The organism is Pseudarthrobacter ribosi (assembly GCF_055412865.1).
In genome coordinates, this window is the sequence record NZ_JBVAYZ010000004.1 from 227553 (window position 1) to 283877 (window position 56325).

Below are 56325 nucleotides of genomic sequence, written 5' to 3' on the forward strand. Positions count from 1 at the left end.
CGCTCTGGAGCCTGCGGGCATAGAGCAGCGCCGGCTCGAACACCTTGATGCTGCTGTGCGGCTGGGCTTTGGCGGCGTACATCGCCGTGTCCGCTTCCATGACCAGATCGTCGACTGACTGCCCAGGCTCCGCGACCCGCAGACCGATGCTGGTGCCGCAGGTAATGCGCAGGTCCCCGATTTCCAGGCCCTCGCCGAGGGCCTTGAGGATCCTGTTGGCGACCCGGCGGGCCCTCACCAGGTTGGACTTCGGCAGCATGACGGCAAACTCGTCGCCGCCGAGACGCGCGACCGTGTCCGTGTCGCGGACGGCCTGCTGCAGCCGCCGCGAGATCACCCGGAGGACGTCGTCGCCGGCGCTGTGGCCCAGGGTGTCGTTGATGCCTTTGAAGGAGTCGAGATCGAGGACCAGCAGTGCCGGCGGCAGTTCGCCCCGGCTCGTCTCCGCAAGGGCGTGGCTCAGGACCGAGTTGAGCGCGGTCCGGTTGGCAAGCTGGGTCAGCGGGTCGGTCAGCGCCATCCGTTCGAGCTCGACCTGGGCTTCGCGCAGCATCGCCGTCCGGCTTTCGACGCGTTCCTCGAGTTCCTGGTAAATCGTCTGCAGGTCATCTGCCATCAGGTTGATCCCGGCGATGACCGCGGCGACGTCGTCCCTGGCACCGGAGTGCGGAATCCGGGTCGTCAGATCGCCGCCTGCGATCCGGACGATGCCTTCGACGAGGGCGTGCAGCCTGGGGTCCGGCGGATCAGTGTTCACTCGTGTAGTGCCCTAACCAGTCGATAGCCTCAGCCTCGGACAGAAAAAACTGCGCCGGGATGGTTTCGGTCTTCGACCGCAGCAGGTAGTGCGCGATCACGCGGTCGACGGGGCTTTCACCCACGAGGGCAAAGGCGGAGGCCGCGATCGAGGTGCTGTAGACGTGCCGGGCCTCGACACTGACACCCACCACGCCCGTGATGACCAGCAGCACGGGCACACGCCGGCCGTTGGCCAGGGCCCGGACCGCTGCCCCGGCGACGCGGGCCTCGGGACCCTCGATTTCCTCGTTGGCGGGAAGCGCGACTTCGATGATGCCGCCCTCGCGCAGGCGAACGCCGATCGGAACACGCCCGAGGGTCGTCAGTCCGGCGTCGTGACCGGCTACGTGCGCAACGGCAGGCTCTGCAGTGATGAGTTCGCCGGGTCCGGCTGTGGCCTCGATTGTCACCGGAACTCCGCCCAGCGGCAGGCCGGCACAACCAGAATGCCGGCGCGGCCGGGGCGGTCGTGGCGGGCATCGACATCGTCAAGGCCCGCGAAGGCTGTCGCTGCATTACAACGCCGCAAGACTCGCTGATCAGACATTCGTCCCCATTTGACTCCACAATCGGCCATTCGCCATGCGCTGGAGTCAGGACGCGCATGCTGCACCGGAATATTCCGGTGAATGCCCTCATGATAATCCAAGGTGCGCCTCCCCTGAGACATAAGACACCCCCGCACCGCTGTGCCCCTCAGATCAGGACCCTTGTGGCAGTCAGCGCACGGCTCCGCCGGCCCCGCCGGTTTGCCCGGATTGCCCGGCCTGCCCCGCCTGCCCGGCCTGCTCGGTCCGCGCGGCCTTCCGCACGCTGCGTTCCCTCCCCACCCGCTGGGCGACCACCAGCCCGACGGCGGCCGCGCCGATCGTGATGGGGTAGCCCATCAGCCGTTCCAGGCTCCCGGGCTCCGGCACGTCCATCCCGGTCACGCCGCCCGCAATCAGCGCCCCGATGGACACCGCGCCGCAGGCCAGGATGGGCCAGCTCAGCGGTGTCTGCCGCAGCCAGAGCCAGCCCAGCAGCACCAGCGCCAGGCCACCGGCGGCGAAGTACAGGATGGCTCCCACCGCGTGCCACACGGAGCGGGCGTCCTCGGGGATCAGCCCCACCAGGACGGTCCCGGCACCGGCGGCGGCCGTGAGGGCGCGCGCGGCGATGGCGGCCGCCCACGTGACCCGGCTGGACGGTGCCAGCGCGACCCGGGCGCCGGGCCGCGCCGCCGTGCACAGTAGCGCCGTACCGAGCAGCAGCGCGCCGACCATCATGCCGATGCCCTGGACCACAAATGAGGCGTTCATCAGCACGTGCGCCGGCGAGCAGACGTCCCGGCCGTCGAAAACACCGCAGCCCACGGCGCCCAGGTCGCTGATGAACCCGGTCCGCCGGCTGTACGGCTGCTGCCCCGCCCACGCCCCGATCACGGCGGCCTCCGCCACAAAATACTGCAGCACGCTGAGCAGCGCCAGCGCGCCGGCATAGAACCCGGTGGAGGGCAGGGCAGGGATGTAGATGATGTCCTTGGACGGCGAGTCGGCTGCGGCGGTCATGCCAAGAGCGTAGTACGGCCCCTCACCTTGTATGCTTAGATCCGTGTCCGAACGGGCCGGCCCGCGGCCGTCCAGCACGGACACCCGCCCTCGTAGCTCAGTGGATAGAGCACGGCTCTCCTAAAGCCGGTGTCGTTGGTTCGATTCCAATCGAGGGCACTTGAACCCCCAGTCCCCGGACGCCGCTCCGGACTTCGACCTCCGCGCCTACCTGCTGGGCAGCTGGGTGGTGGAACGAACCCTGCTGGACAGGTCCACCGGCACCCTGGGAACCTTCACCGGCGTCGTCCGCTTTACCGCAACGGACGACGACGGCGGCCTCCGCTTCCGCGAAGAGGGCACCGTTTCCTGGGCGTCCGTCCCCGGCGGACCGGCCGGCACCCCGTTCACCGGGCCGGCCAGCCGGGAGTACCTGCTCCGGCCCACAGGGGCCGCGGACACGCTGGACATGCTCTTCCCCGACGGCCGGCCGTTCCACCGAATGGGCTTCGGCCCGCGGAGCAGCCAGGACCAGCACTGGTGCGACCCCGATATTTACCGCGTGAGCTACACCAGAGCAGGCCCGGACGAATTCCGTTACCAGTGGGATGTCACCGGCCCGGCCAAGGACCAGCAGCTCACCTCGGTCCTGCGCCGCACTCCGGCGGCCGCGGCATGAACCCGCTCATTGTGGTCTCCGCGGTCTGTGTCTTCGACGAGGCGGGACGCCTGCTGACCGTCCGCAAACGCGGCACGGACAAGTTCATGCATCCCGGCGGCAAACCCGAGTCGGGCGAGAGCGCCGCGCAGACGGCCGCACGGGAGTTGGCGGAAGAAGTCGGGATCGTGCTCGCGGCCGAAGAGCTCGTGCTCCTCGGCACCTGGTTCGCTGACGCCGCCAATGAGGCCGCGACGCAGATCCGGGCCACGGTCTTCACGGCCCCGGGGGTCTGGAATGCCCGTCCCTCGGCGGAGATCGCCGAGATCCGCTGGCTGGACCTGGCCGCGGAGCTGCCGGACGATCTCGCCCCGCTGCTCACCGACCACGTCCTGCCCGCCCTCGGGGCCCAGCCGGGCTAGTGCCCCGGAACGGCCTCTTCCGCCACGGCGCTGGCCTCGGCGAACTGGGTCCGGTAGAGCTCCGCGTAGCGGCCCTCGGCGGCCAGCAGCTCGGTATGCGTTCCGCGCTCCACGATCCTGCCGTCCTCCACCACCAGGATGGCGTCGGCGGCCCGGATGGTCGACAGCCGGTGGGCGATCACGACGGCGGTGCGCCCCTCGAGCGCGGCGCCAAGGGCCCCCTGGACGGCGGCTTCGTTGGTGGAGTCCAGGGCCGCGGTGGCCTCGTCCAGGATCACGACGCGCGGCTGGGCAATGAGCAGGCGGGCGATGGTGAGGCGCTGGCGTTCGCCGCCCGAGAGGCGGTAGCCGCGCTCCCCCACGACAGTGTCCAGGCCGTCCGGGAGCGAGCGGATCATGCCTTCCAGCCGGGCCTGGCGCAACACATCCCACATCAGCTCGTCACTGGCGTCCGGGCGGGCCAGGCGCAGGTTGGAGGCGATGCTCTCGTGGAACAGGTGTCCGTCCTGCGTCACCATGCCGAGGGTGTGCCGCATGGAATCGAAGGTCAGGTCACGGACATCCACCCCGGTCCCGGGCACGGCGCCGCCGAAGCGGACCGCGCCGGAATCGACGTCGTACAGGCGCGACAGCAGCTGCGCGATCGTGGACTTGCCGGCGCCCGAGGAGCCCACGAGGGCGACCGTCTGGCCGGGTTCGACCCGGAAGCTGATGCCGTGCAGCACCTCTTCGCCGCCGCGGGTGTCGAGGGTGGACACGTCCTCCAGCGAGGCCAGCGAGACCTTGTCCGCCGAGGGGTAGGAGAAGCGGACGTCGTCGAACTCCACGGACAGCGGGCCGGCCGGCGAGGAGACGGCGTCGGGTTTCTGCTGGATGAGCGGCTTGAGGTCCAGGATCTCGAACACCCGCTCGAAGCTGACCAGGGCGCTCATGATCTCGACCCGGGCGTTGGAGAGCGCGGTGAGCGGCGCATAGAGGCGGGTGAGCAGCAGGGCCAGCACGACGACGTCGCCCGCGGCCAGCTGCCCCTGCAGCGCCAGGAAGCCGCCGAGTCCGTAGACCAGGGCCAGGGCCAGCGCCGAGACGAGCGTCAGGGCGGTCACGAAGGTGAACTGCAGCATGGCAGTGCGGATGCCGATGTCCCGCACGCGCCCGGCGCGGACCGCGAATTCCCGGGATTCCTCGTCGGGGCGGCCGAAGAGCTTCACCAGGGTGGCGCCCGGGGCGGAGAAGCGTTCCGTCATCTGGGTGCCCATGGACGCGTTGTGTTCGGCGGCTTCCCGGCGCAGGTCGGCCAGCTTGGAGCCCATCCGGCGGGCCGGGATCAGGAAGATCGGCAGCAGGATCATGGCGAGCACGGTGATGAGCCAGGACTTCCCCAGCATCACCACGAGGGTCAGGGCGAGGGCCACGACGTTGCTGACGACCCCGGACAGCGTCCCGGCGAAGGCCGACTGGGCGCCGATCACGTCGTTGTTCAGCCTGCTCACCAGCGCCCCGGTGCGGGTCCGCGTGAAGAACGCGATCGGCATCTTCTGCACGTGGTCGAAGACCTTGGTGCGCAGGTCCACGATCACGCCTTCGCCGATGGTGGAGGACAGCCAGCGCGTGACGAGTCCCAGCCCGGCTTCGGCGACCGCCACAATGGCGATCAGCACGGCCAGCCAGACCACGACGTCGGTGGCCGCGCCGGCGATGATCGCGTCCACCACCTGGCCGGCCAGCACCGGGGTGGCGACGGCCAGCACGGCCATCACGATCGAGAGCAGCACGAAGGCGATCAGCTTGCCCTTGTGCGGACGGGCGAAGCTGAACACACGCTTGAGCGTTTCCTTGGAGAACGGCTTGGAGCCGCTCGAGGCGCGGGTGATGTTGTAAAGGGAGCTCCAGGCCACCCGGTCCATGCTCATGTGTTGGTGCCTTTCGGGGCCGTGTGGCCCAGGAGCTCGGTGACGACGCCGGTGTCCACGTTCCAGCGCGCGTCAAGGCGCACGTTTTCCAGCAGCCTGCGGTCGTGGGTGACCAGCAGCAGGGCGCCGTCATAGCCTTCGAGGGCTTCCTCAAGCTGTTCGATGGCCGGAAGATCCAGGTGGTTGGTGGGCTCGTCGAGCACCAGCAGGTTCACGCCGCGGGCCTGCAGCAGGGCCAGCGCGGCCCGGGTCCGCTCCCCCGGCGACAGCGAGTCCACTGGGCGGGAGGTGTGGTCTGCCTTGAGGCCGAATTTGGCCAACAGGGTCCGGACTTCAGCCGGCGTCTGGTCCGTGAGCACGGCCTCGACGGCGTCGGCCAGTTTCAGCGGCCCGGCCAGCAGTCCGCGGGCCTGGTCGATCTCGCCCACGGCCACGGAGGCGCCCATGGAGGCGTCGCCGGAATCGGGCCGCTGGATGCCCAGCAGCAGGCGGAGCAGGGTGGACTTGCCGGCCCCGTTGGGGCCGGTAATGCCGATCCGCTCGCCGGCGTTGAGCTGCAGGTTCACCGGCCCCAGGGTGAAGTCCCCCTGGCGGACGACGGCGTCGCGGAGCGTCGCCACGACGGCGCTCGAACGCGGTGCTTGGCCGATGCTGAACTGCAGCTGCCATTCCTTGCGGGGTTCGTCGACCTCGTCCAGCCGGGCGATGCGGGATTCCATTTGGCGGACCTTCTGGCCCTGCTTTTCGGAGGACTCCGTGCTGGCCGCGCGCCGGATCTTGTCGTTGTCCGGGTTCTTTTTCATGGCGTTGCGAACACCCTGGGAGCTCCACTCGCGCTGGGTGCGGGCGCGGGAGACAAGATCGGCCTTGGTGTTGGCGAACTCTTCGTACCGTTCCCGGGCATGCCGGCGCGCCACGGCCCGCTCCTCAAGGTAGGCCTCGTAGCCGCCGTCGTAGACGGCCACGGAGTTTTGCGCGAGGTCGAGCTCCACGATGGTGGTCACGCAGCGGGCGAGGAACTCGCGGTCGTGGGAAACCAGCACGACGCCGCCCCGGAGTCCCTGCACGAAGGCCTCGAGTTTGGCCAGTCCGTTGAGGTCCAGGTCGTTCGTGGGTTCGTCCAGGAGCACGATGTCGAAGCGGCTGAGCAGCAGCGCCGCGAGCGCCACGCGGGCAGCCTGTCCGCCGGAGAGTCCGGTCATTTCGGCGTCCTGGCCCACCTCGAGGCCGAGGTCTGCCAGGACGGCCGGGATGCGGTCGTCCAGGTCCGCGGCGCCGGAGGCCATCCAGCGGTCGAAGGCGAGGGAGTAGTCGTCGTCGGACCCGGGGGCGCCGCTGCCCAGGGCGTCCGCTGCGGACTCCATGTCCAGGGTGGCCTGCGCGCAGCCGGTGCGCCGCGCGATGTATCCGGCCACCGTCTCGCCGGCGATCCGTTCGTGTTCCTGGGGCAGCCAGCCGACGAAGGCATCTGCCGGGGCAAGGCTGATGGTGCCTTCCTGCGGCTGGTCGACGCCGGCCAGGAGCCGGAGCAGGGTGGATTTGCCGGCTCCGTTGGCGCCCACGACGCCGACGACGTCGCCGGGCGCGACGGTCAGGGAGAGTTTGGAAAAGAGTGTGCGGTGGTCGTGACCACCGGAGAGGTCCTTGGCAACAAGGGTTGCAGTCATTGGTCCATTCTCTCACCGCGGCCCACAGCAGCAGGCCACAGGCGTTCCGGGCGGCCACTGGCCGCCGGGCGTAAGAGAACCCGCCGGTCCGGACTTGGGGGGTGTACGGACCAGCGGGTTCGAGCATTTAGCATAGTTGAATCAGCAGCTGGCGTAAAATCAACACAGTCACCGCTCCACCGAACTTGAGAAGCCGCACGTCCATTCGACTCTGCAGGAAGCCGTAGATGCCCTTACCCGCCAAGGCGTTTCAACACTGGCTCCATGTCGTTGCTCCCAACGCGAGCACAGCAGACATCTGCAGGATCTCGGGGATTAAGCGCACCACGCTCGCCCAGCAGCTGGTGCGCGGAAAGGTCGCGGAATCCACGCTCGTCAGCATCAGCCGGGCCCTGAAACGCAGCCCGTTGGCAGACCTTGCCTCGTTCGACAGCTATGCGGATCTTGCCGGGCGGCCGCAGCCGCCGACTCCCGCCGAACTCGTCAGCCAGATTGCCACCATGGATCTGCTGCGGGCCGTCATTTCCCGTTCGGCCCCGGCGTACGGCGGCTACGGTGACGACGGCAGTGCGTTGACGCCGGCGCTCGGCCCCGCGCCGCACGCCACCTCGGTCCGGAACTGGGTGGACGCGGTCGACGACGGCGAATTGCGGCACCGGGTGTCGGACGCCACCGGGGTCGCGCCGCAGAACTATTCGGCCCAGTTGACTGCCAACCGGCTCTCGCCGGAGTTGGCGGTCGCGACAGCCCGCGCCGCTGGCGTAGGCCTCACGGGCGGACTCGTCGCCACGGGCTTGGTAACAGAAGCCGAGGCCGACTGGCCGGCCGAGGCCAAGCAGGGCGCCCTGGATGCCCTGTCCGATGGCGAACTCACGGCCCTGGCCGGCGAGCGGTTGCAGGCCCTCGGTAAAACGCTGCGCCGCCAGGAGCATGAAAACGAACAGACAAAGAAGATATGGGAGAACCTCGGATGATCGCGGGCCTGCAGTGGACCACTTTGGCGGTCTGCGCTCTCGTCGCGATCGCCCGGATTCCGAGTGCCGTCCGGGGTGAGAACAGGTCCATTTGCGGCGTTTTCGCGCTGTCAAGCCTGGCCATCCTGCTCAGCATCGACGTGTGCTACCTGACCATCGATGCGTGGCTCGGAGCCGAGAACTACACGAACCTGTTTCTCCGCTTCGTCGTCTACGGGACGGTGCTCCTGGCGGGCTACCGGATCGCCAAAGCCTTCGATGCACGCAATAGCATTCGCCTCATCGTTGGCCCCGTGGGGAAGGCGGTTCTCACCGTCGTCGGCATCGCGACCGTGGCCCTCTTCTTCTGGGCCGACACCACCGGATCGGTGACGGGACTGGCGACCCTGCCCGCCAGAAGCCCGGAGAATGCGATGCTCATCGAATCGTATGCGGCGGCCGGCCGGCTGTATCCGTCGTTCGTCGCAGTGTGCATTCTGCCCGCAACCTACCTGGCCGTCAGCCAGAGGCTCCCCCGGGCCATCCGCGTCGGAGCGCTGCTGCTGACCGTCGCTTTCGCTGCCATGGCCTTGGGCTCCTTGTACCCCTTGATCCCGCCCGAAGTCGGGTATCTGGAAGCCATCATCAACTACACGTCGGTGTTGTGCCTTGCACTGGGGCTCACCTTCGTCTGGATTTCCAGCCTGATGGCAAAGCGCGCCCTGCGCCCTTAAACCAACCTTGACCTCCAGAACCAACTTTTGACCTCCCGCCGCTGCCTTCCAGCGCCGCGGACCGCCGCCGCTCCGCGGATGTTACGGAAGATACGGATATCCCCCAAATGATCACAATCCTGCAGTGGACCACCTTGGCGGTCTGCGCTCTCGCCGCCGTCGTTCGGGTCCCGAGTGCGCTGCGGGGCGAGAACCGGTCGCTGCTCTTCATCTACGCATTCATGACGGTGGCCATCCTTTTGAGTATCGAGGCACCGTACCTGGCCATGGACAGCGTCCTAGGTGGCACGAACGTGGCCAACCTGTTGCTGCGCTTCATCATCTTCGGCACCGTCTTTGCCCTCGGCCTCAGAATTGCCCGGGGTTTCGGAGCGGACGACGCCCTCCGGCTGATTACGGGCCCGCCCGGAATCGTGTTTGTGGGAGCTGCATCGGTGGCGGTGGTGGTGGTCTTCCTGATGATGGATACGGCAGGATCGTCCGCTGGCTTGATCGCGGTGTACGACAGGGATGCCCGCAATGCGGCGCTCGTGGAGTACTACGGAGCCGCCGGACGGCTCTACCCCGCGTACATCACGCTCGCCCTCTTTCCTGCCATGATGAGGGCGGTGCGTAGCGGGATGCCTGGCCTTGTGCGGCTCGGTGCTGCCTTGCTGGCGGGTGGTTCCGTGGCAATTACGCTGAGCCTGCTGTCGCCGGTGATTCCTGCGTCGCTGGCCTACCTACGCTTCGTCTTCAGCTATACCGCCATTTTGTGCCTCGTACTGGGGCTTTTCGTGTTCTGGCTGTCGAGGATTCTGGCCAGAAAGACGCGGAAAGCGCACACTGGCTTGACCGGTTTGTAACTGTGAGCCGCGCTGTGGAGCGACTTGGAGAACCCTCATGAGGGAAACGCTGGAATGGGCGACGCTGCTTGTCTGCTGCGCGGCGCTTCTCCTGCGTGTGCCGGACGCCGTGCGGGGCCGGAACAGGACCGTGTTCGGAATCCTCTTTCTGGGCAGCTTGTGCAGTGTGCTCGCCGTCTCCGTGCTCTACGAGGCGATTGACGGCGCCCTGGGCGGTTGGGACCTCACGAGCCTGATCCTGCGCTATCTCGTCTTCGCAACTGTCCTGCTCGTCGGCCTCCGGGTCACCAGGGGACTCGGCGCTGTCTGGGCACACCAGCTCATTGCCGGAGGAATCGGGCGCTGGGCGCTGGGGCTCGGCTGCCTGGCCGTGACGGTGTCGTTCTTCCTGATGGGCAGCTACGGTTCACCGGCCGGGCTGAACGCGAGGGCCGCGGGCGGCGCAGGGGACGCGGACCTGGCCCCCTTGTTCACGGCGGCCGGCCGCACGTATCCTGCCTTCGTTTCGCTCGTCCTGGTGGCTCCGCTGCTGGCGGCCGTCAGGAGCCGGCTGCCGCGCCTGGTCAGGGCCGGTGCCCTGCTGGTCCTCGTCGGAGCCGCCTTCGCGGCCCTGAGTCTTCCGGCCGCCCTGACGCCGTCCAGTTGGGCCGGTGCGCAGCATTTCGTCAACTACGCGGCGGCCCTGGGCTATGTCGTGGGCCTCGTCGTGTTCTGGTTTTCCGGGCTGATCGCGAGTCCCTCAGGTAACGCTGGGGCAACATTACGTCAGAACCGCGACTAGGCATTCACAAAATCATTAGACCATGAGAGAATCATGAATGTGTGAAAGCGGCATTCGCTTCGTGTACGGGGACAAACCGTGTGGAGCCGAGGCAGCCGCCCAAGCGCCATTGGGGGGATGAGTGGTAGCGGTCCAATTGGACCGCTCCCACTCAGCCTGTTTAACGGCCCGTTCAGCGCACAAACCTCAGCGTCACCAGCTGGAAAGGCCGAAGCGCAAGCTTCGCCGTATCCCCCGCAGGAGTCACGCCCGGTGCCGCCGCGGGCCGCTCCAGCAGGTCCACCGTATGGGCGGCGGTGACGGCAAAGCCGGCCGTCACGGTTCCCGTGGACCTCTCCCCCAGCGATTCGTAGACCCGGACGATCACGTCGCCCGAGCCGTCCTCGGCGAGTTTCACGGCCTCCACCACCAGTGCCGGATTGGAAACCGCAATGAGAGGTTCCACGCCGTGCGCGCCCTTGACCACCCGCGGCGCCAGATTCGTGCGGTATCCCTCTTCGACGGCGTCGGCGATGCTGGCGCCGGGCCGGATGGTGACGTTTAATTCGTGCCGGCCGCGGTCCGCAGCGGGGTCCGGGAACTTGGGCGCACGCAGCAGCGAGAGCCGCACCGTGGTGGTCGTTCCGCCGTCGTCCTCCCGGATATTCCGGGTGACGTCGTGGCCGTACGTGGATGAGTTGGAAACCGCCACCCCGTAGCCGGGCTCGGCGATGTGGATCCACCGGTGCGCGCAGATCTCAAACTTCGCGGTTTCCCAGGAGGTGTTGAGGTGCGTCGGACGGAACACATGCCCGAACTGGGTCTCCGACGCCGAACGGTCCGCCCGGACGTCCAGCGCGAATCCGAGCTTGAGCAGCTTTTCGCGTTCCTGCCAGTCAACCGCCGTCGCGATCGCCAGGGAACCGGCGCCGGCGTCCAGCGATATCCGCTGGGTGACTGCCGAGGATCCCGCCAGCCGCTCCACCACGACGACGGCGTTCCTGCCGCCGGTCTCCACCGTCAGGGAGCGCGCGGCGGTCAGCCGGACGACGTTGCGGCGGTAAAAGGCGTCGATGTCCCAGGCGTCCCATTCGTTGGGCGTGTCCCGGTGTAGCTCCAGCAGGTTCCCGAACTGCCCGGGGGCGATTGCGTCGCGTCCGCTCGCATGGTCGATCAGGGATTCCAGCAGGCCGTCGGCGCTGATGACGGCGCGGATGATCCCGTTGTCCAGGATGTAGCCGCCGCCGGCTTCGGCGACCAGCACTGGCTGCCCGTCGAGGGCCGGCTCGGCCGCGGCCAGCGCGGGGACACCGTGGCGCTCGTGCGGAGCGGCGTTGAGCAGGAAGTCAGTGTCGCCCGCGCCCAGTACCGCCCCGGCGGCGTCGGCGATGATCCCTTCAAGCTGCCGCCCGACGGCGGCGTAGTTCCGCTCGGCGTCCTGGTGCACCCAGGCGATGGAGCTGCCCGGGAGGATGTCGTGAAACTGCTGCAGGAGCACCAATCGCCACAGTCGCTTGAGCTCTGCCGCCGGGTAAGCGAATCCGGCGCGCACGGCGGCAGTGGCGCACCAGAGTTCGGCTTCGCGGAGCAGGTGCTCGCTGCGCCGGTTGCCAAGTTTGGTCTTGGCCTGGCTCGTGTACGTGCCGCGGTGCAGTTCGAGGTACATCTCACCGACCCAGACCGGGAGCGCCTCGTATTCGGCCTCGGCGCGGGTGAAGAAACTGGCGGCAGGGCCGAGTTCCACTTTCGGGGATCCCTCCAGGTCCGCGGTGCGGCGCGCCGCCGCCAGCATCTCCCGGGTGGGCCCGCCGCCGCCGTCGCCGTAGCCGAACGGGACCAGCGAGACAGTGCCCCGGCCGTGGTCCCGGTAGTTCCGTTCGGCGTGGGCGAGTTCCCGGCCGCTGAGTTCGGAGTTGTAGCTATCCACCGGCGGGAAATGCGTGAAGAGCCGGGTGCCGTCGATGCCCTCCCAGTTGAAGGAGTGATGCGGCATCCGGTTGACCTGGTTCCAGGAGATCTTCTGCGTCAGGAACCACTTGCTGCCGGCCGCCTTGACGATCTGCGGCATGGCCGCCGAATAGCCGAAGGTGTCCGGCAGCCAGGCCTCCTGGCATTCCACGCCGAACTCGGCCAGGAAAAAGCTCTTTCCCTCCAGGAACTGGCGGGCCATGGCCTCGCCGCCGGGCATGTTGGTGTCCGATTCGACCCACATGCCGCCCACGGGGACGAACTGGCCGGTCTTGACCTTTTCCCGGATCCGACCGAATAGCTCCGGATACAACTCCTTGATCCAGGCGAGCTGCTGGGCTGAGGAGCAGGAAAACACGAACCCGGGATCCTCGTCCATCAGTGCCACCACATTGGAGAAGGTGCGGGCGCATTTGCGGATGGTTTCGCGGACGGGCCACAGCCAGGCGGAGTCGATGTGCGCGTGTCCGGTGGCGAGCAGGTGGTGGGCGGAGGCGTACGCCGGCCGGGCCAGGACGCCGGTCAGGGCCTCGCGCCCCGCTGCCGCAGTCCCGGGGACGTCGTCGGGATCCATCACGTCGAGCATCCGTTCCAGCGCGCGCAGGATTTCGTGGCGGCGGGGCAGTTCCATCGGCAGTTCGTGCATCAGGCCGCTGAGGGTCCAGATGTCCTGCTGCAGCTCCCAGACGGTCTGGTTGAGTTCTGCGATGACCATCCGGCCCAGCCGGTACTTCGGCTCGTTGCCGGAGGTTGCCTTGTCTCCGTAGGGGGTCGCCGCGAACGTCCACCCCTGCGACAGGTCGGGGTTGGCGGCCGCCTCGACGTAGAAGTCGACGGCCATCCCGCTGCCCAGCAGCTTCAGGGGGATGTACTGGTTCCGCGGGGAGATGGCCTTGACGATCGTCCCGTCCGGCCGCCAGGCGATTCCTTCGCATTGAAACCCGGGGAGGTCACTGCTGAAGCCCAGATCCACAATGACTTCCACCGACGTGTCCGCTGCAGTGCCCCAGGCGTCCGGGACCTGCCCCTGCAGCCGCAGCCACTTGGTGCTCCACGGCCGGCCCCAGGCCGCTCCGTGCTCCTGCGGCGTGAACTGCTTCCGGAGGGCCTCCAGGACCGGGACCGGTTCGTCCGGGACATCCCAGCTGCTCAGGCTGAGCGGCACGCTGCGCGGATAGACCGCTGGGACGATGCGTTCGCGAACAAAGCGGTCCAGCCGGACTTCCGTGAGACGGCGGTCGTCGTGCAATGTGATCCTCTTAGCGCTGCGTGGATGACGCTGAAATGCATCCAATCGATGGATAAAACTTACTTCGCCGCTGGCCCCCAGCCAAGAGGCTGTCAGCGGACGCTGTCCGCCAAGCCTACGGGCACGCTCACGCGGCGGACTCCCGCGTAAACGTTCAGGGATGTGCCGCGGCTGAAGCCGGCCAGCGTCATGCCGCTGGCCTCGGCCAGTTCGACCGCCAGGCTCGACGGCGCGCTGACTGCGGCGAGGACGGGAATGCCGGCCAGGGCGGCCTTCTGCACCAGTTCGAAGGATGCCCGGCCGGAGACCTGGAGCACGGTTCCGCGCAGCGGGAGCATGCCCTCGCGGAGGGCCCAGCCGATGACCTTGTCCACAGCGTTGTGGCGCCCCACGTCCTCACGCAGGCACAGCAGTTCAGCGGAGCCGTCCTCGGAGGTCCGGAACAGGCCGGCGGCGTGCACGCCGCCGGTGATGTCGAAGACCGCCTGGGCTTCCCGCAGCCGGTCCGGCAGGGCCGCGAGCGTGGCCACAGGCACCGTCAGGGGATCATCGGCGGGGCTGAAATGCGAGGACTTGTGCACGGCCTCGATCGAATCCGTGCCGCAGATGCCGCACGAGCTGGAGGTGAACACGTTCCGGCCGGTGTCCGGGCGGACGACGTCGGGCCTCAGCTGGGCTTCCACCACGTTGAACGTCTGGACGCCGTCCTCGTCTTCCCCGGCGCAGAACCGGAGCGAGACGAGCTGGTCGGGGCTCCAGATGACGCCTTCGGAGACAAGGAAGCCCGCCACGAGGTCAAAGTCGTTCCCCGGAGTCCGCATGGTGACGGAGAAGGACAGGCTGCCGATCCGGATCTCGAGCGGCTCCTCCACGGCGAGGACGTCCTCCCGGTGCCGGACCGGGAATTCAAGGGCCTGGGGGGATCCGTCCAGGACATATTTGTGCACCTTGCGGCGCTGAGTAACGCGGCCCATCAGGTACTCCTAACCAACATAACTCCATCATGACAAGCGCTGGGCCGGGTGGCCAGCGCGGGTTTCAGACCGGGCGCTACCCCAGCAGTTCGCTCCAGTCCACGGGCCCGCCGGTACCGGCGGGCTTCCGGGCGGGCCGTTTGGGGGCGGGCTTGTCTTTGGGTCCCGCCAGCTCCGGGAGGGGCGTGCCCCAGGGCAGGGTGAAGGCCGGGACTGTTTCCCCCAGCTGGACTCCATGCGGAGGGACCACCAGGACGCCGTCGGCCGCGGCCAGGCCGCGCATCATTCCCGGCCCGGTGTGCTGCGCCGGAGACGCCATGCCGTAGAGGAGCCGGAAGGGCATCAGCCGGGTCCGGCCGGGGTCAGGGTCGATCATGGAGCCGCAGGGCACCTCGGTGACGGGCGGCGGGGGCCGGTGCCCCAGCGCCGCCAGGAGCGGGGCGCCGATGGTTGACAGTGCCATCATGGCCGCGAGCGGGTTGCCCGGCAGCCCGATGATGAACCTGCCGTCCGGCAGTTCGGCCAGCACGGCGGGATGGCCAGGACGCATCGCGATGCCGTCGATCAGCAACCGTCCGCCGAGTTCGGCGACCGAGCGGCGCAGGTGGTCCGTCCCGGACCGGCCGGTGCCGCCCGTGGTGATGACGACGTCGGCGGGCAACCGTTCAGCGCCGGACCGGACGGGCATCCGCGGTTCGTCGGCTCCCCCGGGTTCGGCCTCCGGGTCGGTGTCCTCGAGCGCGGTCAGCCATTCAGCGTAGCTGTCGCCGATTTTCGTTTCGCCGGCACAGATCCCGCCGAGCATTTCCACGACGCCGGCAAGCTGGGGGCCGAAGGTGTCGCGCACCTCCCCCGGCCGGGGGATCCCGGCCGTGATCACTTCCGAGCCGGTGAACACCAGCCGGACGACGGCCTTGCCCAGGACCGGCAGGGTGTCGTGACCGGCGAGGGCCGCGAGGGCCAGGTGGGCGGGGTTGAGCAGGGTGCCGCCCTTGATCAGCACTTCTCCGGCGGCGGCTTCTTCCGCGGCTTTCCGGGTATGCTCGCCGTTTCGCGGCTCGCCGGGCTTCGCTCCGCCGCCGAGCTGCAGGACCGGCAGCCCGTCCTCGTCGGCGGCGATCGTGCCGCTTTCGCTGCGCAGCACAGCCTTCGCTCCGGGAGGAATCAGCCCGCCCGTGACGATCGGGCTGGCCTGGTGGGGCGCCAGCCGCTGGCCGGGTTCCGCGAGGATCCACGGTCCGCTGCCGTTGACGGCCCAGCCGTCCATGGCGGAGGAGGCGTAGTGCGGCATGTCCACGAGCGCCGCCACATCGGCGGCGAGTTTCCGCCCCAGCGCGTCGCGAAGGGCCACGGGTGCGGCGGGAATGGGGGTCGCGCAATCGAAGGCAAGCTGCCGGGCTTCCTGCCAGGTGTGCGCGAGGTGCCGATGAGGCGCAGGCTCATCCGCCGCGGCAGCTGTACTGCCGTGAGGGGGTGCAGGCGTCATGCTCCGGAGGCTTCGCTGGCTGCGTAGTCCTTGGCCAATTTCCGGGCAACGCCCATCGCGGCCTGCATCGAGACGGCATCCGTTGCCTGGCCGGAGCCAGAGGCCAGCCCTGCCGCAAATCCGGCAATGAAGGTTGTCAACGGCGCGGCGGGGCGCACCACGGAGTGCGCCGCCACCCCGGCGAGGGCCAGGACCTCGTTGACGTCAACCTCGACGTCTTCCAGTTCGAGGGCCTGAAGCAAGGCACGGCACCAGTCTTCGAGTGTTTCATCCTGGCTTTTCACCGTTTGCCTCCAAAGTCGAGTTCAGCGGGGGGAACCCGGGCCGGAGGCCTGGGTTATGGCTGTCGCGGTGATGGCTGTGGAAGCCATGGCCGTCAGCCGGACCGGTCACCCCCAGTGCGGAGGCATCGTCCCAAGTATCCACATCATCCGTAGACCCCCGGGGGACGCTGACCTCCCGCACCTCCAGCCTAGCAAGAAGGGCGAATATCGAGGCGTTTTCGAGCGTGCCGCGCTGCCTGGCGTCGGCCACACACCGTTGTAGCGCATCCGTGCTATAAAGGCCGACCAGGGGCTGCCGGCGCCCGTCAGCAGACACGGCCATCAGTCCGTCGCCCGGAGGGGCCTCCGCGGCGGCTGCCAGCAGCGCTGCGATGGCGGCGCCCGCCCCGGGCATGTCAACGGCGAGGACCAGGGTCATCGGTGCCGCGGCAGGGAGGCGGGGGTCCCGGCTGCGGTGCTTTTCCAGGGCGGAGACCCCGGCGGCGACGGCTGCGGCGGGGCCGGCGAAGGCCGGCTCCTCCCGGCAGCTCAGCACTCCCGCGGGCAGGGTTCCCGGGTCGGGCCCGACGACGGCCACGGCGGCCGCGCCGCTCGCGGCCTGCAGGGCGCGCTCCAGGAGGGTGGCGCCGTCGTGCATCAGACCGGATTTGGGCACGCCGCCCAGCCGGGACGACCGGCCCCCAGCAAGAATGACAGCGTCGAAGTCCACCGGCCCAGCCTAGCTGGCTATAGGTCGCGTCCTGGCGCAGCGGCCGGGGCACACCGTATCAGGCAGCGGATTCCGGCAACAGGAACGGGTCCCAGGCCGGCGTCGGCTTCTCCAGCTCCTTGATCTGCCAGGTCGTGCCCTTGGGCGGCGCGGGGCTGAAGTTGAGTTTCCACCCCATTTCCCCGGGGGTGTGGTCGCCTTTGGCGTTGTTGCACCGCAGGCAGGCCGCGACGAGGTTTTCCCAGGAATCCGCACCACCCCTGGATTTGGGCTGGACATGATCGATGGTGTGGGCGGCTTTGCCGCAATACCCGCAGCGGTGTCCGTCCCGGCGGAGCACCCCGCGGCGGCTCACCGCCGTCACGGTGTTGTACCGGGGCCTGATGTAGCGATGCAAGAGAATCACCGAGGGCCGACCCAGGACGTCCTGCGGCCCGACGACGGGATCGTCGCCTTCCGCCACAACGCTGGCCTTTCCAGTCAGCACAAGGACGAGCGCCCGGCGGAAGGTCACAACCGCCAGCGGTTCATATCCAGCATTCAGAACGAGTGTGCGCATCCGCATACCTCTTCACGGCCGCACCCGCCAGGGGCACGAGGGCCGGCTGCCCTCTGCATGGTCGGGCTATGGATCGACAAAACAAGAGTAAACATGGACATGCCAATTCACCGAATCTTTTTTTGCCCGCCCGGCCCGTGTCCGCTGAAGTTCACGTCCTGGCAACGCAAAGGACCCCTGCCGAATGGCAGGGGTCCTTTGCGTTGCGAACAGTTCTTACTTAGCCGCCGACGCGGATGAAGACGGGGCCGGAGCCGACGTTGACGCTCTGCAGGGAAGTGGTTCCACCGTTCCAGCCGCCGTGGACGGCTCGGCCGTTGCCGACGTAAACAGCGATGTGGGCCATGCCCGATCCGCCGTTCTGGTAGTAGGCGAGGTCGCCCGGCAGTGCCGCGGCGGCGCTCACGGTGCGGCCGAGGGACAGGTAACCTGCCGGCCAGCCGTGGTAGTTGATGCCCGCAGCAGCCAGCGAGTTCGTAGCAAGGCGGGTGCAGTCCTGGCCGACGCCGAGCTGGGCGTAGGCGGCAGCGGCGATCGTGGCGCCCATGCCGCTGGCGACGGCCGGAGCCGCGGTGCTGGCAGCCGGAGCCGCGGTGCTGGCAGCCGGGGCTGCGGCGGCGGCGACCTTGGTGCTGGCGGTCTTAGCCGTGTTGGCAGCTGCGGGGGTCTCCTGGACCTTCACAACGGGCTTCGGGGCCTCCACGACGGGAGCCGGCGTGGTGGTGACGGCCGGCTTCTCGAAGGAGATGGCGATGGTCGAAGCAGCCGAGATGGTCGCCGGGGCGGCCGACTGGACTTCGAGGGTGGAAGCGGAGGTGGACTCGCGCTGAACGTTGGCCTCAGCAGCGTTGGCTGCGATACCGCTGGTCAGGACGAGGCCGGAGGCTGCAGCGATAACTGCGGCCTGGCGACCCACGCCACCGGCGTTGTCGCCGACGGCCTTGGCAATGACGGCCAGCGAGTTGGTCTTGGTGACCTCGGCGCGGTGCCGTGCGTTTGCACGAGTAGTCATTAAGTTCTCTCTTTCGTGATCCTGGGTCCGCGCTTTTTGGGCGCAGGCTGAGGACGCTCCGGCATCTTGGGGGTACGCCGGATCGCCCCGAAATGGGTTACTTAGCGAAGGGTGTACTGCGAAGACGCGCCAAAAGCGGGAACTGCTTGCAGGTGCATGGCCTGCGGGCCGGACTCAGCAGAGATTGAGACGGCGGCGTGAGATCCATTCCGGGCGCCAGAAAGGGCACTGCGGAGGTTGGATTTCAGCGGGCTCGTAAGAGCCGCGCAAGCGCGGTGACGCGCAGCATTGTGGCGTGAAGACACGAAAGTAGCCTCTCCCAATGCCTACGAGGTGAGCTGTCGGATTCGGATGGGAGTCACCCGGCCGCGCTGCTTCCTGGGAAGCTTTGCGACTTAACCCCAAGGCCTTCTTTCGAAGGCCAAAATTGGTTCCCCCGCCCCTGCCAGACGATGTCATGCGAACGGACCTTGAGCGGTGGCAGAGCTAGGCAATCCACTCAAGAGCGCCAACTTCGGAAAAGTTGGCGTAGGTCATACGGTACAGCAGTTGGGGCACAATGTCACATTCAGATCACGGCGTGTCATAAGAATGCGAGAGTGTCCCATCAGCTCTGTTAGAGCCAGCCGGTCGGGTCGACGACTTCGCCGTTGACCATGACCTCGAAGTGAAGGTGGCAGCCCGTGGAGGCGCCAGTGGTGCCGCTCATCGCCACGGCAGCGCCGCGGGAGACCTGCTGGCCCACCTTGACGCTGGCGGAGGACAAGTGGTTGTAGGTGGTCTCCAGGCCGTTGCCGTGGTCGATCACCACACGGTTTCCGCCGCCGTAGGGATGCCATCCCGTGAAGGTCACCGTGCCGCTGGCGGCCGCAAGGACGGCAGTGCCGCACTGGGCAGAATAGTCCTGGCCGCGGTGGAACTCCCCGGAGCCGCCGGTGATCGGGCTGACGCGGTATCCGAAGGGCGACGCCGTCTTCAGTTCGCCCAGGGGCGCCCCGAGGCTGCCCGACGAGGCTGCGCGGGTGATGGAGTCGACCGACTGGGCGCTCAACAGCTGCTTGAGCTTGCCGTCCGGGTCACTCTGGGTGGTGACGGCGGTGCGGTTGAAATCAATTTTGGCCTCGGCAGCGGTGACGTCCGGCTGGACTGCGGCAGAGATGGATCCGGCGGCTGACCCGGCGTCCGTGGCCATCACGGGGCCCGTGGCCGGGACGGTGACGGTGAGGACCAGTCCCGTGGCGGCCAGTGCGATGCCGGCCTTTTGCCCCACGCCACTGGCGGCGGCGAAGTCCGTTACCTGGCGGAACGGGCTGCGGCGGCCTCTGCGTTCGTCGCGGTGCGCGTCACGGGGGCGGTCTGCCGGGACGGCGACGGCCGGACGCGGCTCCGGTGCGGGACCGGTCGCGCGACGGCGGCCCCTGACGATCTGGGTGGTCAAAAACGGTTCCTCTCTGGAGAGCCTGCGGAGTTAGCTGTCGGATTCGGGTCAGAGAGATCAATGACCCGGTCCGCCGTGGCAAGCATCCAGCACAGAGGCATCAAAGGAGGTCCTCGGTCGAGTGTGCTTGCCGCTGACGGACTTCACCCCAAGGCTGTTGAACAGCCGGAAGTGGTTCCCCCGCCCCTGCCAGAAGGTGATCCTGCGACTGATCCGCTGGCAGAGCTCGGCTTCGGATCAGATAACGCTTTGGTATCGGTACTAGTGCTCAACTATAGGCGATTAAGCCGTCCAGTGATAAATCCGTTATCGACCTGTGCACATCTCATGGGAGGTCCCACGAGTGGCCCGGTTAGCGGCTGTTAACTGACGGTAACAAAGACGTGCGCCGCCACCTCGGGCGGGAGCTCCAAAGCGCCCTCGATGTCGGGCACCCGTACCGAGATGTATTCCCCGACCCGCTCCAGCGACACCAGTGCGCCGGGGCGGATGCCGCCCTCATCAAGCTGGACGAGCAGTTCCGGTTCGACCTGGATGGGCTCGGCGAGCCGGCTGACCCGGATCCGGGAATCCGGACCGTAGCCGGCCATGGCCTCCAGCAGGTTCACGACGCCGTCGGCATAGGGCTGGGAAGGCAGTCCGCCCAGCTCCGCGAGGCCGGGAATCGGGTTGCCATAGGGAGAAACGGTGGGATGGTTCAGCAGTTCGAAGATCCGCCGCTCCACCCGCTCACTCATGACGTGTTCCCAGCGGCAGGCTTCCTCATGGACGTAGGCCCAGTCGAGCCCGATCACGTCGGCCAGCAGCCGCTCGGCCAGGCGGTGCTTGCGCATGACTTCGATGGCACGTTTCCGGCCTGTTTCCGTCAGCTCCAGGTGGCGGTCGCCGGAAACAACCACCAGCCCGTCACGTTCCATCCGGCCGATGGTCTGGGAAACGGTGGGGCCGGAGTGGCGCAGCCGCTCGGCGATGCGGGCGCGGAGGGCGACGATGTTTTCTTCTTCAAGTTCCAGAATGGTCCGAAGATACATCTCGGTTGTATCGATCAGATCCGTCATTCAGCTCAGCTCCTCGAGCGCCGTCCTTGCGTATTCCCACCGTACCGCGTGCCGCAGGCGCCCTGGCGGGGTCCGCCGTACGTTCGCAGGCCAGCTTAGCCTATTTTGAATTACTCCGGATAATCTCAGTGACCGGACTATGACGGGCTCTTTTGCCTCCCGCGCCGGGCAGTCAGGCAGAATGAAACGCAAGGCTCCGCTGCAGCCACGCTGCCGGGCCACCTCCCGAGCCACACTTTTTGTACCAGCCGAAAATTGGAGCCACTGTGAGCGACACCAGCATTACGATTCCCGCAAACCTCCTGCCCAAGGACGGCCGGTTCGGCGCCGGACCGTCCAAGGTCCGCCCGGAACAGATGGAAGCCCTCGCCGCGGCGTCGCAGCTGCTGGGAACCTCCCACCGCCAGGCGCCGGTCAAGAACCTCGTGGGATCGGTCCGGAACGGGCTCAGCGAGTTCTTCCGCGCCCCCGAAGGTTACGAAGTCGTCCTGGGCGTCGGCGGATCGACGGCGTTCTGGGACATCGCCAGCTTCGGCCTGGTGGAGAACAAGGCCCAGCACTTGTCCTTTGGCGAGTTCGGCTCGAAGTTCGCCTCCGCCACCAACAAGGCACCGTTCCTAGCGGACTCCACCATCATCAAGTCCGAACCCGGCACCCGCCCGGCGGCCAGGGCCGAGGCCGGCGTCGATGTTTACGCCTGGCCGCAGAATGAGACGTCCACCGGCGTTGCCGCTCCGGTCCAGCGTGTGGCTGGCGCCGACGCAGGCTCCCTGGTCCTGGTTGACGCCACCTCGGCGGCCGGCGGACTGGATGTCGATGTCGCCGAAGCGGACGTCTACTACTTCGCCCCCCAGAAGAACTTTGCCTCCGACGGCGGCCTGTGGCTTGGCCTGTTCTCCCCGGCGGCGCTGGAACGTGCGGCGCGGATCAAGGCCGGCGGCCGCTGGATCCCGGACTTCCTGGACCTCCAGACGGCAATCGACAACTCGCGGCTGAACCAGACCTACAACACCCCGGCCCTGGCCACGCTCGTCACCCTCGACGCCCAGGTGCAGTGGCTCAACGCCAACGGCGGACTGGACTTCGCCGCGGCCCGGACCGCGGATTCGGCCGGCCGCATCTACCGCTGGGCCGAGGCCTCGGAGTACGCCACCCCGTTCGTGGCGAAGCCTGAGGAACGCTCCAACGTGATCGCGACCATCGACTTCGACGACTCCATCGACGCCGCGGCGATCGCGAAAGTGCTCCGCGCCAACGGCATCGTCGACACCGAGCCCTACCGCAAGCTGGGCCGCAACCAGCTCCGCATCGCGACCTTCGTGGCGATCGAGCCGGACGATGTGTCGGCGCTGCTGGAGTGCATCGACTTCGTGGTGGGCGAGCTGAAGAAGTAGCTCTCCACACCAGCGTGGCGCTAAGACGTCAGCGGTTGACGGCGAGCGACGGCGTCGTCCGGGTTAATCCCGGGCGGCGCCGTCTGCGTCGGGGCCGCTTGAGGTCCCCGGGCCGGCGGACACGACGCGGAAGTGACGCAGCCCCCGGGCGCGCCGGTCGAACCGGATCCGCAGCTGCCTGGCCCGGACAATCCACACCAGCCCGATCAGGGCCGCGATCAGGCCGGAAGCCGCCGCGACGCTCAGGGACCAGCGGGGACCGGCGACATTGGCGACCCACCCGACGAACGGGGCCCCGATAGGCGTGCCGCCCATAAAGATCGCCATGTAAAGCGCCATCACCCGGCCGCGCATCACGGGGTCCGTCGTGGTCTGCACGTAGCCGTTGGCGCTCGTCATCATAGTGATGGCGAAAAGCCCCACCGGTACCAGCGCCGCGCCGAACCAGAAGTAGCTGGGGGCCAGCGCAGCGATGCCGGAGGTCACGCCGAAAGCTCCGGCCGCTCCGAAAATGATCCGCAGCCGGGGCTTCTTGCGGCCCGCGGACAGCAGGGCACCGGCGACGGAGCCGATGGCCATGATGGAATTCATCAGGCCGAAGGCGCCGGCATCAAGACCGAATTCCGTGCCGACCATGGCCGCGATGAACAGCACAAAGTTCAGCCCCAGGGTCCCGACGATAAAGACCGCGACCAGCACCACCACAATGTCCGGCCGGAACCGCACATAGCGCAGCCCCTCGCGGATGCGGCCCTTGCCGGCCGCGGCCCGCGGCAGCTGGCGCAGCGAGGCGGTGGGAATCTTCCACAGGCTCAGCAGCAGCGCTACGAAGGTCAGGGTGTTAATCAGGAAGACCCAGCCGGGGCCGACGGCGACCGTGAGGATGCCGGCCACCGCGGGCCCGATCATGCGGGCCACGTTGAAGGAGGCGCTGTTGAGGGCCACCGCGTTGGGCAGGTAATCGTCGCGGACCAGTTCAGAGACGAAGGTCTGCCGCACCGGGGCGTCGAAGGCGGACACAACGCCAAGCAGCAGCGCGAAACCGTAGACGTGCCAGAGCTGCGCGGCCCCGGACACCACCAGGATGCCCAGCCCGGCACTCAGCACCGCCATCGCGGACTGGGTCAGGATGAGCAGCTGTTTACGGTTGAAGCGGTCGGCCAGCAGCCCGGCCACGGGGGCGAGGAAGAGCTGGGGTCCGAGCTGAAGGGCCATGGTGATGCCCATGGCGCTGGCGTCGTGGTCGGTCAGGTGGTCAAAGACCAGCCAGTCCTGGGCCGTCCGCTGCATCCACGTCCCGATGTTGGAGATCACCGCGCCGATGAACCAGATCCGGTAGTTCAGGATGTGCAGGGACTTGAAGGTGGACATCATGTCCAGCCCTCCCTGTGCGGCATCCCGGATGGTTCCAACCGTTAGTCAGCCTGCGCTGCGGGCAACTCGTCGTCCGGTGCGTCTTCGGTTGCCACGCCTGGAACATCGTCGGCGGCGTCGTCGTCGTCGTCGCTGGCGTCGTCGTCAACGTCGTCGGCGTCGTACTCATCGCCGGCACCGTCCGCGTTGCCGTCTGCATCGTCAGAGTCATCTTCGGGCGCGTCGTCGTCGGCGTCGTCCTCGGAAGCTTCGTCGGAATCTTCCTCCTCGGATGTAGCGGCGTCGAGCGCGTCCAGCGGCGCGTCGGTTTCGGCGGCGTCCTCCGGCGGTGCCACGCCTGCGGCTGCCGCGAGTTCTTCCTCGCCCTGTTCGTCGCCGGGGCGGACACGTTCGGCCCACGGGATCCAATCGGGCGCCAGGATCGAGTCTTCAGAGGGCAAAAGCCCCAGTTCGTCGACCGTCACAACTTTGGACCGGGAGTTCCGGGTGAGCACGGCGTACCACTGCCAGCCACCGTAGCCGGCCAGCTTTGACTCGAACAGGTGTGTGACCAGGCGGTCGCCCTCACTCTTGGCCGCGAGGTGCCGGCCGATCTGTTCAGCGGGGGCGATGCCCTCAACGGCGGCACGGGCGACGTCGACGGCGGCGGCCAGGAAGGCATCGGGCTTCCCGGTGCGCCAGACGGGAACCCCGGCGCGCGGCTGGCTGCCTTCTTTGGTTCCGGCTTTCTTGTCCCCGGCGTTCCCGGCAGCGGCGGCAGTTTTGTCCCCGGCGGGGGATGCGGTCTGATCAGTTTCCGGAGTCATCGCAGAGCCCTACGCGTCCAGCTCGTCGGCAACCTTACGCAGAGCGACGGCGATCGCCTTGCCCTTGTTGCCTTCCGGGTACTTGCCCGCGGACAGGGTTCCGGACAGGTTGTCCAGCACGGAGACGAGATCCTGGACCAGCGGTGCGAGATCCTTCGCGCTGGGCCGCTTGGCCTTGGCGATGGACGGTGTCTTGTCCAGCACGCGCAGGCCCAGGGCCTGGGCGCCCTTGCGGCCGTCGGCCACGCCAAATTCAACCCGGGTGCCGGCCTTCAGCTCGGTTACGCCCTCGGGCAGCGCGGACTTCGGCAGGAAAACTTCCTGGCCGTCCTCGCCCGCGAGGAATCCGAAGCCCTTTTCCTTGTCATACCACTTGACCTTGCCGGTAGGCACGTAATCAACCTTCTTCGTTCTGCTGGTGACACAGCCGGCGGTCACCGCATCCGCACTGATATGCAGGTTCAGGGTGTGACTGCCAGGACCGTGTTGGTCTGTTCCTTCAAGGTTATCCTGCCCGGCCCACTTTGGTCGTTTGGGGCGCGGGACAGGCCGGACTGTTAGCGTTAGCTCCATGACTCCACTGCGTTTCCGGCGGCCACTATTGTTTGTTGCGGCTGCAGCCGCCGTGCTGTCGCTCGCGGCCGTCGGCGTCGTGATGGCGATGGCCTTTAACAGTGCCGTGTCGCCCCCCTGGGTCACCTCCACCGCCCTCTATGGGCTTCCCGTGGCTTTCCTGCTTATGCTCTTGCTCGTGATCGACGGCGTCGCAGCCAGGCGACGTACGCGAGAGCCGGACGAAAGGTAGCCTTGCACTGATGTCACTTATCCGCGCGATGAGCAAGGAACTGCAGGCACGCAGCGATGACTCCCTGCGGGCCTTGTTCTCCGCGCGGCCGGACCTCATCACCCCGGGTGTGCCGGACTTCGCCGCCCTCGCCGCCCGCGCAAGCGGCCGCGTCAGCGTGCAGCGGGCCCTGGAGCGGCTGAACCGCCCGGAAATGCAGGTCCTGGAAACCCTGCACCTGTGCACGAACACGGACACCGGGCACAGCGCCTCGGCCCCGATGCTGAAGAAGTTGATCAACGGCGCGACCCTGACCTCCATCGAAAAGATGCTGCATTCGCTCCAGGAGCTGGCCCTTGTCCACCGGGCGGAACCTCCGCCCGGCGCAGCGCCGCCCGTGGGATCGAGGCAGCGTTATTACTTGCCGGTCGGCAGCCTCAAGGACGTCATCGGGATCTACCCGGCCGGACTCGGGCGCAGTTACACCGAGCTGGTGCGGCTCCAGCCGGCCTTCGCGCAGCGGGTGGTCCAGCTCGTCGGGGAACTGCACCGCAGCGGCGCGGCCATCTCCCCCGCGGCCACGCCGATGGAGGCCGCACTGTCGCTCCAGCATTGGACGGCCACGCCGGAGTCCCTGCGGCAGATCCTGGCCACCGCCCCGGAACGCACTCCGGCGCTGCTCGCTCGCTTCGGGAACTGGGCCATGGGCGCCGTTCCCCAAGCTCAACGACGCGCCTCCGTGCTGCACGAGGCCGCCGACGTCGGGCCGGTGGACTGGCTCCTGGCCCGCGGGCTGCTGGTGCCGCTGGACGCCGCCCATGTGGAGCTTCCGCACAGCGTCGGGGTGTCACTCCGCGGCGGCTTTGTCATCGAGAAGTTCGCGCCGACTCCCCCGGTGCCGCGGCTGGGATCCACCTCGGCCGCGCTGCGCCGCAACGCCGCCCTGGGCGCAATCGCCGAGACCCTGCGGCTGGTCGGTGAACTGCTTTACAGCGTCCGCGAACAGCCTCTCGTCACGCTGCGCAGCGGCGGCGTGGGCGTCCGGGAACTCAAACGCCTTGCGGACGGGCTGCGGATCGAGATGCACGACGCCGGGGTGCTGGCCGAGTTGTGCGCCCTGTCCGGCCTCATCCGCCTGGACGTGGACTGTTCCGCCTGGATCCAGCCGGCGCAGCTGGAGTGGCTGACGCTTCCGCGCCAGGAACAATGGCTCTGGCTGGTCAACGCCTGGCTCGCCAGCGAACGCGCGCCGTCCCTGGTGGGACAGCCCGTCAACGGCCAGGCCGCGGTCCCTGCCCTGCACCGCGGCGCGGCCGGCAGCACCATCAACGCGCTCTCGGCCGAAGCCCAGCGCCCGGACGCCCCGGTGGTCCGGAAACGGATCCTGGAAATCCTGGCCGAACTGACTAAGGAGGCCGCGGCCCACGACGGGCAGGCCCCGGTCCTGAACGCCGCGGCCGTGCTGGAACGCGCCGACTGGACGCAGCCCCGGATGGCGCGGCGTTTCAGCTCGCTGATCCGCGGGATCCTGGCCGAGGCCGAACTGCTCGGCCTCATCGGCTCGGGCGCGCTCAGCCAGATCGGCGCGGCGATCGCCGCCGAACAGCCCGATGAGGCGATGGGCATCCTGGGCGAACACCTGCCGGCGGCGTTGAACCACGTGCTGCTCCAGGCCGACCTGACGGCGGTGGCGCCCGGCTACCTCGCGCCGGACCTGACCGAGAAACTGCTCACCATGGCCGACGCCGAAGGCCAGGGCCCCGCCACGATCTACCGCTTCTCGGTCGCCTCGGTCCGGCGCGCCCTCGACGCCGGCCAGGACGCCCAGGCGATGCTGGACTTCCTGGGCCTGCACTCGGCCACGGCGATCCCGCAACCGCTGAAGTACCTGATCGAGGACACCGCCGCCCGCCACGCCAGGCTGCGGGTGGGATCCGCCACGAGCTTCATCCAGAGCGACGACGAAATGGCCCTCCTGGAACTGCTCAACTCGCCCGGTGCTTCCGGCCTCGGCCTGGTCCGGATCGCCCCCACCGTGCTGGTTTCCCACGCCGCGCCGCGGGAAACAGCCCACCTGCTCCGGAGCCTGGGGCTGTCCCCGGCGGTGGACGAATCCGAGGCCGGCGGCATCCGGCTGGGCCGCACCACTGCAGTGCCCGGCAGTGTCCGGCCGGTCTACAGCGCCCCGCGCACGGCCCCTCCGGAAGCCGACGTCGACGCCCAGCTGGCAGTGCTGCGCAGCGAACGGACCGCCGCCGGCGGCGCGGCGCTGCATCCTGCCGCGGCCCCCGGCAGTGAAGAGGCGACGCAGCTGGGGCTGGAAACCCTACTGAAGGCGATCCGGCTCAAACAGCGTGTGGTGATGAACGTCGTCGACGGCATGGGGAATGCGGTGCGGGAAACGGTTGTTCCGGTAGCTGTGAACGGCGGACGGGTCCGGGTCTTCGACCCGGCCAAGGAAACCGAGCGCGTCCTGTCCATCCACCGGATTATTGACGTAGAAGCCGCAGAGGAATTGCTCCAGTGAACGATGGACCGCTGATCGTCCAGAGTGACAAAACCATCCTGCTCGAAGTGGACCACGAACTAGCCACCGAGGCACGCCATGCCATCGCCGCGTTCGCCGAGCTGGAACGCGCCCCCGAACACATCCACAGCTACCGGCTGACGCCGCTGGGGCTCTGGAATGCCCGGGCTGCCGGCCTGGACGCCGAAAAGGTGCTGGACACGCTGCTGAAGTACTCCCGCTTCCCGGTCCCGCATTCCCTGCTGATCGATGTCGAAGAGACGATGTCCCGGTACGGCCGGCTGCGGCTCGAAAAAGATCCCCAGCACGGCCTCGTCATGCGCACCTCGGACTATCCGGTGCTGGAGGAAGTCAGCCGCGCCAAGAAGATCGCGCCCTTGCTGGGTCCAAGGATCGACGGCGAGACCGTGGTGGTGCACTCCTCCCAGCGCGGGCAGCTCAAGCAGTTGCTGCTCAAGATCGGCTGGCCGGCCGAGGACCTGGCCGGCTACGTCGACGGCACCCCGCACCCCATCCTGCTCGACGAGTCCGGCTGGAAGCTCCGCCCGTACCAGCAGCTGGCGATGGAGAACTTCTGGGCCGGCGGCAGCGGCGTCGTCGTGCTCCCCTGCGGGGCCGGCAAAACGCTGGTGGGTGCCGCCGCGATGGCCACCAGCTCCACCACAACGCTGATCCTGGTCACCAACACCGTGTCCGCCCGGCAGTGGAAGGACGAGCTGCTTAAGCGGACCTCCCTCACCGAGGAGGAGATCGGCGAATACTCCGGCTCCGTCAAGGAAGTACGGCCCGTGACGATCGCCACGTACCAGGTCCTGACCACCAAGCGGGGCGGGCTCTACCCCCATCTGGAGCTGGTGGACGGCAACGACTGGGGGCTCATCATCTACGACGAGGTGCACCTCCTGCCCGCCCCGATTTTCCGGATGACGGCGGACCTGCAAGCCCGCCGCAGGCTCGGCCTCACCGCCACGCTGGTCCGCGAGGACGGCCGCGAGGGCGAAGTCTTCAGCCTGATCGGCCCGAAACGCTACGACGCACCGTGGAAGGACATCGAGGCGCAGGGCTATATCGCGCCGGCCGACTGTGTCGAGGTCCGGATCGACCTGCCCCGCGACGAACGTGTGGCCTACGCGATGGCCGAGGACGCGGACAAGTACCGGCTGTGCGCCACGTCCGAGTCCAAGACCCTCGTGGTCGAACAGCTCGTGGCCGTGCACGCCGGCGAGCAGCTGCTGGTGATCGGCCAGTACATCGACCAGCTGGATGAGATCGGCGAGCGCCTGAACGCTCCGGTGATCAAGGGCGACACCCCGGTCAAGGAACGCCAGCGGCTTTTTGACGCCTTCCGCGCCGGCGAGGTGCAGACCCTCGTGGTGTCCAAGGTCGCCAATTTCTCCATCGACCTGCCCGAGGCCTCGGTCGCGATCCAGGTGTCCGGGTCCTTCGGCTCCCGGCAGGAAGAGGCCCAGCGCCTTGGCCGTCTGCTGCGTCCCAAGAAGGACGGCCGTTCCGCCCGCTTCTACTCCCTCGTGGCCAGGGACACGCTGGACCAGGACTTCGCGGCCAAGCGCCAGCGCTTCCTGGCCGAGCAGGGCTACGCCTACCGGATCATGGATGCCCGGGACGTCGGCACCAGCTCCCCCACCGACTGAAGAATCTGCCCTCCCGCATCGCTTCCTGACCATCGCACCGTCCGCGGACGAGCTGAACGTGTCACAGACCCAGATCCGCGGCTTATGCACTTTTCCTTCCCGCTTGCTGTCGTCGGGGATATTCTGGGGAAATCAGCAGCACGAGCGGGCCGTGATCATGGCTCGCGTAAGAGGGCTGCATAGCTTCACCGGCAGCCGCCCTGCAGTGGCAGGGCTGGAGGCCTTCCTGTTAGGAGCTGCCTTGAATTCTTCAATGACAAGTCCATCCAACCGGTCTGACGGCAGGCTTCAAAGGACGTTCGGCGTGGAGGAGGAATTCCTGCTCGTCGACGGCACGACGGGGCAGCCCGCACCCGCCGCGGAAACGTGCTTGGCCAAGGCCCCGCAGCGCCCTGAAACCAGCGGCAGCCCATTTTTGGCTCTGGAGGTGCAGCAAGAGCAACTCGAGGCCGTTGGCCCTGTCTGTTCCACGCTGCAGGAACTGATTGCGGGCATCCGCGAGGGCCGGCGGCTTGCTGACGAGGCGGCCCGCTCCGTGGGCGCACGAGCGGTCGCCGTGGCCACCAGTCCCGTTCCGGCCACTCCCACCCTCGTACCGCAGCCCCGTTTCCTGAACATGGCAACGAAGTTCGGGTTGACGCTCCGGGAGCAACTCACCTGCGGCTTCCATATCCATGTCGGTGTCACCGACGGTGAGGAAGGGGTGGCGGTCCTGGACCGGATCCGGGTCTGGTTGCCCGTACTGCTGGCGCTGAGCGCGAACTCCCCTTTCTGGCAGGGTGCCGACACCGGATACTCAAGCTTCCGCTACCAGGCGTGGAACCGCTGGCCGACCGCCGGGCCCAGCGAAAGGTTCGGATCAGCACGGGAATACCACCGGTACGTGCAATCCCTGCTGACAACAGGCGTACTCCTCGACGAAGGCATGGTGTACTTCGACGCACGGCTCTCCCGGAACCACCCGACGGTGGAGGTGCGCATTGCCGACGTCTGCATGGAGGCCTCCCACGCGGCCGCGATTGCCGCGATAGTGCGGGCACTCGTGGTACGGGCCGCCCAGGAATGGCGCGCCGGGATTTCTGCACCCCGCCTGTCCGCCGGGCAACTGCGCCTGGCGGCGTGGCAGGCGAGTCAATCAGGAGTCGAGGGCACGCTCCTGCACCCCCTGCTGAGCACTCCGTGCCCGGCCGGAGAAGCGATCCAGATCCTCCTCTCCCATATCCGGCCAGCCCTGGCCGGCAGCGGGGACGAGGAGCAAGTGACCGCGGAATTGGCGCGGATCCTGACCTCCGGGACAGGATCACGCCGGCAGCGCGAGATCATGATGAGCACCCAGAGCCTGACGGCCGTGGTGCTCGGGGCCATTGGACACACTCACGGGACCGCCACAGCCCCGCATCGCCGGTCCCGGCGCCTGCAAACTAGCTGAGTAATCCGACGGAACACGCATGGACGGCCGCGCCAGCGAACGCCCGAACTAGTGCGAGCCCTGCAGGTATGCCCCCGCCCTGGGCTCTTCCAGGGATGGTGGCGGTCTCATCCTTTACGGGCCCGGGAACGCCGTTCGCGGGATCCAAGGTTCTTAAGGCCGGCTGGGCAACGGGCGGGATCTGATCCGACCGGTCCGGGTCGCAGTTAGTGCGTCGGCAAGCCGCCGGGCGTCGGTTGCCCGTAGTTCGTCTGTGGGTGGGGCGGTGCGGGACTCGCTGATGCAGGTCATCAGTGCTGCCGTGACCTCCGCTATCAGATCCGGGAACGGGCTGAACCGGTATCCGCCGCCGACGGTGCCGTCCGACGGATTCAGCGCCTTGGTGATGAACACGGCGGCCTCTGTCCTGCGCGCCATACCGAGTTTCCTCAGCACTGTCGAGGTCAGGTTCTTCACGGTCCTTTCCGCCAGCACCATCTCCTGGCTGATCTGCCGGTTGGTCAGCCCTTTCCCCAGGCCCATGGCGACATTCATTTCCTGTCTCGTGAGGGTCAGGAGTCTCTCATCCAGGCGTTGGGGTCCGGGCCGGACGAGCGGGGTCACGAGCGCGTCCTGGAACCGGTCACTGTACGCGGTGTGCCCGGCCAGAGCGCGGCCGATAAGCCTGAGCTGTTCGCTGCTGCCGTCCTGTTTGGACAGGCACCCCCACGCACCGGCCAGAATGGAGTCGATCAGCACAGCTTCGTCGGCGTCTTCGGTCATCAGCAGGCACCGGATGGCCGGGTCCGCCGCCGCGATGGCCCGGCACACGTCGGCACCGGAACCGTCGGGAAGGTCATCGTCAAGGATGACCAACGCGGGGCGGAGGGCAGAGATCCGACGGACCGCTTCGCGCGCAACCCCTGACTCTCCGGCGATGCTCAGACCATCGGACTCCAGCAGGTGGCGCAGGCCACGCCTTACGACCTCGTGGTCATCCAGGAGATACACGCCCCGACCGGCTAAGAGTTGCCGCGAGGGGATTTTCGGGTCAGCTGTCATCACCATTACGTTCCTTCGCCTTGGAGACCCCAAGGCGTGCTAGATGATCCCGTCCGGTCCCCACCCAACGTGCATTCATACGCGCACTGGCCCGGCACGCCCCACGCTAACCTCAGAGCGTCCGCCGAGCAAGTGACCGAAGCAAAAAACCATACCCGCGTCCCGGGGCAGGAGAATGCCTTCGAAGCAAGTGCCTCCGTTCACGCCGGGGGCGGCTCCGGGGCCGGGCCTGCCTCAGAGCTCCGCAGGACACACATCTGCCATTCAGAAAACTCCCAGATTCTGGGAGCATCATGGGAACATGAAAAAGAACGGACCCGAAGCCAAGCTGCTCGTCGTCGATGATGAACCGAACATCCGCGAGCTGCTGTCAACGTCCCTGCGCTTTGCCGGCTTTGAGGTCGTCTCGGCGTCCAACGGGCGCGAGGCCCTGGCGGCGGCCGAACTGCATTCCCCCGATTTGGCCGTCCTGGACGTCATGCTGCCGGATATGGACGGCTTCACGGTCACCCGCCGGCTGCGCGCCGCGGGCAAGCACTTCCCCGTCCTCTTCCTCACCGCCAAGGATGACACCGAGGACAAGGTCATGGGCCTGACCGTGGGCGGCGACGACTACGTCACCAAGCCCTTCAGCCTTGACGAGGTGGTGGCCCGCATCCGCGCCGTGCTGCGCCGCACGCAGCCGCTGCAGGATGACGATGCGGTCATCCGCGTCGATGATCTGGAGCTTGACGACGACGCCCACGAGGTCCGCCGCGGCGGCACGGTGATCGAGCTGTCCCCCACCGAGTTCAAGCTCCTGCGCTACCTCATGCTGAACCCCAACCGGGTGCTGTCCAAGGCCCAGATCCTGGACCACGTCTGGGAATACGACTTCAACGGGGATGCCTCGATCGTCGAGTCCTACATTTCCTACCTGCGCCGCAAAGTGGATATTGATCCGGACGCCCCTGCCCTGATCCAGACCAAGCGGGGCGTCGGCTACGTCCTGCGGACGGCCGAGAAGCGCTGACCTTGCTGCTGAACCGTTGGAAGTCGGCGTCGCTGCGGTCGCAGCTAGTCGCCATCATGACCGCGCTGATGCTGGTGGCCCTCACCGCCACCGGCGCAGGGACCCTGACCCTGCTGCATAGCTATCTGCAGGGGCAGGTCGATGACAAGCTCCGGGCGGCGGTCTCCTCGGTTCGCCAGCAGCAGTCCTTCAGCCAGCTCCAGGACCAGAACCAGAGCATCCCCACCGACTATTCGCTGATGGTCTTCACCCCGGGACAGCCCCCGTTGCCGTTCGGCGGCAACAAGGAACTCCACCCGGACATCACCACCATCAACGCCGCCGACGTCGCGGACCTCGCCCAGACCCCTTTCCAAGTCCGCGGCACGGACGGACGCAACTGGCGGGTGGTCGCGCTCAACGTCGTCGACAGCAACCAGCGCAGCTCCGTGGTGGTCATCGGGCTCCCGCTGTGGCCGGTCGATTCCGTGATGGAACACGCCGTCCTGGTGGTCGTCGGAGTCGGGCTGCTGACCCTGGTCCTGGCGTTTTTCATCGCCACCTGGAGCATCTCGCGGTCCTTCCGGCCGCTGGCCCGGGTCGAAAAGACCGCCGCAGCGATTGCTGCCGGCGACCTCTCCCGGCGCGTCGAAATCGAAAACCCCAACACCGAGGTGGGCCGGCTGGGTAGCTCCCTCAATGCCATGCTCGCCCATATCGAGACGGCCTTTGCCGCCCGGATGGCCTCCGAGGCGCGGATGCGCCGCTTCGCCGCTGATGCCTCCCACGAACTGCGCACCCCGCTTGTGACCATCCGCGGCTTCTCCGAGCTGTACCGGCACGGGGCCTTGTCCACCCCGGAGGACGTGGCGACCGCGATGGGGCGGATCGAAAGCGAAGCCAAACGGATGGGAACCATGGTGGAGGACCTGCTGCTGCTGGCCAGGATCGATGAGCAGCGGCCGCTCCAGCAAAAGCCCGCCGACCTGCTGCTGGTTGCCAACGACGCCGTGGTGGACACCCAGGCCAGCGACCGCGGCCGCGTCATTACGCTGACCGGGCTCGACGGCGGTCCCCCCGGTCCGGCGCCGGTGCTCGGCGACGAGGCCAAGCTGCGCCAGGTTGTCGGGAACCTCGTGGGCAACGCCCTGCGCTACACCCCCGAGGGCACCCCCGTCGAACTGGCCGTCGGCGTCCGGGCCGCCGCGGACGGTGCCCGGCAGTCTGTCATCGAGGTCCGCGACCACGGCCCCGGCGTCCCGGACGAGGAAGCCGCGCGGATCTTTGAGCGGTTCTACCGCGCGGACACCTCCCGCACCCGGGAAACCGGCGGCAGCGGGCTGGGGCTGGCGATCGTCGCGGCCATCGTCGGCTCGCATGCCGGCACCGTCCGGGTCGCGAAGACCGACGGCGGCGGAGCCACCCTGGTGGTCAGCCTGCCGTTCCTCGACGAGGCGGAGGCTGACGGTCCGAAGGCGGGCACCGGCTCCGGTGACGGTGACCGGGAGTAACCCTGCCGGGATCCCCGCAGCTTGTCCACATAGCCGGACCGCACGGTCCCCGGGCCCCTGCGGCCTGCCTAGGCTCGAAGGGTCCGGAGATTCCGGATCAGGCACCGCAGAAAGGGCATCCCATGAGCATCATCTCCGTCGACACGGAACTCCTCCAGCTCAAGTCGGCAAACGTCAAGGCCACCGTCGACCGGATCAGCGCTGACGTCCAGGCCATGAAACACGGCCTCGATGAATTGCAGGCCACGTGGCGCGGCTCGGCGGCCACCAACTTCCAGGCCCTCGTGGCCGAGTGGACCCTGACCCAGGGAAAGGTCGAGGCATCCCTGGCGTCGATCAACCTGGCGCTGAACTCCGCAGCGGCGAGTTACGCCCAGGCTGAACTGCACAACACCCAGCGTTTCAGCTGAGCGGCCGCCACAACGCCGGAGAAGGACTCAGGCTTCGGGCGTGCCCTGGTGGAAGCGGAGCCGCCATTGAGCGCCGTCGTGGACCCACAGGGAGCTGCGCAGGGCCGTCCCCGACCGGGCGTGGCTGCGGTAGGTCAGGAGGACCGTCTGCTCGCTTAGCCGGTCTGCGCCCAGCAGCTCCAGCTCGACGGGGGCACCCGGGTGATCTTCGAGGGACATCATCACGGCGTCGCGGGTCCAGATCCGGCCCGAGCTGCCGATCTCGGTGAAATCCGGGTGCAGCAGCACACCGGTGCGTCCGAGGTCGGCGCGGGTTCCGGGCAGAAGGAGTTCGCGCTCGAGTGCCTCGACGATGGCTTCCGGGCTTGCATCGGTGCCCGGGGCAGGCATGATGTCCTCGTCGAGCTCGCTGAAGAGGTCGGGTTCATCGAAAAGCGACGGTTCGCCGAACAGCTGCTGCTGACCGGACAGGGCCGGTACGGCCTGCGCTGACTGCGGGGCCTGAACGGCTGCGGGAGCGGTCCCGGCTGAGGGAGCCGGCGCCTCGGCCGCGGCGCCGAAGCCGGGGCCCTGCCGGACGGCTACGCCCTGCTGGTATGCCGTGGCAGCGGCCCTCGCGCGGTCATCCGCGGCCTCGTTCAGGTCGTGCCCGGCGTGGCCGCGCACCCATTCGAAGGTGTATTTGCGGCCGACCAGCGCCTGATCGATCTCCTTGAGCAGCTCGACGTTCATGACGGGCTTGCCGTCGGACTTGCGCCAGCCCTTGCGTTTCCAGCCGGGCATCCACTTGGTGACGGAGTTGATGACGTACTGGCTGTCGCAGAGGATGTGCAGGTCCTCGCCCGGCAGGTGCGCGGTGGAGCGGAACAGGTCCAGGACGGCCATGAGCTCGCCCATGTTGTTGGTGCCGTGCGGCCATCCCCCGGCCCGCCAGCAGTCGTCGCTCACGTACCAGGCCCATCCGGCCGGGCCGGGATTTCCTAAAGCCGAACCGTCGGCTGCTGCTGTAATCGTCACTGCACTATCCTGCCAGACCGGGCGGGCCTTCAACGCCGACGGCGGCCCCACCCGAAGGTGGGACCGCCGTCGTTGAACTGGACGTTCAGCGCTGGAGTAGCCAGCGCCGGAAGCCGGGTGGTTAGAAACCGCCCATGCCCCCCATGCCGCCCATGTCGTCGCCGCCACCCATGGCCGGGGAGTTCTTCTCCGGCTTGTCGGCCACAACGGCCTCGGTGGTGAGGAACAGGCCGGCAATGGACGCCGCGTTCTGCAGGGCAGAGCGGGTGACCTTGACCGGGTCGTTGATGCCGGCAGCCAGCAGGTCGACGTACTCGCCGGTTGCTGCGTTCAGGCCGTGGCCAGCAGGCAGGCCGCGGACCTTGTCGACGACAACGCCGGGCTCGAGGCCGGCGTTGAAGGCGATCTGCTTCAGCGGGGCGTCGATGGCAACGCGGACGATGTTCGCACCGGTTGCCTCGTCGCCTTCGAGCTGCAGGTTGGCGAATGCCTTGGCACCGGCCTGGATCAGGGCAACGCCACCGCCGGCGACGATGCCCTCTTCAACAGCAGCCTTGGCGTTGCGGACAGCGTCCTCAATGCGGTGCTTGCGTTCCTTGAGCTCGACCTCCGTTGCGGCACCGGCCTTGATGACTGCAACGCCGCCGGCCAGCTTGGCCAGGCGTTCCTGCAGCTTCTCGCGGTCGTAATCCGAATCGGAGTTCTCGATTTCGGCACGGATCTGGGAAACGCGGCCGGAAATCTGGTCAGCGTCGCCGGCACCCTCGACGATGGTGGTCTCGTCCTTGGTCACAACGACCTTGCGGGCGCGGCCCAGGAGTTCGAGTCCGGCGGTCTCAAGCTTGAGGCCGACTTCCTCGGAGATGACCTGGCCACCGGTGAGGATGGCGATGTCGGCGAGCTGCGCCTTGCGGCGGTCACCGAAGCCCGGAGCCTTGACGGCGACGGACTTGAAGGTGCCACGGATCTTGTTGACGATCAGGGTGGCCAGGGCCTCGCCCTCAATGTCTTCGGCAATGATCAGCAGCGGCTTGGAGGACTGCATGACCTTCTCGAGGACAGCAACCAGTTCCTTGACGTTGGAGATCTTCGAGTTGACGATCAGGATGTAAGGATCCTCGAGGACCGTTTCCTGGCGCTCAGCGTCGGTGACGAAGTAAGCGGAAATGTAGCCCTTGTCGAAGCGCATGCCTTCGGTGAGCTCCAGCTCGAGGCCGAACGTGTTCGACTCCTCGACGGTGATGACGCCTTCCTTGCCGACCTTATCCAGGGCCTCGGCAATCAGGGCGCCAATCTCGTTGTCACCGGCGGAGATCGACGCGGTGGCGGCAATCTCTTCCTTGGTTTCGATTTCCTTGGCGGAGGCCAGGAGCTCGCGGGTGACAGCTTCGACAGCCTTCTCGATGCCGCGCTTGAGGGACAGGGGATCAGCGCCGGCCGCGACGTTGCGCAGGCCTTCCTTGACCAGGGCCTGAGCCAGCACGGTGGCGGTGGTGGTTCCGTCGCCGGCGACGTCATCCGTCTTCTTGGCAACTTCCTTGACCAGCTCGGCGCCGATCTTCTCGTAAGGATCGTCCAGCTCGATCTCCTTGGCGATGGAAACACCATCGTTGGTGATCGTGGGGGCGCCCCACTTCTTTTCGAGGACGACGTTGCGTCCACGCGGGCCGAGGGTGACCTTGACGGCGTCGGCGAGGATGTTCAGGCCCCGCTCAAGACCGCGGCGTGCCTCTTCATCAAATGCAATGATCTTGGCCATAACGGCAGTAGTCCTTTCGGGACAGTCGTTAAGAATGAACCTTTGCTGCGGTGCCCGCGACGGACGATCCTTGCCCCGCGGCCTCTGTATGCCGCCGGGCCAGGGATCTCACCCCAGCCAGGTGTTTCTTTCGCTCCCGGAGGCGGCTGCTGCAACTTCGCGGCCGGGCGAACCGGGCGTCGTTTTAGCAGTCAATACGCGGGAGTGCTAACTCAATAATTAGCACTCCCCCGGGGAGAGTGCAAGCAGTGGGCGTGCCGGGACGCGCTGCACCGGCCCGCTGGCGGGCCTCCGGCACGACGCAATACGCTACGGGCGATTAACTCCCGTTGCTGCCGGCCGTCTCGCTGCCGCTCATGGTTGCCGTGTTGTCCGCGCCATATGTGTAGACGACGTAGTTGGCGGAACTGACACCGCCGTTGGCGTCGAAGCCGATTCGCCCGGATTCGCCGTCGTAGTCGGGCTGCTTGCCGGTCCGGAGGACGTCCAGGCACTCCTGGTAGCTCTTGCAGAGAGTGGCTTCGCCGGCGGTCCCGGCGCCGCCGGACGTCTGGGGTTTGCCGCCCGAGACGGCGATCAGGCGGGCCGCAATGGACGCTCCGGCGTCGTCCTCCGCGGCAGCGGCCGCAATGGCGGCGACGTTGACGGCGTCGTACGTTTCTGCGGCAAAGGTCATGTCCGCCAGCTCGGGATCCACGGAGACCAGTTCGCCCTGGAAGTGCGCGGAGGCAAAGGTCCCGGGCAGGATCCCCCGGGCACCGCCGAGGGCGCTGGATCCGAGGCCGGAGCCGTACTGGCTGACCGCGCCGTCGCTGAGGATGAGCTTCTTTCCGGCAACGCCGGCGTTGTTCAGCTCGGCGATGGCGCCCTGCGCCCCGGCCCGCGAGACGAGCACGACGGCGTCGGGAGCCGCCGCCTTGACGGCAGCGGCCGCCTGCTGGGCCAGGCCGGGAGCGAACCCGGCGACAGTCACGGGCCCGAGGCCGGACTGCCGGGCGGCCGCGGCGACGGCGGTGGACACGTCCTTGCCGTAGCTGCCTTCCTCGTACACCACGGCGAGGGTGGCGGCACCGCTGTCCCTGGCGAGCTTGACCAGCACGGGGGCCTGCGCAATGTCGGCTGCCGACGTCCGGAAATAGAAGCCGCCGCTCTCGTAACTGCTGAGCCCGCTGGCGGCGTTCGCGGGGGAAATCATGACGACGTCGGCTTTGGCCAGCACATCGATGGCGGCGGGCGCCCGGCTCGAGTCCGTCGGGCCAATGACGACGTCGGCTTTGGCCGCCACCAGCGCCTTGGCCTGCGCTGCGGTGTCCGCACTGATGGTCTCCGAGAGCAACTCCACCGGTTTGCCTTTGTGGCCTCCGGCGGCGTTGATTTCCTTCACGGCAAGCTTTGCGGCGGCCAACTGGGGGGCGTTGAGGAAGTTCTGCGGGCCGGTGTTGTCGAGGATCAGCCCGATCCGCAGCGTGCCGTCACCGCTCGCGTCCGCCTGCTCCACGCGGGCGCCGCCCGTGGGACCCAGGCACGCGGTTGTGGTCAGCGCGGCAGCCGCGGCCACGGCCACGGCGCGGCCGCCGCGCAGGGCCGCAGCCCGGCGCCGGAGAGTGCTGCCGGGGGCCCTTCGGGCCACGGCCTGGTCGGCCGGGTCCTGCGGCGCGGGCGCTGCGGCGGCGAAAGTCACTGGACGGGCCGGACGCTTTCGGCCTGCGGGCCTTTTTCGCCCTCGCCGACCTCGAGTTCCACGCGCTGCCCCTCGTCCAGGGCACGGTAGCCCTCCCCCGCGATGGCAGACCAGTGCACGAAGACATCGGCCCCGGAGCTGTCCACGGTGATGAACCCGTAGCCCTTCTCGGCGTTGAACCATTTGACGGTTCCCAATGTCATGGTGTCCACACTTTCGGTTGGCTGGCGGGCGGCCCACCACGATGTGGGCCGCGGAATGCGAAACGCAGCATGCAAGACCAGAATGCAAGGCCTGCATGCAAAACGCGTCATGCAAAACGCAGAATGCAATTACTGTACCCACAGCCTCGGGCCGGGGCGCAGGGCGGGGTCGGGTCAGGCGGTCAATAGTTATTCAGGCGTAACCGGAACGGACTACTGGAAACCTGGCGCCAGGACAACAACGAGCGGGAGCTGGAATTCGGCCGAGTCCACGACGGTCGGGATGCCCAGGAGCTTGCCAAGGGCCTCGGCGTTGCCCTTTTGCGCGGCGCCGCTGTAGAAAATGACAGAACGCTGCTGGGGCGCGCCACCCCAGTTTCCGAGTGTGCCGATCGTCCAGCCGTCGGTGGAGACGGTTCCGCCCACGCGGTTGGCAAGTCCAGCGGTGGTGGTGCCGTTGAAGACCGCCACCGGCTGGGTCTTGTCGACGACGGCAGCCGCGGAGGGGGTGGCGGACGCGGAGGGCGCCGCGCTGGCCTCGGGGCTAACCGGCGCCGGGCTGCTCGGCTCGGGACTGGACGGCTGGGGGCTGGTCGGCTCCGGGGCGGGTGACGCGGCGGCGCTGCTGCCAACCTGCTCGGCCGAGACGGCCATCGTCTCACCCCCGGAGGAGAATCCCAGCTTCGGCAGAATCAGGAAGGCCACGAGGCCAACGGCCAATGCCGCGACGCCGACGGCCAAGATCGCCCCGAGGCGGCGTCGGCGGCGCGTTTCGGCGACTGCCCGGTGGACACCCTGGCGTGTGGAGGTCTCCGGGACCCGATCAAATTCATCCCGAGCGTATTTGGTCATGGTAAAAACGACGTCCTTGCTGATTTCTGACGATTTGCCCACGCCGGCGTCCGCGCGGGAATCCGCGCTTCCGGCTGTGCTTTACGCGCCTGAGCCCAAGCGGCGAGCAGTGCGCGCACGTTGGCGTGACGTACGTAGTCTACGCAATCTCTTCACCAGCATGGGATCGTGGGCCAGCGCATCCTCGGTGTCGATGAGGGCGTTCAGGAGTTGGTAGTAGTGCGTGGCGGAGAGGTCGAAGAGCTCCCGGATGGCTTGTTCCTTGGCGCCGGCGTATTTCCACCACTGCCGTTCCAGCGCCAGCATCTGCTGGTCCCGGCTGCTCAGCGGCGACTCCGCGCTGGTCCCGGCGGCAACGGATTCCGCCGTCGAAAGGTGCTCCTGCGCTTGTTCGGCCACGACACACTCCCTGCTTGTTCCGGTACGGCTGGATCCGGTGAAAAGTCTTCACCCATGTTACGGGCGAATAACAGCCTTGTCATTCGCCACCCTGCGAGAATAGGCCCTGTGCCTACCTCCGACTCCCTTGACTCCGGTGCCCTGTTCGAGCTGGAGCCCGCAGAGACCCAGTCCGTGGGCTTCGCCGAGCTGGCCCGCCTGCCGTTGCATGAGCTCGTGGCTGACGGCTGGGCCGGGGCGCTGGCCCCGGTCGAGGGGAAGTTACGCGACGTCCTGTCGTTCCTGGGCCGGGAAGTCGCCGAGGGCCACGAGGTGCTGCCGTCGCCGTCGAACGTGCTGCGCGCGTTCCGGCAGCCGCTGGCGGAGGTCCGGGTTCTGATCGTGGGCCAGGACCCGTATCCGACGCCCGGCCACGCCGTCGGGCTGTCCTTCGCCGTCGACGGCGCCACCCGGCCCATCCCGCGCAGCCTCGCCAATATCTACAAGGAACTCGAAGCCGATCTGGGGCTGCCGCCGCGGATCCACGGCGACCTCAGCGGCTGGGCGGACCAGGGGGTGCTGCTGCTGAACAGGGTCCTCAGCGTCCGGGCCGGGGAGGCCGGCTCGCACCGGAACAAGGGGTGGGAAGCCATCACGGCGGCGGCGATCGGCGCCGTGGCGGACCGCTCCACCGCCGACGGCTCCCCCGCGCCGCTCGTGGCGATCCTGTGGGGCCGCGACGCCGGGGCCGTCCGGCCGCTGCTGGGCTCCACACCGGTGATCTCCAGCGCCCATCCGAGTCCGCTCTCGGCCTCGCGGGGATTCTTCGGCTCCCGGCCGTTCAGCCACGCCAACGCGCTGCTGAAGGAGCAAGGCGACGGCACGGTGGATTGGGAACTGCCGCCGCTCCCCTAGCGGGCTTCACGGGCAGGGTTCCGCCCAGGGTTGTTGGCGGTTGTTGGCTAGGCTTGGCTTCATGACTTCAGCCCCCGCAGCCACCTCGGCCACCCGGAAATCCCGCCCGCAGACCAATCTCACGGTCCTGCGCCGCGAGCAGCTCTCCCCGCACATGGTCCGGATCATTGCCGGCGGGCCGGGCTTCGCCGGCTACGTGAACAACTCCTTCGTGGACCGTTACGTCAAGATCGTGTTCCCGCAGCCCGGAATCGACTATCCGGAACCGCTGGACCTCTGGGAAGTCCGGGAGTCCATGCCGCGGGATCAGTGGCCGCACACCCGGACCTACACCGTCCGCTGGGTCGACGAGGCGGCCGGCGAACTCGCCATCGACTTCGTGATCCACGGCGATGAGGGCCTTGCGGGACCGTGGGCCGCGTCCGCCCGGCCCGGCGACGCGCTGACCTTCACCGGCCCGGGCGGCGGGTACAACCCGGATCCGGCCGCGGACTGGTATCTCTTCGCGGGCGACGAGTCCGCCCTGCCGGCCATCGGCGCCTCGATCGAATCGCTGCCGGAGGATGCCCGCGGCCTCGCCTTCCTCGAGGTGGACGGCGCCGCCGACATCCAGGCGATCGCCGCACCGGCCGGTGTGGAACTGCGCTGGCTCCTGCGCGGCGGCGTGCCGGCCGGGGCCACTGGGCTGCTGGTCAGCGCGGTGCGCGACGCCACTTGGCCGGAGGGCCGGGTGCAGGTCTTTGCGCACGGCGAACGCGGCTACATGAAGAGCCTGCGGGACGTGCTCTACGCGCAGCGCGGGCTGGAGCGCTCCCAGGTTTCGCTCTCCGGCTACTGGGCGATGGGCCGGGTGGAGGACGACTTCCAGGCCGAGAAAAAACTGCCCGTCGGAAAGATCTAGCGGGCGGTAGATCTCCCCGGGGCAAGATGCAGCGGCGCTTCCAGGTCCGGCGGGCTAGCGGCGCCGGGCCCGCCGACGTTCGTTGCTGGCCAGGCCGCGCGTCAAGGGTCGGGCGAGTGTGTCACCGAGGACGACGCCGGCCGCGACCCCCATCACGATGGCCCCGGCGTTGAGCATCCCCCCGGCGCCGATGAGGATCTCGGATTCCTCAATGGTCAATACATACATGGACCGGAATATGGTGAGTCCGGGCAGCAGGATCAGCACGGCCGGAACGGCGACCACCAGTTGCGGGGCGCCCATGCGCAGGGCAACCACGCGGGCCAGCAGGCCGATCACCACGGCGGCGAGGGCCGGTGCGAACCGCGGCCCGATACCCAGGGCGTCACCGCCGATGAGGACCAGGTAGCCGATGACGCCCACGGCCGCGGTGGGAAGCAGCAGCGCCCAACTGGTCTGTTCGGTGATTCCGATCGCGGCGACCGCGATGGCAATCATGATGCCCACGGCCCACCATGGATACGCCGGAGGGAATGTTTCCGTGACGTCGATTGACTCCATCCCGGTCATGTCCCCGACCACGAAGCCGACGGCGATGCCGGCCACAAGGGCGCCGAAGGTCAGCATGGTGGAGACGAACCGGCCGGCCGCCGTGACCGGGAAGCCGTTGATCGCATCCTGCACCGAGGAGACGAGCCGTCCGGTCGGCAGCAGCAGCAGGATTCCTCCGACCACCACGATGGCGGGAGGTAACTGGACGCCGACCAGGCCGCCGAAACGCCATAACAGCAGGGCGATGAAGGTGACCAGGAAGGAACACGCGGCGGTGATGAAGAAGTCCGGGGTGCGCCAGCGCGACAGCTTTCGGGCCAGCAGGCTGACCAGGAGGTTGGAAAGGAAGGCGACGGCTGAGGCTGCGGGGTCGCCTCCGAGCACACCGACGAAGACGGCGGAGAACACCCCGAACGCCACCGTGACCATCCAGCGTGGGAAAGGCTTGGAACTGTGCGTGATTTCCTCGAGCCGGCGCACGGCCTCCTCGCGTCCCACCCCGCCGGCGACGATGTCCGTGACCAACTGGTGGACCTTAGCCAGGCCCGCGTAGTTGTTGGTCCAGGACCGCACGACACGCAGCAAGGTGATGGGGGTCTGGTCCTTGGGGGCGTAGTTGATGGCCACCGACTGGTTGGTGATGTCCACTTCGATGTTCTTGAGCCCCAGCGCGGCCGTGATGGCGATGATGCTGGTTTCCACTTCGAGGGCGCCCGCACCGTAGCGGAACATGGACTCGGCCAGGTGCAGCGCGAAGTCGATGGTTTTCCGGGCAGAGGTGTCCACCCCGCCCACCTGGATCATCGGGTTGGCGTAGGGGCTGCCGGCCAGACGGTCCACGATGCTCATCGGGGCGGTCGGCGGGTTCTCGCCCTGGACCAGACGGCGCAGCATTCTTTTGGCTGCGGCGTTCTGGCGCACCTGCGTGGCCGACATCGGCTCGGTCCTGGGCAGTGCGTCGGTGTGCGGCCTGAGGCGGCCGTCGGGTTCATTGGTCATTCCGGCGTCCTTAATTTCCGTGGCTGCCGGTTTAGTAAAACTGCTGGCCCGTGCGGCGGGTGTAGAGCTGGCGGGCAACGCGTTCCCCCGCGGCCATCCAGACCTTGTACTTCAGCGGACTCAGCACCTGGTCGTAGCAGCCGACAAAGTCGGTCACAATCTTGCTGAAGCTGGTCTTGAACAGGCCCAGTCCGTGGAACGGGTTGGACGTGTCCTTGAGCTGGTCGCTGGGGGGCGTGCCGCAGAAGTCGTATTCGGTGCAGCCGAGGTCTTTGAGCTGGTTGATGGCCGTCCACTGCACCAGGTGGGAGTCGCCGTACTGGCCGCGTTTCTGCAGCGAGCCGCCGTCCTTGTACGTGCCTTTGCGGCCGTAGTTGATGACGAAGGCTCCCACGGAGGGCTCGCCGTCCTCGTAGACGAAGAGCAGCCTGCCCTGGCCGCGGCTGATGAAATTGGTCCAGAACTGGCGGTAGTACTCGTATTCGCGGACCCGGACCTGGGATTTGGCTTCCACAGTGGTGGTCATCAGCGCGTACATCGCGCGGAAGTTTTCTTCGGTGGGTTCCACGTTGTGGACCACCACGTCCTCGCGGATGGCGCGCCGGACGGCGTTGCGGCCGCGCGAGTGAAGGTTGCGCAGCAGCTGGTTCTGGTCCGGGGAGATGTCGAGCAGGGCCGTGGAGTCGTTGGGCTGCAGGTTGTGGGTCTTGATCAGCCCGGCACCTTCGATCACTCGCTTGGCCTCCGCGGAGAGCACGATATCCGGCTCGATTTTGATCGCGAAGACGCCCAGCCGGGCACGCTTGACGAACTCGGCGTTGGCCGCGGCGATGCCGGGGATGTCTTCGACCGAAGCCACATCCGGGCCCTTGATCAGGTACCAGAGCTTGCCCAGGAGCGGGAAGGACTTCTGCAGAATGAGGTTGTAGCTCGTGTAGTCCGCCGTCTCGTACACGAGGTGCAGAGGCCTCCAGCCAAAGTGCTGCTTGACCTCGGCGAAGGCTTCCGATTGCAGGAGATTGCCGCCATTGGGGTTCGCGGTGACGCGGGCGTCCCAGTTGGCGATCTCTTCGGCAGAGGCGAAGCGGGCGGTGAATTCACGCAAGGGTGCGGCATCCAATCATTGCGGTACGAGCGTCGGCGGCATGCGGACATGCAGGTTCAAGTCTATCCGCCCGAGCCTATGTTCCCGCCCCGGAACGGACCGCTACGCTGGAAGCATGCCGCCCGATCAGCAATCGTTAGCCGCAGGATCCGGAAGCCAGGACCACGCGCCCGAAAAGCGCGCGCTGGGACCCCAGTTGCTGGGACTGCTGGTCTTCCTCGCGGCCTCCGCCCTGGTCGCGGGACTGGGCGGACTGGCCACCGCCAGCAACGTCGACGGCTGGTATGCCACCGCAGACAAGGCGCCGTGGTCGCCGCCGAACTGGGTGTTCGGCCCGGTCTGGACGGCCCTCTACACCGCGATGGCCGTGGCGGCCTGGCTGGTCTGGAGGAGCCGGGCGGAAGGGACCAGACCCGCTCTCACCGCCTACGCCGTCCAGCTGGTGCTGAATCTGTTGTGGACGCCGGTCTTCTTCGGCCTGTACCCGGTGCTGGGCACCCCGGCCCTGTGGATTGCCTTTGTCATCATTGTGGCCCTGGCGGTGGCCGTGTCCGTCACCGTGCTGTACTTCGGACCGATTAGCCGCGCGGCCGGGCTCCTGCTGTTGCCCTACCTCGCCTGGGTTGTGTTCGCCTCGTCGCTGAACTTCTGGGCCGCGGTCTACAACTGACTCAGCACTCCACCACATTCACCGCGAGTCCGCCCATCGCGGTCTCCTTGTACTTGGAGCTCATGTCCCGGCCGGTCTCCCGCATGGTGACGATGACCTCATCGAGGGACACCCGGTGCGAGCCGTCGCCCCACAGCGCCATCTTGGCGGCGTTGATGGCCTTGGCCGCCGCGATGGCGTTGCGTTCGATGCAGGGGATCTGCACGAGCCCGCCGATCGGGTCGCAGGTCAGGCCGAGGTTGTGTTCCATCGCGATTTCCGCCGCGTTCTCCACCTGCTGCGGCGTGCCGCCCATGACTTCGGCCAGGCCGGCGGCCGCCATCGACGACGCCGAGCCCACCTCGCCCTGGCAGCCGACCTCGGCGCCTGAGATCGAGGCCTGTTCCTTGTACAGCACCCCGATGGCGGCGGCGGTCAGCAGGAACTTGACCACAACGTCGTCGCGGTCGGCCTGGGTGGCCTTGTCCATACCTGGCGCGAAGTGCAGGGCATAGTAGAGCACGGCGGGGATGATGCCGGCGGCGCCGTTCGTCGGGGCGGTGACCACCCTGCCGCCCGAGGCGTTTTCCTCGTTCACGGCCAGGGCGATCAGGTTGACCCATTCCTGCCAGTATTTGGGGTCCCGGAAGCCGGGGTCCTGATCCAGGGTTTCTTTCATCAGCCGTTCGTGCCAGTCGGGCGCCCGACGGCGGACCTTGAGCCCGCCGGGCAGCAAACCTTCGCGCTTGAGGCTGACCTCGACGCAGCTTTCCATCACGGAGTAGATGTGCAGGAGGCCCTCGCGGATCTCGGCCTCGGTCCGGGAGGCACGCTCGTTGACGAACATGATCTCGCCGATCGAGAGGCCCTTGGACTGGCAGTGTTCCAGCAGTTCCGCGGCGGTGCGGAACGGCAGCGGCAGTTCCTTCTTCGACTCGTCGAGTTCCTGCAGCGCCGCGTCCTCCTCGCCCTCGCGGACGATGAAGCCGCCGCCCACGGAGAAGAACGTGGCGCTGTGCAGGACTTCCCCGTCGGCGCCGGAGACGGTGAACGTCATGCCGTTGGTGTGCCGCGGGAGGATGGTCAGGGGGCGCAGGACCATGTCCTTCACCCCGTAGTGCACCGGGACGCCGGCCCCTTCGCCGGCGCCGGCCAACTGCAGGATGCCGGTCTCGGCAATCGTCGCGAGCCGTTCCTCCACTTCCTCGGGGAGGATCAGCTCGGGGTGGAAGCCTTCCAGGCCGAGCAGGATGGCGGTCATGGTGCCGTGGCCGTGCCCGGTGGCGGCGAGGGAACCATAGAGGTCAACCCGCAGCGAGGCCACCCGCTCCAGCGCACCCGAGGCCTTGAGCTCCCCGGCGAACACCGCCGCGGCCCGCATGGGGCCCACCGTGTGTGAACTGGAGGGCCCTATCCCGATGGAAAAAAGGTCGAAGACTCCAACGGCCATTGTTGTTCCTAACTAGCTCTAACTGTGGCCCGGCAGATAGTTCTGCCGGAAGGCGGTGCGGCCGCCGGGTGGCGGTGCGTTCCGCCGGATGCACGACGCCGGGCGGCAGCTCGTGGCGGCGGCCCGGCGTCGTGATCTGTGTACTGCTTCTACTACCTGTAATACGGCCCTTAGGCGAGGTTGGCAACCGAGGGGTAGAGCGGGTGGGCGGCGGCGAGGGCGTCCACCCGGGTGCGCAGGCCGGACAGGTCCGTGCCGGCGTCGGCGATCAGGGCCTCGGCGATGATGTCCGCGACTTCGGCGAACGCCGCCTCCCCGAACCCACGGGTGGCCAGCGCGGGAGTGCCGATCCGCAGCCCCGAGGTGACCATCGGCGGACGCGGATCGAACGGCACGGCGTTGCGGTTGACCGTGATGTCGATTTCCGCGAGGCGGTCCTCGGCTTCCTGCCCGTTGAGCTCGCACTCGCGCAGGTCCACCAGGACCAGGTGCACATCGGTGCCGCCGGAGATGACGTTGATGCCCTTGGCGGTGACATCCGGCTGGACCAGCCGTTCGGCGAGGATCCGGGCTCCGGCGAGGACACGCTCCTGGCGTTCCCTGAACTCGGGGGACGCGGCTATCTTGAACGCCACGGCCTTGCCCGCGATCACATGTTCCAGCGGGCCGCCCTGCTGGCCCGGGAACACTGCCGAGTTGATCTTCTTGGCAATGTCGGCGTCGTTGGACAGGATGATGCCGCCGCGCGGACCGGCGAGGGTCTTGTGCGTGGTGGAGGTGGTGACGTGGGCGTGCGGCACCGGGCTCGGGTGCAGCCCGGCCGCCACTAATCCGGCGAAGTGGGCCATGTCCACCATCAGGTAGGCGCCCACCGAGTCGGCGATCCGGCGGAACTCGGCGAAGTCCAGCTGCCGGGCGTACGCGGACCAGCCGGCAACGATCAGAGCCGGCTTGTGCTCCCGGGCCAGGGCCTCGACCTCGGCCATGTCGATCCGGTGGTCGTCCTCGCGGACCTGGTACGGGATCACATTGTAGAGCCGGCCGGAGAAGTTGATCTTCATGCCGTGGGTGAGGTGACCGCCGTGCGCCAGGTTCAGGCCCATGATGGTGTCGCCCGGGCGGATCAGGGCGTGCATCACCGAGGCGTTGGCCTGCGCGCCGGAGTGCGGCTGGACGTTGGCGTACTCCGCGCCGAACAGGGCCTTGACCCGGTCGATCGCGAGCTGCTCGACGACGTCAACATGCTCGCAGCCGCCGTAGTAGCGCTTGCCCGGGTAACCCTCGGCGTACTTGTTGGTCAGCACCGAGCCCTGCGCCTGCATGACGGCCTTGGCGGTGTGGTTCTCCGAGGCGATCATTTCCAGCCCGTCGCGCTGGCGGGTCAGCTCGGCATCGATCTTCGCGGCGATCTCCGGGTCCAGGGCGGACAGCTCGGCGTCAAGGCTCGGGGAAACGACCTGCGCAAACACCGTCCCGGCGCTGGCGGCTGTGGCTGTGCCTGCGGCCGGGCTCACAGCTCGCCGCCGTTCTTGGACGCGTACTCCTGGGCAGAGAGCAGCGGGCCCTCGGATTCGGCGGCAACCTTGAAGAGCCAGCCGGCACCGTAAGGGTCGCTGTTGATCAGCGCGGGGTCCTCGACGACGGCCGGGTTGGTTTCGGTGACCTCGCCGGTCACGGGGGCGTACAGGTCCGAGACGGACTTGGTGGACTCCACCTCGCCGCAGGTCTCCCCCGCGGTCACCGTGGCGCCGACCTCGGGCAGGTCCACGTAGACGATGTCGCCGAGGGCGTCCGTGGCGACCGCCGAGATGCCGATGGACACAATGTTGGATCCGGCGTTGCCGGAGTCACGTGCAACCCACTCGTGCTCGTCGGAGTACTGCAGTTCAGGGGCAACTCTTGCCATGTGTTTTTCCTAAGTCTTGTAGTGGTCGTTCGTGCTAAATCTGGGGACTACTTTTGGCGCTTGTAGAACGGCAGCGCGACCACTTCGAAGGGTTCGGCCTTGCCGCGGAGGTCGATGTCCAGGGCCGTGCCGGGTTCGGTGAATTCGACGTCGACGTACGCCATCGCAACCGGGTAGCCCAGGGTCGGGCTCGGCTGGCCGGAGGTGACTTCGCCGACGGTGTTGCCGTCCTTCAGGACCGGGTAGTGGCCGCGGCCGGCCCGGCGGCCGAGGCCCTTGAGTCCGACGAGCTTGCGGCCGGCGGTGGTGCCTGCACCGGCCTCCTTCTTGGCGGCGAGGGCAGCCTTGCCGACGAAGTCGCCTTCCTTGGAGAGCGCCACGACCGGACCCAGCCCGGCGGCGAAGGGGTCGCCGTCGAGGGAGAGCTCGTTGCCGTAGAGCGGCATCCCGGCCTCGAGCCGGAGCGAGTCGCGGGACGCGAGTCCGGCGGGGGTCAGTTCGCCGTCCTCGGCGATCGCTACGAGCGCCTGCCAAAGGGCGGCGGCATCGTCGTTCGCGACGAAGATCTCGAAGCCGTCCTCACCGGTGTAGCCGGTGCGGGCGAGCAGGAGCTCCTGGCTGGTGCCGCCGAACATAAAGGGGACATCAACGGCGGCGTAGTACTTCAGGCCGGTGACGAGTTCGTGCTGCGCGGCCGGAACGAGGCGCAACAGGATCTCCTGGGCTTTGGGGCCCTGCACGGCGATCAGCGAGGTCCCGGCGGAGGCGTCCTCGACGGTGACGTCGAAGCCCCCAGCTTTACCGGCACCGGCCCGCTCGGCCAGGGCCGCGGCGACGACCTTGGCGTTGCCCGCGTTGGGGACCACCAGGAATTTCTGGTCGCCGCGGCGGTAGGTGATGAGGTCGTCGATCATGCCGCCGTCCTCGTTGCAGATCAGCGAGTACTTGGCCTTGCCGACCGCCATCGCGGAGATCTTGCCGACCAGGGCGAAGTCCAGGAAGGCCGCGGCGTCGGGGCCGGTGACCCAGACTTCGCCCATATGGGAGAGGTCGTAGAGGCCCGCGGACTTGCGGACCGCGTGGTGCTCGGCCAGTTCGGAGCTGTACTTGAGCGGCATCTGCCAGCCGCCGAAGTCGGTGAAGGAGGCGCCGAGCTTCTTGTGCTCTTCGTAAAGTGCCGTGTAATTCTCAGTCATCGGTGGCTGTCCCTAGTTGTTAGAGGCGGAGTCGTCGAAGTGGACTGTTGTGTCTTCTTCGAAGGATTCGAGGGGAGGGCAGGAGCAGATCAGATTGCGGTCCCCGGCGGCGCCGTCGACCCGGCCGACCGGCGGGAAGTACTTGTCCTGTTTGAGCGTGTGCACCGGGAAAACTGCCTGCTCACGCGGGTACTCGCGGGCCCAGTCGCTGCTGATGACGGCGGCGGCGGTGTGCGGGGAGTTGCGCAGCGGGCTGTGCTCGACGGTGAAATCGCCGTGCGCCACCTGGTCGATTTCGGCGCGGATGGAGATCATGGCCGTGATGAAGCGGTCGATCTCGCCGATGTCCTCGGACTCGGTGGGCTCGACCATCAGGGTGCCGGCCACCGGGAACGCCAGCGTGGGGGCGTGGAAGCCGTAGTCGATCAGGCGCTTGGCGACGTCCTCGGCGGTCACGCCGGTCTTGGCCGTGAGTTCGCGCAGGTCCAGGATGCATTCGTGGGCCACGAGTCCGCCTTCGCCGGTGTAGAGCACCGGGAAGAAGTCGTTCAGGCGGGCCGCGATGTAGTTGGCGGCGAGCAGGGCCGACTTGGTGGCCTCGGTCAGGCCGTGGCCGCCCATGAGCTTCACGTAGGCCCAGGAGATCGGCAGCACGCCGGCGGAGCCGTAGCGCGACGCGGAGATCGGGGTCCCGCTTTCGCCGTTGGACGGATCGGCGGCGTTTCCCGGCATGAACGGCGCGAGGTGGGCCTTGGCCGCGACCGGGCCGACACCGGGGCCGCCGCCGCCGTGCGGGATGCAGAAGGTCTTGTGCAGGTTCAGGTGCGAGACGTCGCCGCCGAACAGGCCCGGCTGGGCCAACCCGACGAGGGCGTTGAGGTTGGCGCCGTCGATGTAGACCTGGCCGCCGGCGGCGTGGATGGCGTCGCAGACCTCGCGGACGTCGGCGTCGAACACCCCGTGGGTGGAGGGGTAGGTGATCATGATCGCGGACAGCGCGTCCTTGTGCAGCTCGATCTTGGCCCGCAGGTCGGCGTGGTCGATCGTGCCGTCGGTGGCGGTGGCCACGACAACAACCTTCATCCCGGCAAGCACCGCCGAGGCGGCGTTGGTGCCGTGCGCGGACGCCGGGATCAGGCAGACGGTGCGCTGGGCGTCGCCGCGGGAGAGGTGGTAGCCGCGGATGGCCAGCAGGCCCGCGAGCTCGCCCTGCGACCCCGCGTTGGGCTGGATGGAGACCTGGTCGTAGCCGGTGATCTCGGTCAGCTGGGCTTCGAGGTCCTCGATCAGTTCGCGCCAGCCGGCGGTCTGGGATTCCGGGGCGAAGGGGTGGATGGAGGCAAACTCGGGCCAGGAGATGGCTTCCATTTCGGCCGTGGCATTCAGCTTCATGGTGCACGAACCCAGCGGGATCATAGTGCGGTCCAGGGCCAGGTCGCGGTCCGAGAGGCGGCGGATGTAGCGCAGCAGCTGGGTCTCGGAGCGGTGCGTGTTGAACACCGGGTGCTGCAGGTAGTGCGAGGTGCGCTCGACGGCGGTATCGAGCGCGAAGGCATCCACTGAATCCACGACAGCGGCGCCGAACGCGGCGACGACGTCGGCGACGATGGCCGCCGTCGTGGCCTCATCGGCGGAGATGCCCACGGTGTCCGCGTCGATGCCGCGCAGGTTGACGCCCTTGGCCTCGGCGGCGGCGATGATCTGCGCTGCCTTGCCCGGCACCGAGACAGTGACGGTATCGAAGAAACTGGTGTGCAGCACGTCCAGGCCAGCGGCCTTAAGCGATGCGGCGATGGTCTTGGCGTGGCCGTGGGTGGTCTCGGCGATGGCCTTCAGCCCGTCCGGGCCGTGGTAAACGGCGTAGAAGGAGGACACGATCGCCAGCAGCGCTTGCGCGGTGCAGATGTTGGACGTGGCCTTCTCGCGGCGGATGTGCTGCTCGCGGGTCTGCAGGGCCAGGCGGTACGCCGGGACGCCGGCGTTGTCCTTGGAGACGCCGACCAGACGGCCGGGCATGGACCGTTCGAGGCCCTTCTGGACTGCCATGTAGGCGGCGTGCGGGCCGCCGAAGAACAGCGGGACGCCGAAACGCTGTGCGGAGCCGACGGCGATGTCGGCGCCCTGCTCGCCGGGAGGGGTGACGAGGGTCAGCGACAGCAGGTCCGCGGCGACGGTGACGAGGGCGCCGCGTTCCTTGGCGTCGGCGATCACGGCGGTGTGGTCAAACACGCGGCCGGAGGCACCGGGCTGCTGCAGGACCACGCCGTTGATGACACCCTCGGGCAGTCCCTTGGAGAGATCGGCGACCTCGACCTCGAAGCCCAGCGACTCGGCGCGGCCCTTGACGATCGCGATGGTCTGCGGCAGGCAGTCGGCGTCGAGGACGGTCTTGCCGTCGTGCGCCGTCTTGTTCTTGTTGGCCCGGCGCATCATGAGCACGGCCTCGGCGACCGCGGTGGCTTCGTCCAGCAGCGAGGCGTTGGCAATGGGCAGGCCAACGAGGTCCTGGACCATGGTCTGGAAGTTCAGCAGCGCCTCAAGCCGGCCCTGGGAGATTTCCGGCTGGTACGGGGTGTAGGCCGTGTACCAGGCCGGGGCTTCGAGGATGTTGCGGCGGATGACGGGCGGGGTGAGGGTGTCGTAGTAGCCCTGCCCGATCATCTGGACGGCTGTTTTGTTCTTCGCGGCGATCTTGCGCAGCTCGGCGAGGACCTCGACTTCGCTGAGCGCCTGGCCGAGGGCCAGCGCGGAGTCCTGCCGGATATCCTTCGGGACGGCCGTGTCTACGAGCGCATCGACGGTGTCGTAGCCGACAGCCTTCAGCATGGCGTCGACGTCGGCCTGGCGGCGGGCGCCGATGTGCCGGTCAACGAAGGACGTGGAGGCTGAGGTAACAGTCACAAGGAACTCCATAACTAAGGCGGCGCAGGGTACGCCACATTGATTCGGGTTCCTCCCCGCTCTGTATAGGACCTGAGAGTTTCCGCGCAGCCGTGCTCTCGCATGGCTCCGCTTGCACCGTCGGTGAGCACAGCATGTCAAAAGACAGCTTGCTACTTTCCAGAGTTGCCTTGCCGCGGCGGTACGTGGGCCTGAGAGATTCCTGGGGAGGGTTTGCTCCTACGGCGCCTGCTTGTACCTACTTGCAGAACTCTCCCGCCGCAGATCAAAGGCATATTAAATTTGCGTGACAACTGTCACAGCCCCTATTCTCCTATGCCCGGCCCGCGTCCGCAAACCAGTGGCGCGGCGGGACCGGGATTAAGCACAGGCCGCGCCCTGGGGCGCGAAGTCGCGGCCGGCGGCGGGGCGCTTGGGCTCGAGGTCGCCGGAAAGCTGCGGCCTAGCGCTGACCCTCCCACGAAATCGCCGGAATGCTGCGGCGTAGCCCGAACGAAACGGCGAATTCGCAGGCCTCCGGCGACTTCGGCGGGGCGGAGCCGGCTCTCCGGTCAGCCGCGGAGCCGCTCGAGGGCTGTAAGCAGGCTTTCGACGTCGGGGCCGACCTCCGGGAGCGGGCCGCCCGGGCCGCGCGCCAGCATGGCGTTGAAGTACAGCCCGTCCCCCATGTAGAGGACCGGCTTGGCCATGGCGGGGCCGACGTCGGCCGCCAGCAGTTCCAGCCAGCTCGCTTGGACAGCGGCTATCCGGCGCAGGGTTTCCTGGTGTGCCACTTCAGCCAGCCGGGTGGCGGCCACAAAGACTCGGTCCAGCGGCGTGTCCGCCCACACGGAGGACTTGATGAAGAACGCCGCTGCACCTTCCGGCGCGGCGGCCATGGCGGCCAGGTCCTCGGCGAGCAGCCGGTCGAGCCGTTCAAGCAGGACGGAAATCATCGCCTCCTTGTTGGGGAAGTGGTAGAGCAGCCCGCCCTTGGAGACTCCGGCCAGCCGGGCGACGGCATCCAGCGTCGCGGCACGTTCGCCCTCTGCGATCAACAGGGATTCGAAGGCATCAAGGACGGCTTCGCGGGCGACGGGTTTTCTGGCCATGGTTCCAATCATGCCCCGCGCCGGGGGCGTGTCTTAACGGTCGGCTTCTTAACTGTACCGTCTAGACGGTACAGTTATCTTCATGAGCAACACATCTTTCACCCGCAACAGCACCGGAACCCCCGGCAACCTCGCCGCCGGCAACACCGCCGCCGGAACGACGCAGTCCCCGGCGCCGCGCGCGCCGTGGCGCGACTGGCTGGCGCTGGCGCTGCTGATGTTTCCCGTGCTGCTCGTGGCCGTCGACAACACCGCCCTGACCTTCGCGCTGCCGGCCATCGCGCGCAGCCTCGATGCCTCCGGCGTGGAACTGCTCTGGATTGTCGATGCCTATCCCCTGGTCCTCGCCGGCCTCCTCGTGGCGATGGGAAGCCTCGGCGACAGGATCGGCCGCCGCCGGCTGCTCTTCATCGGCAGCACCGGCTTCGCTGCCGTCTCGGCGGTCACAGCCTTTGCCCCCAGCGCCGAGTGGCTGATCGCCGGGCGTGCGGGGCTGGGGTTCTTCGGCGCCATGCTGATGCCCTCCACCCTGTCCCTGATCCGCAACATCTTCCCCGAGCCCAACCGGCGCCGGCTGGCCGTGGCCATCTGGGCTGCCGGCTTCTCGGGCGGTGCCGCGCTGGGCCCGATCTTCGGCGGCTGGCTGGTGGAGCACTTCTGGTGGGGCGCGGTGCTGCTGGTGGCCGTGCCGATCATCCTGCCGCTGCTGGTCCTGGGCCCGGCCCTGATCCCGGAATCCCGGGACCCGGACCCGGGCCGCGTGGACGTTCCCAGCATCGTTCTGTCCCTGCTGGTCATGGTGCCGGTGGTCTACGGCATCAAAATCCTGGCCACACACGGCCTGGCGCTGGAACCGCTGGCCGCCATCGGCTTTGGCCTGCTGATGGGGTACGTCTTCATCCGGCGGCAGCGGCAGCTCCTGGCGGCTGGCCTGCCGCTGGACGCCGCGGCGCCGGCAAGCCTGCAGCAGGCCGGAAACCGGACCGCTCCCCTGCTGGATCTCAGCCTCTTCGGCAACCGGGTCTTCAGCACCGCCATCATCGCCAACGTGCTGGCGCTGTTCTCGTTCAACGGCTTCATCCTGTTCCTGGCCCAGCACCTCCAGTTGATCGAGGGGCAGTCCCCCTCAGAATCCGGCGTCGCCATGGTCCCCGCGCTTATCGCGACCGTCATGGCCGGCCTGCTGGTGGTGCCGCTGGTGAAGAAGGTCCGCCCTGGTTTTGTGGTCGCAGGCGGGCTGCTCCTGAGCGCCGTCGGCTACTTCCTGGTGGCCTTCGGCGATCACGGCAACGGCCCGGCGGTGCTGCTGGCGGCCCTGCTGGTGCTGTGCCTTGGCGTCGGCGCCGCGGAGACCATCTCCAACGACCTGATCCTCGCTGCCGCCCCGGCGGAGAAGTCAGGGGCGGCGGCCGCGATTTCCGAGACCGGCTACGAAATCGGCTCCCTGCTGGGCACCGCCATCCTCGGCTCTATCCTGACGGCTTCCTATCAGGGCAATCTGCGGCTTCCCGTCGGCGTCGCGGACGCGGCGCCAGCTGAGGCGTCGGCCCAGGCGGGCGAGACGCTCGCCGGGGCCGTTGAACTGGCGCAGGCCCTCCCGGGACCGCTGGCGGAGGCCGTGATGACCGCCGCCCGGGCCGCATTCGATTCAGGCGTCCACATCACGGCTACCATTGCCCTCGTGCTCATGGCCGGGGCGTCGGTGCTCGCCGCCGTCGTGCTCCGGAAGGTGCCGACCGCCAAATAGCCAGGGAACCGGGACGCTCCCGGGCCGGCAGGCGGCGCTGCTTAAACGCCAAGCGCCCGGCGCCGGTGGGAACCGGGGCCGGGCGCTTGGA

At 67.8% G+C, this 56325-nt stretch carries 50 protein-coding genes, 1 tRNA gene and 4 riboswitches (1 of these 55 cut by a window edge); of the genes, 19 read left to right on the top strand and 32 right to left on the bottom strand.

Annotation, left to right across the window (positions count from 1 at the left end):
• The 3 genes from ACZYZ5_RS06135 to ACZYZ5_RS06145 form a co-directional block, all read right to left on the bottom strand.
• On the bottom strand, nucleotides 1-757 hold the 5' portion of the coding sequence (locus ACZYZ5_RS06135; protein ID WP_463900063.1) for a putative bifunctional diguanylate cyclase/phosphodiesterase. 776 nt of this gene lie to the left of the window's left edge; 757 of the gene's 1533 nt are visible here — the first part of the coding sequence; its start codon is at nucleotides 755-757; its stop codon lies off the left edge, out of view.
• Nucleotides 747-1208: a DUF7793 family protein gene (locus tag ACZYZ5_RS06140; RefSeq protein ID WP_463900064.1), complete on the bottom strand. Its 462-nt coding sequence runs from the start codon at nucleotides 1206-1208 to the stop codon at nucleotides 747-749. The genes ACZYZ5_RS06135 and ACZYZ5_RS06140 overlap by 11 nt, the downstream gene beginning before the upstream one ends.
• Nucleotides 1209-1517: 309 nt before the next feature.
• Nucleotides 1518-2348, bottom strand: coding sequence for a DUF998 domain-containing protein (locus tag ACZYZ5_RS06145; RefSeq protein WP_463900066.1), 831 nt, complete (start codon nucleotides 2346-2348; stop codon nucleotides 1518-1520).
• An 86-nt stretch (nucleotides 2349-2434) separates the two neighbouring features.
• Here ACZYZ5_RS06145 and ACZYZ5_RS06150 point away from each other — a divergent pair.
• From ACZYZ5_RS06150 to ACZYZ5_RS06160, 3 genes are all read left to right on the top strand, one after another.
• Nucleotides 2435-2507 (top strand) — tRNA-Arg (locus ACZYZ5_RS06150).
• A 1-nt stretch (nucleotide 2508) separates the two neighbouring features.
• Nucleotides 2509-3006 carry a DUF6314 family protein gene (locus tag ACZYZ5_RS06155; RefSeq protein ID WP_463900068.1) on the top strand — a complete coding sequence of 166 codons (498 nt, stop codon included), beginning with the start codon at nucleotides 2509-2511 and terminating at the stop codon, nucleotides 3004-3006.
• Nucleotides 3003-3407 (top strand): NUDIX hydrolase, encoded by a 405-nt coding sequence (locus ACZYZ5_RS06160; protein WP_463900070.1) that lies wholly within the window; start codon nucleotides 3003-3005, stop codon nucleotides 3405-3407. Before ACZYZ5_RS06155 ends, ACZYZ5_RS06160 begins: the two co-directional genes overlap by 4 nt.
• Here ACZYZ5_RS06160 and ACZYZ5_RS06165 read toward each other — a convergent pair.
• The gene (locus tag ACZYZ5_RS06165) at nucleotides 3404-5317 is read right to left on the bottom strand and encodes an ABC transporter ATP-binding protein (protein ID WP_463900071.1); all 1914 of its coding nucleotides are present in this window, start codon (nucleotides 5315-5317) and stop codon (nucleotides 3404-3406) included. The genes ACZYZ5_RS06160 and ACZYZ5_RS06165 overlap by 4 nt on opposite strands.
• The gene (locus tag ACZYZ5_RS06170; protein ID WP_463900073.1) at nucleotides 5314-6984 is read right to left on the bottom strand and encodes an ABC-F family ATP-binding cassette domain-containing protein; all 1671 of its coding nucleotides are present in this window, start codon (nucleotides 6982-6984) and stop codon (nucleotides 5314-5316) included. Before ACZYZ5_RS06170 ends, ACZYZ5_RS06165 begins: the two co-directional genes overlap by 4 nt.
• A 227-nt stretch (nucleotides 6985-7211) precedes the next feature.
• Here ACZYZ5_RS06170 and ACZYZ5_RS06175 point away from each other — a divergent pair, with 227 nt between their 5' ends.
• The 4 genes from ACZYZ5_RS06175 (at nucleotide 7212) to ACZYZ5_RS06190 (ending at nucleotide 10297) form a co-directional block, all read left to right on the top strand.
• Entirely contained in the window at nucleotides 7212-7958 is a 747-nt protein-coding gene (locus tag ACZYZ5_RS06175; RefSeq protein ID WP_463900075.1) for a hypothetical protein, read from the top strand.
• The gene (locus tag ACZYZ5_RS06180; protein ID WP_463900078.1) at nucleotides 7940-8671 is read left to right on the top strand and encodes a hypothetical protein; all 732 of its coding nucleotides are present in this window, start codon (nucleotides 7940-7942) and stop codon (nucleotides 8669-8671) included. Before ACZYZ5_RS06175 ends, ACZYZ5_RS06180 begins: the two co-directional genes overlap by 19 nt.
• Before the next feature lie 107 nt (nucleotides 8672-8778).
• The gene (locus ACZYZ5_RS06185; RefSeq protein WP_463900080.1) at nucleotides 8779-9516 is read left to right on the top strand and encodes a hypothetical protein; all 738 of its coding nucleotides are present in this window, start codon (nucleotides 8779-8781) and stop codon (nucleotides 9514-9516) included.
• 37 nt (nucleotides 9517-9553) lie between these two features.
• A complete protein-coding gene (locus ACZYZ5_RS06190; RefSeq protein WP_463900083.1) occupies nucleotides 9554-10297 on the top strand; it encodes a hypothetical protein in 744 nt (247 codons plus the stop codon).
• Nucleotides 10298-10469: 172 nt separating this feature from the next.
• Here the strand turns inward: ACZYZ5_RS06190 and ACZYZ5_RS06195 are convergent, their stop codons facing one another.
• From ACZYZ5_RS06195 to ACZYZ5_RS06235, 9 genes are all read right to left on the bottom strand, one after another.
• On the bottom strand, nucleotides 10470-13493 hold the full coding sequence (locus ACZYZ5_RS06195; RefSeq protein WP_463900086.1) for an alpha-mannosidase: 3024 nt from the start codon (nucleotides 13491-13493) through the stop codon (nucleotides 10470-10472).
• A 92-nt stretch (nucleotides 13494-13585) separates the two neighbouring features.
• Nucleotides 13586-14467, bottom strand: coding sequence for a formate dehydrogenase accessory sulfurtransferase FdhD (gene fdhD / locus ACZYZ5_RS06200; RefSeq protein ID WP_463900088.1), 882 nt, complete (start codon nucleotides 14465-14467; stop codon nucleotides 13586-13588).
• 76 nt (nucleotides 14468-14543) lie between these two features.
• Nucleotides 14544-15953: a molybdopterin-binding protein gene (locus tag ACZYZ5_RS06205; RefSeq protein ID WP_463900089.1), complete on the bottom strand. Its 1410-nt coding sequence runs from the start codon at nucleotides 15951-15953 to the stop codon at nucleotides 14544-14546.
• Nucleotides 15950-16237, bottom strand: coding sequence for a DUF6457 domain-containing protein (locus tag ACZYZ5_RS06210; RefSeq protein WP_354172363.1), 288 nt, complete (start codon nucleotides 16235-16237; stop codon nucleotides 15950-15952). The genes ACZYZ5_RS06205 and ACZYZ5_RS06210 overlap by 4 nt, the downstream gene beginning before the upstream one ends.
• Nucleotides 16221-16946, bottom strand: a complete 726-nt coding sequence (mobA, locus tag ACZYZ5_RS06215) for a molybdenum cofactor guanylyltransferase (protein ID WP_463900092.1) — start codon at nucleotides 16944-16946, stop codon at nucleotides 16221-16223. The genes ACZYZ5_RS06210 and mobA overlap by 17 nt, the downstream gene beginning before the upstream one ends.
• 58 nt (nucleotides 16947-17004) lie before the next feature.
• Nucleotides 17005-17505, bottom strand: a complete 501-nt coding sequence (locus tag ACZYZ5_RS06220; RefSeq protein WP_463900094.1) for an HNH endonuclease — start codon at nucleotides 17503-17505, stop codon at nucleotides 17005-17007.
• Nucleotides 17506-17725: 220 nt separating this feature from the next.
• The gene (locus ACZYZ5_RS06225) at nucleotides 17726-18517 is read right to left on the bottom strand and encodes an NlpC/P60 family protein (protein WP_463900096.1); all 792 of its coding nucleotides are present in this window, start codon (nucleotides 18515-18517) and stop codon (nucleotides 17726-17728) included.
• 309 nt (nucleotides 18518-18826) lie between these two features.
• A riboswitch (cyclic di-AMP (ydaO/yuaA leader) is annotated at nucleotides 18827-18985 on the bottom strand.
• A 148-nt stretch (nucleotides 18986-19133) separates the two neighbouring features.
• The gene (locus tag ACZYZ5_RS06230; protein WP_463900099.1) at nucleotides 19134-19955 is read right to left on the bottom strand and encodes a M23 family metallopeptidase; all 822 of its coding nucleotides are present in this window, start codon (nucleotides 19953-19955) and stop codon (nucleotides 19134-19136) included.
• A gap of 4 nt (nucleotides 19956-19959) precedes the next feature.
• Nucleotides 19960-20172, bottom strand: a riboswitch (cyclic di-AMP (ydaO/yuaA leader).
• Nucleotides 20173-20317: 145 nt separating this feature from the next.
• Entirely contained in the window at nucleotides 20318-21013 is a 696-nt protein-coding gene (locus tag ACZYZ5_RS06235) for an iron-dependent transcriptional repressor DtxR (protein WP_463900102.1), read from the bottom strand.
• 266 nt (nucleotides 21014-21279) lie between these two features.
• On the opposite strand from ACZYZ5_RS06235, the gene serC reads away from it, so the two are divergent.
• Entirely contained in the window at nucleotides 21280-22407 is a 1128-nt protein-coding gene (gene serC, locus ACZYZ5_RS06240; RefSeq protein ID WP_463900104.1) for a phosphoserine transaminase, read from the top strand.
• 63 nt (nucleotides 22408-22470) lie between these two features.
• Here serC and ACZYZ5_RS06245 read toward each other — a convergent pair whose 3' ends face one another.
• From ACZYZ5_RS06245 to ACZYZ5_RS06255, 3 genes are read right to left on the bottom strand one after another with little or no spacing between them, the layout of a single operon-like run.
• Nucleotides 22471-23778: an MFS transporter gene (locus ACZYZ5_RS06245; protein ID WP_463900192.1), complete on the bottom strand. Its 1308-nt coding sequence runs from the start codon at nucleotides 23776-23778 to the stop codon at nucleotides 22471-22473.
• A 44-nt stretch (nucleotides 23779-23822) separates the two neighbouring features.
• Nucleotides 23823-24587 (bottom strand): DUF3027 domain-containing protein, encoded by a 765-nt coding sequence (locus tag ACZYZ5_RS06250; protein WP_463900106.1) that lies wholly within the window; start codon nucleotides 24585-24587, stop codon nucleotides 23823-23825.
• 9 nt (nucleotides 24588-24596) lie between these two features.
• Nucleotides 24597-24980 (bottom strand): cold-shock protein, encoded by a 384-nt coding sequence (locus ACZYZ5_RS06255; protein ID WP_024366560.1) that lies wholly within the window; start codon nucleotides 24978-24980, stop codon nucleotides 24597-24599.
• Between the two features lie 178 nt (nucleotides 24981-25158).
• Between ACZYZ5_RS06255 and ACZYZ5_RS06260 the strand changes: the two genes are divergently transcribed.
• The 4 genes from ACZYZ5_RS06260 to ACZYZ5_RS06275 all read left to right on the top strand — a co-directional run bounded on the left by ACZYZ5_RS06260 (nucleotide 25159) and on the right by ACZYZ5_RS06275 (nucleotide 30979).
• Nucleotides 25159-25392, top strand: a complete 234-nt coding sequence (locus tag ACZYZ5_RS06260; protein ID WP_463900107.1) for a hypothetical protein — start codon at nucleotides 25159-25161, stop codon at nucleotides 25390-25392.
• 10 nt (nucleotides 25393-25402) lie between these two features.
• The gene (locus ACZYZ5_RS06265; protein ID WP_463900110.1) at nucleotides 25403-27898 is read left to right on the top strand and encodes a helicase-associated domain-containing protein; all 2496 of its coding nucleotides are present in this window, start codon (nucleotides 25403-25405) and stop codon (nucleotides 27896-27898) included.
• The gene (locus tag ACZYZ5_RS06270) at nucleotides 27895-29550 is read left to right on the top strand and encodes a DNA repair helicase XPB (RefSeq protein ID WP_463900113.1); all 1656 of its coding nucleotides are present in this window, start codon (nucleotides 27895-27897) and stop codon (nucleotides 29548-29550) included. Before ACZYZ5_RS06265 ends, ACZYZ5_RS06270 begins: the two co-directional genes overlap by 4 nt.
• Nucleotides 29551-29854: 304 nt before the next feature.
• Entirely contained in the window at nucleotides 29855-30979 is a 1125-nt protein-coding gene (locus tag ACZYZ5_RS06275; protein WP_463900114.1) for a glutamate--cysteine ligase, read from the top strand.
• A gap of 153 nt (nucleotides 30980-31132) precedes the next feature.
• Here the strand turns inward: ACZYZ5_RS06275 and ACZYZ5_RS06280 are convergent, their stop codons facing one another.
• Nucleotides 31133-32026, bottom strand: a complete 894-nt coding sequence (locus ACZYZ5_RS06280) for a response regulator (RefSeq protein ID WP_463900116.1) — start codon at nucleotides 32024-32026, stop codon at nucleotides 31133-31135.
• Between the two features lie 295 nt (nucleotides 32027-32321).
• Here ACZYZ5_RS06280 and ACZYZ5_RS06285 point away from each other — a divergent pair, with 295 nt between their 5' ends.
• From ACZYZ5_RS06285 to ACZYZ5_RS06295, 3 genes are all read left to right on the top strand, one after another.
• Nucleotides 32322-33032, top strand: coding sequence for a response regulator transcription factor (locus ACZYZ5_RS06285; RefSeq protein WP_463900117.1), 711 nt, complete (start codon nucleotides 32322-32324; stop codon nucleotides 33030-33032).
• A gap of 5 nt (nucleotides 33033-33037) precedes the next feature.
• Nucleotides 33038-34522 (top strand): sensor histidine kinase, encoded by a 1485-nt coding sequence (locus ACZYZ5_RS06290; RefSeq protein WP_463900195.1) that lies wholly within the window; start codon nucleotides 33038-33040, stop codon nucleotides 34520-34522.
• Nucleotides 34523-34644: 122 nt separating this feature from the next.
• Nucleotides 34645-34932 carry a WXG100 family type VII secretion target gene (locus ACZYZ5_RS06295; RefSeq protein WP_282382014.1) on the top strand — a complete coding sequence of 96 codons (288 nt, stop codon included), beginning with the start codon at nucleotides 34645-34647 and terminating at the stop codon, nucleotides 34930-34932.
• Nucleotides 34933-34959: 27 nt separating this feature from the next.
• Here ACZYZ5_RS06295 and ACZYZ5_RS06300 read toward each other — a convergent pair whose 3' ends face one another.
• The 6 genes from ACZYZ5_RS06300 to ACZYZ5_RS06325 form a co-directional block, all read right to left on the bottom strand.
• Entirely contained in the window at nucleotides 34960-35949 is a 990-nt protein-coding gene (locus ACZYZ5_RS06300; RefSeq protein WP_463900119.1) for an RNase H family protein, read from the bottom strand.
• Nucleotides 35950-36070: 121 nt separating this feature from the next.
• Nucleotides 36071-37708: a chaperonin GroEL gene (gene groL / locus ACZYZ5_RS06305; protein WP_463900120.1), complete on the bottom strand. Its 1638-nt coding sequence runs from the start codon at nucleotides 37706-37708 to the stop codon at nucleotides 36071-36073.
• A gap of 319 nt (nucleotides 37709-38027) precedes the next feature.
• Nucleotides 38028-39290, bottom strand: coding sequence for an ABC transporter substrate-binding protein (locus ACZYZ5_RS06310; protein ID WP_463900197.1), 1263 nt, complete (start codon nucleotides 39288-39290; stop codon nucleotides 38028-38030).
• Between the two features lie 95 nt (nucleotides 39291-39385).
• Complete coding sequence (locus tag ACZYZ5_RS06315; RefSeq protein ID WP_463900121.1) at nucleotides 39386-39592, bottom strand: cold-shock protein; 207 nt, start codon at nucleotides 39590-39592, stop codon at nucleotides 39386-39388.
• 213 nt (nucleotides 39593-39805) lie between these two features.
• Nucleotides 39806-40444: a LytR C-terminal domain-containing protein gene (locus tag ACZYZ5_RS06320; RefSeq protein ID WP_463900122.1), complete on the bottom strand. Its 639-nt coding sequence runs from the start codon at nucleotides 40442-40444 to the stop codon at nucleotides 39806-39808.
• 81 nt (nucleotides 40445-40525) lie between these two features.
• Nucleotides 40526-40843: a DUF3263 domain-containing protein gene (locus ACZYZ5_RS06325; RefSeq protein WP_463900123.1), complete on the bottom strand. Its 318-nt coding sequence runs from the start codon at nucleotides 40841-40843 to the stop codon at nucleotides 40526-40528.
• Nucleotides 40844-40951: 108 nt separating this feature from the next.
• Here ACZYZ5_RS06325 and ACZYZ5_RS06330 point away from each other — a divergent pair, with 108 nt between their 5' ends.
• Entirely contained in the window at nucleotides 40952-41737 is a 786-nt protein-coding gene (locus tag ACZYZ5_RS06330) for a uracil-DNA glycosylase (protein WP_463900124.1), read from the top strand.
• Between the two features lie 61 nt (nucleotides 41738-41798).
• Complete coding sequence (locus ACZYZ5_RS06335) at nucleotides 41799-42638, top strand: siderophore-interacting protein (protein ID WP_463900126.1); 840 nt, start codon at nucleotides 41799-41801, stop codon at nucleotides 42636-42638.
• 54 nt (nucleotides 42639-42692) lie between these two features.
• Here the strand turns inward: ACZYZ5_RS06335 and ACZYZ5_RS06340 are convergent, their stop codons facing one another.
• Both ACZYZ5_RS06340 and ACZYZ5_RS06345 read right to left on the bottom strand, forming a co-directional pair.
• A complete protein-coding gene (locus ACZYZ5_RS06340) occupies nucleotides 42693-44189 on the bottom strand; it encodes a threonine/serine exporter family protein (protein WP_463900127.1) in 1497 nt (498 codons plus the stop codon).
• 31 nt (nucleotides 44190-44220) lie between these two features.
• Entirely contained in the window at nucleotides 44221-45294 is a 1074-nt protein-coding gene (locus tag ACZYZ5_RS06345; protein ID WP_463900129.1) for a lipid II:glycine glycyltransferase FemX, read from the bottom strand.
• Nucleotides 45295-45409: 115 nt separating this feature from the next.
• Between ACZYZ5_RS06345 and ACZYZ5_RS06350 the strand changes: the two genes are divergently transcribed.
• Nucleotides 45410-45964, top strand: a complete 555-nt coding sequence (locus ACZYZ5_RS06350; protein ID WP_463900130.1) for a TspO/MBR family protein — start codon at nucleotides 45410-45412, stop codon at nucleotides 45962-45964.
• Nucleotide 45965: 1 nt separating this feature from the next.
• Here ACZYZ5_RS06350 and ACZYZ5_RS06355 read toward each other — a convergent pair whose 3' ends face one another.
• The 6 genes from ACZYZ5_RS06355 to ACZYZ5_RS06380 form a co-directional block, all read right to left on the bottom strand.
• A complete protein-coding gene (locus tag ACZYZ5_RS06355; RefSeq protein ID WP_463900132.1) occupies nucleotides 45966-47393 on the bottom strand; it encodes an L-serine ammonia-lyase in 1428 nt (475 codons plus the stop codon).
• Nucleotides 47394-47563: 170 nt separating this feature from the next.
• Nucleotides 47564-48907, bottom strand: a complete 1344-nt coding sequence (glyA, locus tag ACZYZ5_RS06360; RefSeq protein WP_463900135.1) for a serine hydroxymethyltransferase — start codon at nucleotides 48905-48907, stop codon at nucleotides 47564-47566.
• A complete protein-coding gene (gene gcvH / locus ACZYZ5_RS06365) occupies nucleotides 48904-49299 on the bottom strand; it encodes a glycine cleavage system protein GcvH (RefSeq protein ID WP_463900138.1) in 396 nt (131 codons plus the stop codon). Before gcvH ends, glyA begins: the two co-directional genes overlap by 4 nt.
• A gap of 47 nt (nucleotides 49300-49346) precedes the next feature.
• Nucleotides 49347-50495 carry a glycine cleavage system aminomethyltransferase GcvT gene (gcvT, locus tag ACZYZ5_RS06370; RefSeq protein WP_463900140.1) on the bottom strand — a complete coding sequence of 383 codons (1149 nt, stop codon included), beginning with the start codon at nucleotides 50493-50495 and terminating at the stop codon, nucleotides 49347-49349.
• 12 nt (nucleotides 50496-50507) lie between these two features.
• The gene (gene gcvP / locus ACZYZ5_RS06375; RefSeq protein ID WP_463900142.1) at nucleotides 50508-53408 is read right to left on the bottom strand and encodes an aminomethyl-transferring glycine dehydrogenase; all 2901 of its coding nucleotides are present in this window, start codon (nucleotides 53406-53408) and stop codon (nucleotides 50508-50510) included.
• 39 nt (nucleotides 53409-53447) lie between these two features.
• Nucleotides 53448-53564: riboswitch (glycine riboswitch) on the bottom strand.
• A gap of 1 nt (nucleotide 53565) precedes the next feature.
• Nucleotides 53566-53664: riboswitch (glycine riboswitch) on the bottom strand.
• A 283-nt stretch (nucleotides 53665-53947) separates the two neighbouring features.
• Nucleotides 53948-54487, bottom strand: coding sequence for a TetR/AcrR family transcriptional regulator (locus tag ACZYZ5_RS06380; protein WP_463900143.1), 540 nt, complete (start codon nucleotides 54485-54487; stop codon nucleotides 53948-53950).
• A 217-nt stretch (nucleotides 54488-54704) separates the two neighbouring features.
• On the opposite strand from ACZYZ5_RS06380, the gene ACZYZ5_RS06385 reads away from it, so the two are divergent.
• Nucleotides 54705-56234: an MFS transporter gene (locus tag ACZYZ5_RS06385; protein WP_463900200.1), complete on the top strand. Its 1530-nt coding sequence runs from the start codon at nucleotides 54705-54707 to the stop codon at nucleotides 56232-56234.
• The last annotated feature ends 91 nt before the right edge of the window (nucleotides 56235-56325 follow it).

Coding starts and splice junctions, on each gene's coding strand:
- ACZYZ5_RS06315 (WP_463900121.1), bottom strand. CDS start 39,592: ATGACATTGGGAACCGTCAAATGGTTCAACGCCGAGAAGGGCTACGGG.
- ACZYZ5_RS06145 (WP_463900066.1), bottom strand. CDS start 2,348: ATGACCGCCGCAGCCGACTCGCCGTCCAAGGACATCATCTACATCCCT.
- ACZYZ5_RS06285 (WP_463900117.1), top strand. CDS start 32,322: ATGAAAAAGAACGGACCCGAAGCCAAGCTGCTCGTCGTCGATGATGAA.
- ACZYZ5_RS06180 (WP_463900078.1), top strand. CDS start 7,940: ATGGGAGAACCTCGGATGATCGCGGGCCTGCAGTGGACCACTTTGGCG.
- gcvH (WP_463900138.1), bottom strand. CDS start 49,299: ATGGCAAGAGTTGCCCCTGAACTGCAGTACTCCGACGAGCACGAGTGG.
- ACZYZ5_RS06245 (WP_463900192.1), bottom strand. CDS start 23,778: ATGTCCACCTTCAAGTCCCTGCACATCCTGAACTACCGGATCTGGTTC.
- gcvP (WP_463900142.1), bottom strand. CDS start 53,408: ATGGAGTTCCTTGTGACTGTTACCTCAGCCTCCACGTCCTTCGTTGAC.
- ACZYZ5_RS06185 (WP_463900080.1), top strand. CDS start 8,779: ATGATCACAATCCTGCAGTGGACCACCTTGGCGGTCTGCGCTCTCGCC.
- ACZYZ5_RS06160 (WP_463900070.1), top strand. CDS start 3,003: ATGAACCCGCTCATTGTGGTCTCCGCGGTCTGTGTCTTCGACGAGGCG.
- ACZYZ5_RS06220 (WP_463900094.1), bottom strand. CDS start 17,505: ATGCGCACACTCGTTCTGAATGCTGGATATGAACCGCTGGCGGTTGTG.
- ACZYZ5_RS06350 (WP_463900130.1), top strand. CDS start 45,410: ATGCCGCCCGATCAGCAATCGTTAGCCGCAGGATCCGGAAGCCAGGAC.
- ACZYZ5_RS06260 (WP_463900107.1), top strand. CDS start 25,159: ATGACTCCACTGCGTTTCCGGCGGCCACTATTGTTTGTTGCGGCTGCA.
- ACZYZ5_RS06265 (WP_463900110.1), top strand. CDS start 25,403: ATGTCACTTATCCGCGCGATGAGCAAGGAACTGCAGGCACGCAGCGAT.
- ACZYZ5_RS06225 (WP_463900096.1), bottom strand. CDS start 18,517: ATGACTACTCGTGCAAACGCACGGCACCGCGCCGAGGTCACCAAGACC.
- ACZYZ5_RS06205 (WP_463900089.1), bottom strand. CDS start 15,953: ATGACGCCTGCACCCCCTCACGGCAGTACAGCTGCCGCGGCGGATGAG.
- ACZYZ5_RS06280 (WP_463900116.1), bottom strand. CDS start 32,026: ATGGTGATGACAGCTGACCCGAAAATCCCCTCGCGGCAACTCTTAGCC.
- groL (WP_463900120.1), bottom strand. CDS start 37,708: ATGGCCAAGATCATTGCATTTGATGAAGAGGCACGCCGCGGTCTTGAG.
- ACZYZ5_RS06340 (WP_463900127.1), bottom strand. CDS start 44,189: ATGACCAATGAACCCGACGGCCGCCTCAGGCCGCACACCGACGCACTG.
- ACZYZ5_RS06235 (WP_463900102.1), bottom strand. CDS start 21,013: ATGACGGATCTGATCGATACAACCGAGATGTATCTTCGGACCATTCTG.
- ACZYZ5_RS06335 (WP_463900126.1), top strand. CDS start 41,799: ATGACTTCAGCCCCCGCAGCCACCTCGGCCACCCGGAAATCCCGCCCG.
- ACZYZ5_RS06295 (WP_282382014.1), top strand. CDS start 34,645: ATGAGCATCATCTCCGTCGACACGGAACTCCTCCAGCTCAAGTCGGCA.
- ACZYZ5_RS06175 (WP_463900075.1), top strand. CDS start 7,212: ATGCCCTTACCCGCCAAGGCGTTTCAACACTGGCTCCATGTCGTTGCT.
- ACZYZ5_RS06320 (WP_463900122.1), bottom strand. CDS start 40,444: ATGACCAAATACGCTCGGGATGAATTTGATCGGGTCCCGGAGACCTCC.
- ACZYZ5_RS06385 (WP_463900200.1), top strand. CDS start 54,705: ATGTTTCCCGTGCTGCTCGTGGCCGTCGACAACACCGCCCTGACCTTC.
- ACZYZ5_RS06250 (WP_463900106.1), bottom strand. CDS start 24,587: ATGACTCCGGAAACTGATCAGACCGCATCCCCCGCCGGGGACAAAACT.
- ACZYZ5_RS06380 (WP_463900143.1), bottom strand. CDS start 54,487: ATGGCCAGAAAACCCGTCGCCCGCGAAGCCGTCCTTGATGCCTTCGAA.
- gcvT (WP_463900140.1), bottom strand. CDS start 50,495: ATGACTGAGAATTACACGGCACTTTACGAAGAGCACAAGAAGCTCGGC.
- ACZYZ5_RS06190 (WP_463900083.1), top strand. CDS start 9,554: ATGAGGGAAACGCTGGAATGGGCGACGCTGCTTGTCTGCTGCGCGGCG.
- ACZYZ5_RS06165 (WP_463900071.1), bottom strand. CDS start 5,317: ATGAGCATGGACCGGGTGGCCTGGAGCTCCCTTTACAACATCACCCGC.
- ACZYZ5_RS06170 (WP_463900073.1), bottom strand. CDS start 6,984: ATGACTGCAACCCTTGTTGCCAAGGACCTCTCCGGTGGTCACGACCAC.
- fdhD (WP_463900088.1), bottom strand. CDS start 14,467: ATGGGCCGCGTTACTCAGCGCCGCAAGGTGCACAAATATGTCCTGGAC.
- ACZYZ5_RS06355 (WP_463900132.1), bottom strand. CDS start 47,393: ATGGCCGTTGGAGTCTTCGACCTTTTTTCCATCGGGATAGGGCCCTCC.